Source organism: Aliivibrio fischeri (assembly GCA_038993745.2).
Taxonomy (GTDB): Bacteria; Pseudomonadota; Gammaproteobacteria; order Enterobacterales; family Vibrionaceae; genus Aliivibrio; species Aliivibrio fischeri_B.
The window spans coordinates 173,014-230,684 of record CP160630.1; the positions used below are offsets into that span (position 1 = coordinate 173,014).

The 57,671-nt window shown below is 37.5% G+C and carries 52 protein-coding genes (2 of these 52 only partly in view); 38 read left to right on the forward strand and 14 right to left on the reverse strand.

Going from position 1 to position 57,671, the window contains the following annotated elements; all coding sequences use genetic code 11:
- Positions 1 to 886, forward strand: the 3' portion of a protein-coding gene (gene gbpA / locus AAFX60_014800; protein ID XDF79687.1) for an N-acetylglucosamine-binding protein GbpA. 593 nt of this gene lie to the left of the window's left edge; only the last 886 of its 1,479 coding nucleotides appear in the window; its start codon lies beyond the left edge, outside the window; it ends in the stop codon at positions 884 to 886.
- 114 nt (positions 887 to 1,000) lie between these two features.
- Here gbpA and AAFX60_014805 read toward each other — a convergent pair whose 3' ends face one another.
- On the reverse strand, positions 1,001 to 1,939 hold the full coding sequence (locus AAFX60_014805; GenBank protein ID XDF79688.1) for a halovibrin HvnB: 939 nt from the start codon (positions 1,937 to 1,939) through the stop codon (positions 1,001 to 1,003).
- Positions 1,940 to 2,260: 321 nt separating this feature from the next.
- On the opposite strand from AAFX60_014805, the gene AAFX60_014810 reads away from it, so the two are divergent.
- Entirely contained in the window at positions 2,261 to 2,752 is a 492-nt protein-coding gene (locus AAFX60_014810; protein XDF79689.1) for a M48 family metallopeptidase, read from the forward strand.
- A gap of 30 nt (positions 2,753 to 2,782) precedes the next feature.
- Here AAFX60_014810 and AAFX60_014815 read toward each other — a convergent pair whose 3' ends face one another.
- Positions 2,783 to 3,100, reverse strand: a complete 318-nt coding sequence (locus AAFX60_014815; protein ID XDF79690.1) for a YkgJ family cysteine cluster protein — start codon at positions 3,098 to 3,100, stop codon at positions 2,783 to 2,785.
- 300 nt (positions 3,101 to 3,400) lie between these two features.
- On the opposite strand from AAFX60_014815, the gene AAFX60_014820 reads away from it, so the two are divergent.
- Positions 3,401 to 3,595, forward strand: a complete 195-nt coding sequence (locus AAFX60_014820) for a PA3496 family putative envelope integrity protein (protein ID XDF79691.1) — start codon at positions 3,401 to 3,403, stop codon at positions 3,593 to 3,595.
- A gap of 66 nt (positions 3,596 to 3,661) precedes the next feature.
- On the opposite strand, the gene AAFX60_014825 is transcribed toward AAFX60_014820, so the two are convergent.
- Positions 3,662 to 4,048, reverse strand: a complete 387-nt coding sequence (locus AAFX60_014825; protein ID XDF79692.1) for a pilus assembly protein PilA — start codon at positions 4,046 to 4,048, stop codon at positions 3,662 to 3,664.
- A gap of 374 nt (positions 4,049 to 4,422) precedes the next feature.
- On the opposite strand from AAFX60_014825, the gene AAFX60_014830 reads away from it, so the two are divergent.
- From AAFX60_014830 to emrD, 5 genes are all read left to right on the forward strand, one after another.
- A complete protein-coding gene (locus AAFX60_014830) occupies positions 4,423 to 4,629 on the forward strand; it encodes a DUF3283 family protein (protein ID XDF79693.1) in 207 nt (68 codons plus the stop codon).
- Positions 4,630 to 4,719: 90 nt separating this feature from the next.
- Entirely contained in the window at positions 4,720 to 5,442 is a 723-nt protein-coding gene (locus AAFX60_014835) for a YebC/PmpR family DNA-binding transcriptional regulator (protein XDF79694.1), read from the forward strand.
- 154 nt (positions 5,443 to 5,596) lie between these two features.
- Complete coding sequence (locus AAFX60_014840) at positions 5,597 to 7,108, forward strand: DEAD/DEAH box helicase (protein XDF79695.1); 1,512 nt, start codon at positions 5,597 to 5,599, stop codon at positions 7,106 to 7,108.
- Positions 7,109 to 7,344: 236 nt separating this feature from the next.
- A complete protein-coding gene (locus AAFX60_014845) occupies positions 7,345 to 8,796 on the forward strand; it encodes a sensor domain-containing diguanylate cyclase (GenBank protein XDF79696.1) in 1,452 nt (483 codons plus the stop codon).
- A gap of 250 nt (positions 8,797 to 9,046) precedes the next feature.
- Positions 9,047 to 10,249: a multidrug efflux MFS transporter EmrD gene (gene emrD / locus AAFX60_014850; protein XDF79697.1), complete on the forward strand. Its 1,203-nt coding sequence runs from the start codon at positions 9,047 to 9,049 to the stop codon at positions 10,247 to 10,249.
- A 90-nt stretch (positions 10,250 to 10,339) separates the two neighbouring features.
- Here the strand turns inward: emrD and dbpA are convergent, their stop codons facing one another.
- Positions 10,340 to 11,728 carry an ATP-dependent RNA helicase DbpA gene (gene dbpA, locus AAFX60_014855; GenBank protein XDF79698.1) on the reverse strand — a complete coding sequence of 463 codons (1,389 nt, stop codon included), beginning with the start codon at positions 11,726 to 11,728 and terminating at the stop codon, positions 10,340 to 10,342.
- Positions 11,729 to 12,030: 302 nt separating this feature from the next.
- Between dbpA and AAFX60_014860 the strand changes: the two genes are divergently transcribed.
- Positions 12,031 to 13,473, forward strand: a complete 1,443-nt coding sequence (locus tag AAFX60_014860; GenBank protein ID XDF79699.1) for a diguanylate cyclase — start codon at positions 12,031 to 12,033, stop codon at positions 13,471 to 13,473.
- Between the two features lie 84 nt (positions 13,474 to 13,557).
- Positions 13,558 to 14,295 (forward strand): siderophore ferric iron reductase, encoded by a 738-nt coding sequence (locus AAFX60_014865; GenBank protein XDF79700.1) that lies wholly within the window; start codon positions 13,558 to 13,560, stop codon positions 14,293 to 14,295.
- 9 nt (positions 14,296 to 14,304) lie between these two features.
- Here AAFX60_014865 and AAFX60_014870 read toward each other — a convergent pair whose 3' ends face one another.
- A complete protein-coding gene (locus AAFX60_014870; GenBank protein XDF79701.1) occupies positions 14,305 to 15,516 on the reverse strand; it encodes an MFS transporter in 1,212 nt (403 codons plus the stop codon).
- 134 nt (positions 15,517 to 15,650) lie between these two features.
- Here AAFX60_014870 and AAFX60_014875 point away from each other — a divergent pair, with 134 nt between their 5' ends.
- The 14 genes from AAFX60_014875 (at position 15,651) to AAFX60_014940 (ending at position 35,357) form a co-directional block, all read left to right on the forward strand.
- A complete protein-coding gene (locus tag AAFX60_014875) occupies positions 15,651 to 16,418 on the forward strand; it encodes an ATP-binding cassette domain-containing protein (GenBank protein XDF79702.1) in 768 nt (255 codons plus the stop codon).
- Positions 16,419 to 16,455: 37 nt separating this feature from the next.
- The gene (locus tag AAFX60_014880; GenBank protein ID XDF79703.1) at positions 16,456 to 17,349 is read left to right on the forward strand and encodes an ABC transporter substrate-binding protein; all 894 of its coding nucleotides are present in this window, start codon (positions 16,456 to 16,458) and stop codon (positions 17,347 to 17,349) included.
- A gap of 11 nt (positions 17,350 to 17,360) precedes the next feature.
- Complete coding sequence (fhuB, locus tag AAFX60_014885; protein XDF79704.1) at positions 17,361 to 19,364, forward strand: Fe(3+)-hydroxamate ABC transporter permease FhuB; 2,004 nt, start codon at positions 17,361 to 17,363, stop codon at positions 19,362 to 19,364.
- 148 nt (positions 19,365 to 19,512) lie between these two features.
- Positions 19,513 to 21,288, forward strand: a complete 1,776-nt coding sequence (locus AAFX60_014890) for an IucA/IucC family protein (GenBank protein ID XDF79705.1) — start codon at positions 19,513 to 19,515, stop codon at positions 21,286 to 21,288.
- Entirely contained in the window at positions 21,281 to 22,192 is a 912-nt protein-coding gene (locus AAFX60_014895) for a GNAT family N-acetyltransferase (GenBank protein XDF79706.1), read from the forward strand. The genes AAFX60_014890 and AAFX60_014895 overlap by 8 nt, the downstream gene beginning before the upstream one ends.
- A complete protein-coding gene (locus tag AAFX60_014900; GenBank protein XDF80181.1) occupies positions 22,192 to 23,952 on the forward strand; it encodes an IucA/IucC family protein in 1,761 nt (586 codons plus the stop codon). Before AAFX60_014895 ends, AAFX60_014900 begins: the two co-directional genes overlap by 1 nt.
- Positions 23,953 to 23,980: 28 nt before the next feature.
- Complete coding sequence (locus AAFX60_014905) at positions 23,981 to 25,279, forward strand: SidA/IucD/PvdA family monooxygenase (protein XDF79707.1); 1,299 nt, start codon at positions 23,981 to 23,983, stop codon at positions 25,277 to 25,279.
- 103 nt (positions 25,280 to 25,382) lie between these two features.
- Entirely contained in the window at positions 25,383 to 27,557 is a 2,175-nt protein-coding gene (locus tag AAFX60_014910; GenBank protein ID XDF79708.1) for a TonB-dependent receptor, read from the forward strand.
- A gap of 182 nt (positions 27,558 to 27,739) precedes the next feature.
- Positions 27,740 to 28,663 (forward strand): SPFH domain-containing protein, encoded by a 924-nt coding sequence (locus AAFX60_014915; GenBank protein ID XDF79709.1) that lies wholly within the window; start codon positions 27,740 to 27,742, stop codon positions 28,661 to 28,663.
- 9 nt (positions 28,664 to 28,672) lie between these two features.
- Positions 28,673 to 29,125: an NfeD family protein gene (locus AAFX60_014920; GenBank protein ID XDF79710.1), complete on the forward strand. Its 453-nt coding sequence runs from the start codon at positions 28,673 to 28,675 to the stop codon at positions 29,123 to 29,125.
- 236 nt (positions 29,126 to 29,361) lie between these two features.
- Positions 29,362 to 30,612, forward strand: coding sequence for a methyl-accepting chemotaxis protein (locus AAFX60_014925; protein XDF79711.1), 1,251 nt, complete (start codon positions 29,362 to 29,364; stop codon positions 30,610 to 30,612).
- 423 nt (positions 30,613 to 31,035) lie between these two features.
- The gene (locus tag AAFX60_014930) at positions 31,036 to 32,667 is read left to right on the forward strand and encodes a methyl-accepting chemotaxis protein (protein XDF79712.1); all 1,632 of its coding nucleotides are present in this window, start codon (positions 31,036 to 31,038) and stop codon (positions 32,665 to 32,667) included.
- A 461-nt stretch (positions 32,668 to 33,128) separates the two neighbouring features.
- Complete coding sequence (locus tag AAFX60_014935) at positions 33,129 to 34,754, forward strand: methyl-accepting chemotaxis protein (GenBank protein ID XDF79713.1); 1,626 nt, start codon at positions 33,129 to 33,131, stop codon at positions 34,752 to 34,754.
- A gap of 381 nt (positions 34,755 to 35,135) precedes the next feature.
- Complete coding sequence (locus AAFX60_014940; GenBank protein XDF79714.1) at positions 35,136 to 35,357, forward strand: hypothetical protein; 222 nt, start codon at positions 35,136 to 35,138, stop codon at positions 35,355 to 35,357.
- 64 nt (positions 35,358 to 35,421) lie between these two features.
- On the opposite strand, the gene AAFX60_014945 is transcribed toward AAFX60_014940, so the two are convergent.
- The 3 genes from AAFX60_014945 to AAFX60_014955 all read right to left on the reverse strand — a co-directional run bounded on the left by AAFX60_014945 (position 35,422) and on the right by AAFX60_014955 (position 38,115).
- A complete protein-coding gene (locus tag AAFX60_014945) occupies positions 35,422 to 36,303 on the reverse strand; it encodes an NAD(P)-dependent oxidoreductase (protein ID XDF79715.1) in 882 nt (293 codons plus the stop codon).
- Positions 36,304 to 36,453: 150 nt separating this feature from the next.
- Positions 36,454 to 36,978, reverse strand: a complete 525-nt coding sequence (locus AAFX60_014950; GenBank protein ID XDF79716.1) for a DUF3087 domain-containing protein — start codon at positions 36,976 to 36,978, stop codon at positions 36,454 to 36,456.
- Between the two features lie 216 nt (positions 36,979 to 37,194).
- Positions 37,195 to 38,115, reverse strand: a complete 921-nt coding sequence (locus AAFX60_014955) for a permease (GenBank protein ID XDF79717.1) — start codon at positions 38,113 to 38,115, stop codon at positions 37,195 to 37,197.
- A 107-nt stretch (positions 38,116 to 38,222) separates the two neighbouring features.
- Between AAFX60_014955 and AAFX60_014960 the strand changes: the two genes are divergently transcribed.
- Together AAFX60_014960 and AAFX60_014965 are read left to right on the forward strand one after the other, a co-directional pair.
- Positions 38,223 to 38,534: a metalloregulator ArsR/SmtB family transcription factor gene (locus tag AAFX60_014960; GenBank protein ID XDF79718.1), complete on the forward strand. Its 312-nt coding sequence runs from the start codon at positions 38,223 to 38,225 to the stop codon at positions 38,532 to 38,534.
- 23 nt (positions 38,535 to 38,557) lie between these two features.
- Positions 38,558 to 39,031, forward strand: coding sequence for a methylated-DNA--[protein]-cysteine S-methyltransferase (locus AAFX60_014965; protein XDF79719.1), 474 nt, complete (start codon positions 38,558 to 38,560; stop codon positions 39,029 to 39,031).
- A gap of 17 nt (positions 39,032 to 39,048) precedes the next feature.
- On the opposite strand, the gene AAFX60_014970 is transcribed toward AAFX60_014965, so the two are convergent.
- From AAFX60_014970 to AAFX60_014980, 3 genes are all read right to left on the reverse strand, one after another.
- Positions 39,049 to 40,389 carry a heavy metal sensor histidine kinase gene (locus AAFX60_014970; GenBank protein ID XDF79720.1) on the reverse strand — a complete coding sequence of 447 codons (1,341 nt, stop codon included), beginning with the start codon at positions 40,387 to 40,389 and terminating at the stop codon, positions 39,049 to 39,051.
- A gap of 4 nt (positions 40,390 to 40,393) precedes the next feature.
- Positions 40,394 to 41,074, reverse strand: a complete 681-nt coding sequence (locus AAFX60_014975; GenBank protein ID XDF79721.1) for a heavy metal response regulator transcription factor — start codon at positions 41,072 to 41,074, stop codon at positions 40,394 to 40,396.
- 103 nt (positions 41,075 to 41,177) lie between these two features.
- On the reverse strand, positions 41,178 to 41,558 hold the full coding sequence (locus tag AAFX60_014980; GenBank protein ID XDF79722.1) for a DUF3316 domain-containing protein: 381 nt from the start codon (positions 41,556 to 41,558) through the stop codon (positions 41,178 to 41,180).
- A gap of 194 nt (positions 41,559 to 41,752) precedes the next feature.
- On the opposite strand from AAFX60_014980, the gene AAFX60_014985 reads away from it, so the two are divergent.
- The 7 genes from AAFX60_014985 (at position 41,753) to AAFX60_015015 (ending at position 48,775) form a co-directional block, all read left to right on the forward strand.
- Positions 41,753 to 42,418 carry a response regulator transcription factor gene (locus AAFX60_014985; GenBank protein ID XDF79723.1) on the forward strand — a complete coding sequence of 222 codons (666 nt, stop codon included), beginning with the start codon at positions 41,753 to 41,755 and terminating at the stop codon, positions 42,416 to 42,418.
- 5 nt (positions 42,419 to 42,423) lie between these two features.
- Positions 42,424 to 43,812: a histidine kinase sensor domain-containing protein gene (locus AAFX60_014990; GenBank protein ID XDF79724.1), complete on the forward strand. Its 1,389-nt coding sequence runs from the start codon at positions 42,424 to 42,426 to the stop codon at positions 43,810 to 43,812.
- Between the two features lie 282 nt (positions 43,813 to 44,094).
- Positions 44,095 to 45,078, forward strand: coding sequence for a hypothetical protein (locus AAFX60_014995; protein XDF79725.1), 984 nt, complete (start codon positions 44,095 to 44,097; stop codon positions 45,076 to 45,078).
- Positions 45,079 to 45,087: 9 nt separating this feature from the next.
- Positions 45,088 to 45,630: a hypothetical protein gene (locus AAFX60_015000; protein XDF79726.1), complete on the forward strand. Its 543-nt coding sequence runs from the start codon at positions 45,088 to 45,090 to the stop codon at positions 45,628 to 45,630.
- 2 nt (positions 45,631 to 45,632) lie between these two features.
- Positions 45,633 to 47,354: a FliG C-terminal domain-containing protein gene (locus AAFX60_015005; GenBank protein XDF79727.1), complete on the forward strand. Its 1,722-nt coding sequence runs from the start codon at positions 45,633 to 45,635 to the stop codon at positions 47,352 to 47,354.
- Positions 47,351 to 48,133 carry a MotA/TolQ/ExbB proton channel family protein gene (locus AAFX60_015010; GenBank protein ID XDF79728.1) on the forward strand — a complete coding sequence of 261 codons (783 nt, stop codon included), beginning with the start codon at positions 47,351 to 47,353 and terminating at the stop codon, positions 48,131 to 48,133. Before AAFX60_015005 ends, AAFX60_015010 begins: the two co-directional genes overlap by 4 nt.
- Positions 48,134 to 48,775: an OmpA family protein gene (locus AAFX60_015015; protein XDF79729.1), complete on the forward strand. Its 642-nt coding sequence runs from the start codon at positions 48,134 to 48,136 to the stop codon at positions 48,773 to 48,775.
- Positions 48,776 to 48,879: 104 nt separating this feature from the next.
- Here the strand turns inward: AAFX60_015015 and AAFX60_015020 are convergent, their stop codons facing one another.
- The 3 genes from AAFX60_015020 to AAFX60_015030 all read right to left on the reverse strand — a co-directional run bounded on the left by AAFX60_015020 (position 48,880) and on the right by AAFX60_015030 (position 52,738).
- Positions 48,880 to 51,333 (reverse strand): molybdopterin guanine dinucleotide-containing S/N-oxide reductase, encoded by a 2,454-nt coding sequence (locus AAFX60_015020; GenBank protein ID XDF79730.1) that lies wholly within the window; start codon positions 51,331 to 51,333, stop codon positions 48,880 to 48,882.
- Between the two features lie 12 nt (positions 51,334 to 51,345).
- Positions 51,346 to 52,443 (reverse strand): NapC/NirT family cytochrome c, encoded by a 1,098-nt coding sequence (locus tag AAFX60_015025; GenBank protein ID XDF80182.1) that lies wholly within the window; start codon positions 52,441 to 52,443, stop codon positions 51,346 to 51,348.
- Between the two features lie 127 nt (positions 52,444 to 52,570).
- Positions 52,571 to 52,738, reverse strand: a complete 168-nt coding sequence (locus AAFX60_015030; protein ID XDF79731.1) for a hypothetical protein — start codon at positions 52,736 to 52,738, stop codon at positions 52,571 to 52,573.
- 64 nt (positions 52,739 to 52,802) lie between these two features.
- Between AAFX60_015030 and AAFX60_015035 the strand changes: the two genes are divergently transcribed.
- The 5 genes from AAFX60_015035 to AAFX60_015055 all read left to right on the forward strand — a co-directional run.
- On the forward strand, positions 52,803 to 54,905 hold the full coding sequence (locus AAFX60_015035; protein ID XDF79732.1) for a TonB-dependent receptor: 2,103 nt from the start codon (positions 52,803 to 52,805) through the stop codon (positions 54,903 to 54,905).
- A 110-nt stretch (positions 54,906 to 55,015) separates the two neighbouring features.
- Entirely contained in the window at positions 55,016 to 55,783 is a 768-nt protein-coding gene (locus AAFX60_015040; GenBank protein ID XDF79733.1) for a DUF3450 domain-containing protein, read from the forward strand.
- A 1-nt stretch (position 55,784) separates the two neighbouring features.
- Positions 55,785 to 57,140, forward strand: coding sequence for a MotA/TolQ/ExbB proton channel family protein (locus tag AAFX60_015045; GenBank protein ID XDF79734.1), 1,356 nt, complete (start codon positions 55,785 to 55,787; stop codon positions 57,138 to 57,140).
- The gene (locus AAFX60_015050; GenBank protein ID XDF79735.1) at positions 57,140 to 57,649 is read left to right on the forward strand and encodes a MotA/TolQ/ExbB proton channel family protein; all 510 of its coding nucleotides are present in this window, start codon (positions 57,140 to 57,142) and stop codon (positions 57,647 to 57,649) included. Before AAFX60_015045 ends, AAFX60_015050 begins: the two co-directional genes overlap by 1 nt.
- Positions 57,646 to 57,671, forward strand: partial view of a biopolymer transporter ExbD gene (locus tag AAFX60_015055; GenBank protein ID XDF79736.1) — the start only. The gene runs 379 nt beyond the window's last position; the window shows 26 of its 405 coding nt (coding positions 1-26); the start codon lies at positions 57,646 to 57,648; its stop codon lies off the right edge, out of view. The genes AAFX60_015050 and AAFX60_015055 overlap by 4 nt, the downstream gene beginning before the upstream one ends.

Genomic DNA, 57,671 nt, shown 5'->3' on the forward strand with positions numbered 1-57,671 from the left:
CGTAATCGACGTTAAGTTTGACGGTAATGGTGGCGTGGTTGACCCAACTTGGTCTCAAGGTGGTCAAATTAACCCAACTCGTGATTTAAACGTGGGTGATCGTGTATTTACTCGTGTGTTTGATACATCTGGCGAAAATGCATCTCTTTCTACTGAATTAGTGATTGAGAATGAAACGCAAGGTCAAGCAAATAACTGGACACATGCGTTAGCAACAAAGATCAATAAAGAGCAGCAAAATATTGGTGCTGGTCAACTAAATGATAAAGGTGAATTTTCACCTCAATACGGTTCTAACCCTGTTTACCTGAAAGCGGGAAGTGGTCTAAAGAGCGTTGAAATTGGTTATCAATTAGAAACGGTTGAACCTGTTTATCATTTAGATATTGAAGGTTTGGCGTCTGAATACACAATTGGTGATTCAGCGACAGAATTAGATTTAAGCCTATATGCAACAGGTGACATGAATGTTGAGCTAACGGTTTATAACCACGGTAAAGAAGCGCTAGCAAACACGAATGTAACGTTAAAAGATGGCGAAGCAAAACCAGTAGTAATGGCACTATCTAAGTCTGAGAAAGGTCATCACATGTTGGTTTCTCGCATCAAAAACATGGATGGTGAGTTAATCAAACAAGATATGTCTGATTTCCACTTAGTTGAAGAAGCGGTAACGCCTCCACCATCAGGTGATTTTGACTTTGTATTCCCAGAAGGTGTGAAGGGTTATAAAGCAGGTACGAAAGTATTAGCAGAAGATGGCAATGTTTACCAATGTAAAGAATTTCCATACTCTGGTTACTGTGTACAATGGACTGAAACAGCAACTAACTTTGCACCAGGTGTAGGCTCTGATTGGTCTATGGCTTGGGATAAAGTAAATTAATATTGCTTATTAGATTATAGCGATAAAAATAATAAGAGAGCCTTCAATATATAAAATGAAGGCTCTTTTTATTTATAGTTTATATATAATTAATAAGATTATCTTATTTATAAATTAAATACCTTGGTCATCCATTGAGAACGTAAATTTAGCTTCATCATCCCACGTAGCTGGTAGGTCTAATTTAACAACCGGCTTTATTAAACCATACATATTATAGAAATCTTGTTGGTAAGATCTCGCCTCATTTAATCCTTCTTGACCCGTTATATCAATATAGAAGAAAGCTTGAACTGGTGTTTGTCGACCTAAACTTTTATCCCATGTTTTAATGCGGATTTCATTTTGCTTGTTATGAGTCTGCCCACTCACATCACGCATTGCTTGTAGCCCTTGATAAAAGTTAGATGCAACAAACTCAGTAGCATTAGGGTAGTAATATTGAATGTTAAAACCACATTGATGATGATCGCGATTATCACCATTACTTGATGTTGAATTGTAGTGGTTTACCCATTGACCTTCAGTATAAATACCTTGTGCATTACACTCACCACTGCTTGATTGGTATGACGTGTGAGCGCCACATCCTGCATCACCACGTCGGTTTGTATCTGCATCTACAGGGAAAAAGCAAAGATATTCAAGGTCTAAGGCACTACCAACTAACTCAAACGTTGGATAAATGGTAAAACCACTTTTGTATCCATAAGCTAGGCGTGAGAACTTAGCATCAGTACGAAGATATGAGAAAGAAACCCCGCCACTTTTTTCTGATGATGGGCTCGGCTCCCATACATGATAATTACCCGGTTGAGTGCCTCGTAATGTGACTCCACTACATAGATAAGAAGAACGATGCGAAGCGCCGCAATTGGCTCTTGTATCGTAATAATTTTCCATTAGGTTCTTAACCACTTTATTACCTAATTCAGGCGTAACAACAGAATAACCAGGTGGCTTTGTTGGTGGTTGGGGCGGTGGTGGCTTAGCAAAAGCGAAAGCATTGGCACTGCTTATTATTATAAAAGATGTTAATACCAACTTAAACATAATTCATTCCTTTTAATTGTTTTATCATTAAAATAATATTGATTATTTTTAATAATCGAAATGAATTCTAAATTGTTATTTGAATATAAACTACGTCATAAAAATTACTATATTTGTTTTTTTTGACCTAGTCTGCGAAGAATATAAGTTAAAAAATAAAATAAATTATTTAGAATAAGTGAAATAAAGTTTATCTCATTAAAATATTATTTTACTGAATATAGAATTATTAAATTGAGTAATGAATCGAGGTTATTGATTGAGTAGAAGTAAAAGAGAGGTACAATAGTCTTATGATTATGGCGTTGAATATTGCATAAAATGAATAAATTAAAGTACCTTCAAGGGTATCCTGAACATATTTTGGCGCAAGTTGCTCCAATGGTTGAGAATGGCAAGTTAGCTGAGTGGGTGAAAAAGAAATACCCTACGATGCATGATATTACGTCTGAAAAGGCGTTGTTTGATTATACTCAAGCATTGAAAAACAAATACATAAAGAAGTCATCGCCGTTAAGTAAAGTGGTATATGACCCAAAAATCCATGTTGTAAACAATGCATTAGGTCTACATACATTTGTTTCTCGTATTCATGGCAATAAACTGAAAGCAAAAAATGAAATTCGTATTTCAAGTGTGTTTCGAAAAGCACCGGAGCCCTTGTTGCGTATGCTCGTGGTACATGAATTAGCTCATATTAAAGAGAAAGAGCACAATAAGGCATTTTATGCTCTTTGTTGTCATATGGAGCCTGAATATCATCAACTTGAGTTTGATGCGCGGTTGTATTTAACTTACTTAGAGACACTGTGAGAGCGAAATATCTACATTTGAAATAGTTACTTAGTGAGGATCTATTCCGTTATCTCTGCGTTCTGTTTCACACTCATAAGAGGCCATTTCAAATTCTCTGCAAATCCATGGACGGTTTTCATAGATGGTGCACATCAGTGTATCGCGATCAACTGCAGCACACCAACCATCATCTAATCTTTTCATTATTTCACCACCCCATTGATCTTTCTCAATGAGTTCTTTTGGTACACCAGTGTCGGTAATGAGCATTACTTCTAAACGGCAGCAGCATGCACGGCAATTAGAACAGGTAATGTTAGAGGAACTATGTGTGTCAGAAGGCAACTCTATGATATCAATACTCACTGGTGCTCCAGTTAATGTGTTTTTTATTAATATTCACAGGGTACGCTACTTTTTAGAAAGTCTCGATAATTTATTAAAAAAATAGAATATCTTGAGATGCCAAGTCGTGATCTGGGTCAATGAGGTTTTCATAGGGTAGAACCTTAAATGTAGTTCAATTGACAATATTAGTGATAGTCTTTTTTTGAAAAAAAATCACAAATATTACTCAGCTCACATTCTCGAATGAATAGGTTTAACATCATTAATCTCCTTTGCTAAACATACACCTGAAAGGTATGGATTTAGGAGGTTATTATTATGTCTATTAATTCAATTGATCACGGTGAAATCACCGATATGAAAGGCAAGTACGAAGTAAGTGATGAAGTGGTAACAGATATTACAGAGTGTCAAAGAAAAGCAGCTGCACGTCGTCGTATTGAGGCGATGCGTGAGATTAGAGAAAGCGGACTTACGCTTGAAGAAGCAAAAGAATTAGGTCTTATCCATTAGTTTTTGATTTCTACCTTCATACCTTTAAATATTTATAGATGCGCCAGAACCGGCGCATTTTTGTTTTTAGCAACCGCTAGTTTCAAGCTTATTGCTTGGTACAGAGCTAGATTGACTTTCTTGATTGTACATAAAGTAGCAATCCGCGCTTTTAATGTTCTCAGCTGAATCTGCAAATCCGATATACAGTTGCTGTTGACCATCCACTTCTTGAATTGAAACGAGCAGGTTATCTTCAGGTTTTATCAATCTAATTATTGAATTGTTATCAAGTGGGTCATCACTTGCAATTTGGTTAGCATGCTCAACAGAAGTTTTAATGTTACCTAATACTCTTTGTTTCGCCTTGCTTTCAATGTTTGAGAAGAAAGGCTTAGCTGCAAAACCGAGTGCACCTAAAATCATGACTGCAACGATCAACTCTTTTTGGCGGAATTTTTTATTACTTTTCATTTTGAGTTACTCACTGAACCATACACTTCATGGTGTGCCGTTTTGACTATTCAACGGACTATTTTCACGAAGGAGCTTTAATATGAGCTCTCGTTTCTAAATTGTATTTCATAGAAACAGAGCGAATCGATCTATTCTATAGTAATAATTGATAATTAACATATTAGCAATGTAACACTTTTGAGAAAAAATGGGTGCAATGTCAAATTAATCTAGAGTCTGTCTTCAATAGGAGATGTTCGCTAAATGATAAGAGAGGGATATATCCAGTAAACCTATGATTTTTAATTTAGAATGCGGTGTTATTTTTTATTGCTAGAAAATTTGGTGGCGAAGCATTAGAATTTGGGCGTGATTAATTAAATGAGCTTGTTATGAATAACCTTTCGCTATTACCTCCTGAAGAAAAAAATAAAATCGAACTCGATAAACAAGCTGCGTTCTTTGTTTGGAAGGTAAAAAATGCAAAAGCAGGTCCTGAACTCTGGACTATAGAAGCAGAAAAGCTAGAAGATGAGACAGAACGTCTGTTTTTTCAGCAATCTATCGAAAAATATAAAACAAAAATGGGCGTAGCGTAAGGTTCCTTGATCTTTACTAGCGTACCCCCTGAGTATTTTGGTAGAATCCTGCCCATAATTTTAAGTCAACAAACATAAGAGAGAATCCCGATGGGAAGAAGTTTTGAAGTGCGCAAGGCCTCAATGGCTAAAACACAGGGCGCAAAAATCAAAGTTTATTCTAAATACGGTAAAGAAATTTACATGTGTGCTAAGAATGGTGGTGCAGATCCAGACATGAACTTGTCTCTAAAACACCTTATTTCAAAAGCGAAAAAGGACCAAGTTCCTGCACACGTAATTGACAAAGCCCTTGATAAAGCAAATGGCGGCGGTGGTGAAGATTACCAACACGCACGTTACGAAGGTTTTGCTCCAGGTGGCGCAAGCGTAATCGTTGACTGTCTAACTGACAATGGTAACCGTACTTTCCAAGACGTTCGCCAGTGTTTCGTTAAAACTGGTGCTAAGATTGGTAGCCCAGGCACAAGTGCTCACATGTTTGATCACCAAGCTGTATTCCAGTTTAAAGGCGACGACGAAGAAGCAGTACTTGAAGCTCTAATGATGCAAGACGCAGATGTTACTGATATCGAACTTGAAGATGGCGTAATCACAGTATTTGCACCAAACACTGAGTTCTTTAAAGTAAAAACAGCGTTAGCTGCAGAATACCCAGACTTAGTTCTAGATGTTGAAGAGATCACTTTTGTTCCTCAGAACAGTACACCAGTAACTGGTGAAGATGCTGAGAAATTCCAAAAATTCTTAGACATGCTAGACGATTGTGATGATGTTCAACAGGTTTATCACAACGCAGAATTAGAAGACTAATCAGTCCTTTAATTTTCAAAATGATAAAAGCCGAGCCTATGTTGCTCGGCTTTTTCTTTTTAATAATGGCTTTAGGATTGAGTAATCTCGAACTTACTGTATCCTACAGCGCTCGCAGTTTTGCGCATAATATTTATATAGAGATAATGATTGTATGGGTTTTACCTCTCTGGGCTTATCTGCCCCTATTTTAAAAGCTGTAGAAGAACAAGGTTATAGCACGCCTTCACCAATTCAATTACAAGCAATTCCAGCTGTAATTGAAGGCAAGGATGTTATGGCGGCTGCACAGACAGGGACGGGTAAAACAGCAGGCTTTACATTACCTCTTTTGGAGCGTTTATCGAATGGTCCAAAGCGTAAGTTTAACCAAGTACGTGCGTTAGTGTTAACGCCAACACGTGAGTTAGCTGCGCAAGTACACGAAAGTGTAGAGAAATACAGCAAGAACTTGCCACTGACTTCTGATGTTGTTTTTGGTGGTGTAAAAGTGAATCCACAAATGCAACGCTTACGTCGTGGTGTGGATGTTTTGGTCGCAACGCCGGGTCGTTTACTGGACCTTGCGAATCAAAATGCTATTAAGTTTGATCAATTAGAAATTCTTGTATTGGATGAAGCTGATCGTATGTTAGATATGGGCTTTATTCATGACATCAAAAAAATCTTAGCTAAGCTTCCTAAAAATCGTCAAAACTTGCTTTTCTCTGCAACGTTTTCAGATGAGATCCGTCAGTTAGCAAAAGGTTTAGTGAAAGATCCTATTGAGATCTCAGTAGCTAAACGTAACACAACGGCTGAAACGGTAGAGCAATCAGTTTATGTTATGGACAAAGGACGTAAGCCTAAGGTGCTTACTAAATTGATTAAAGATAATGAGTGGAAGCAAGTATTAGTCTTTAGTAAAACCAAACACGGTGCAAACCGCCTTGCGAGAACGCTAGAAGAGAAAGGCGTAAGTGCGGCAGCCATTCACGGTAATAAGAGTCAAGGTGCACGTACAAAAGCATTAGCTAACTTTAAGAGTGGCCAAGTGCGAGTTCTTGTGGCTACGGATATTGCAGCGCGTGGTTTGGATATCGAGCAATTACCACAAGTTATTAACGTTGATTTACCAAAAGTACCTGAAGATTATGTTCACCGTATTGGTCGTACAGGCCGTGCTGGCGCAACGGGTAAAGCGATTTCTTTTGTTAGTGAAGATGAAGCGAAAGAACTATTTGCTATTGAGCGTTTAATTCAGAAAGTACTACCTCGTCATGTACTAGAAGGTTTTGAACCTGTTAATAAGGTACCTGAATCAAAATTGGATACTCGTCCAATTAAACCGAAAAAGCCTAAGAAGCCAAAAGCACCAAAGGTACAAGACGTTGAGCGCAAAGAAGGCCAACGCTCTGGTGAACGCCGTAATGACAATAAACCGGGAGCAAAACAAGGCCAAAAACCGGCTGCGAAACGCGTACCTGCAAATCATCCGTCAGGTAAAAAGGAAGGCTCGGCTTCAGATAAGAATAAACGCCCATTCTCAGGTAAACCAAAAACAAAAGGGAATGGTGAAAATCGTGGTAATGGCAGTAACTTTGGTAAATCTAAATCAACGCCAAAATCTGATGTAAAACCACGTCGCCAAGGTCCACGACCAGCACGTAAACCAAAAGTAAATTAATCTTTTTTTGCTTATGTAAAAAAGTAATAAAACCGGCTATTTTCGCCGGTTTTTTTATAAGCTATATATCTTCTTACTTGGGACGGTATTAGTTGTTAGATGTGGGTTATCTTGGGTGTGAGACAGTGCCTTTTTATTGATACAGTTATCAAAAGCATTATGAAACCATGTGTATGTTAAGAAACTTGGTGTACCTTTGTGGGTATAAATTAGTCAAGTGAATGCTTTGAGGAATAATGAGGATAAAAAATATCGTTGCTGTTGGGTCTTTGCTACTGTTAAGTATCGCAATGACCTGTGCTATTTTTTATGTGACAAAGAGCTATAACAAGCAAAGTCGATTGATTGAGAATGAGTTAAAGTTTAATGCGAATTATGTGTCTTCTTGGATTCAGACGGCCTTTTATCATTCCAATAATGTATTGCATGAACTCTCTGATTCATTGACAGAAGAGGGGTTTGCTTCTTTATCGTTTAATGAAGTGCATGATGAAGGCTATGGTGAGTTATTTGAAATTCATTATCAGACGTTGATGAATGCAGTCCATGTATTCGCAGTTAATAAAGATTGCGTTTTATTAAATACCAAGACAATCGGTGGGGTTGATCTATCCTCTAGAGAATACTGTCAAAAGCTAAAGAAAAGTGATCAAGAAATAAACTCGGTTATTACTACTCCTTTTAAAGACATTTTAAACCGAAATGTGATCTCTCAAAGTGTAACGGTTAATGATAAGTACGGAAATTTTGCAGGCATTGTAGGTATCATTACGGATTTTTCTTTTTTTTCAAAAGCGCTAAGAAGTGTAAATTTAACGAATATCAGTTCTATTTCAGTATTAAGTAGTGATTTCACGGTATTGGCTTCTACGGTCCCTAAGTTTTTGCCAATTGGTAAAAAGTTAAATTTTCAGTATATTCCTAAGAAAGAAATTAATGGTTTAAAATACAATCAAGAGTTAATGTTTGAATCGCATGAGAAATATGATGGCTCTTATCAGGGGGTTTTTGTAAAAAAAGTATCTGATCTCCCTTTTATTATATTAGTCACCAAAGCTAAATCTCATTGGGTTACACCTCTCTATATTGCAATTTCTACCGTTTTTGCCTTATTACTTATATTTGCTATTTTCCTTGTTAAAAACGCTTATTATTTTGGCAAACTGAGCAGTGAAGCTGAGCACTATTCTAAACTTGCTTTGTTTGATGATTTAACTGGGTCATGTAATCGACGTTGTTTCGAAGCAAAAGTATTAGGTTTTATACAAAATTATCATGCTAAAAATCAGACATTTTCTGTTGCACTGTTTGATATTGATTACTTTAAACAAATAAATGATACCTATGGACATGAAGTCGGTGATGAGGTGTTACGTTTATTTAGTCGAGCCTGTGAAAATATCTGTGAGTCTGATGACCATTTTGCTCGCTTAGGTGGTGATGAGTTTGTCATGCTGTTAAGTAATAAAAACAGAGATGAGGCGGAAGCGATACTTAATGAACTGCTTCGTTCAATACGCAATATAGAAATAAGAATTAATGGTCAATTGGTACAACTAACGAGCAGCATCGGCGTAAGTGAAATGCATGATGATGTTTTTGATGCTTGTAAACTATTAAGTCGTGCAGATGAAGCGCTTTATGAAGCAAAGCGTTTAGGACGAAACCAAGTTTTTATATCTGAGTAATATTCCCCCGCATTAATCCAAATCCAGTGAGATGTTTCACTGGATTTTTCATTAGAAAAACTAATCCAAAATCCACAAAAAATCTCTTGTGAAATTTAAGGTAATTTGATTGCCAGTTTCCTCTATACGCCTTATCATCTCGCGCCATAAGGTTAGAGGATAATTCGACTATTATTTCTGGCCTTTATTTCATTAATTATCATACCCTATTATTTTTTATTAATAATTACTGTTTTTGTGGAGAGCAGTCATGCAAAAGTCGTATTCACTTGCGACGTTCAGTTTTTTGATCGTTATTTTAGTTGCTGTTGGTCAAATGAGCCAAACTATGTATGTGCCATCAATTGGTTACATGGCAAGTGAATTCAAGGTAAGCCCTGCATCTTTACAGGCGGTAATGGCTGTATATCTGATCCCTTATGGTTTATCACAATTTTTCTATGGCCCAATTTCTGATCGTGTTGGTCGACGTGTTGTGATCTTATCTGGCTTGGCATTATATATTGCAGGTACCTTGGTTGCGTTATTTGCTCATGAGTATGCGCTGTTTTTAGCGGGCTGTTTTGTTCAGGGTTTAGGCATTGGTGCCGCTGGTGTAATGTGTCGTACAGTTCCACGTGATTGCTATTCTGGTGATGAGCTACATAAAACTAATAGCATTATTAGTATGTGTATGATGTTTTCACCACTTTTGGCTCCAGTGTTAGGTGGTTATTTAACAGAAGCATTTGGTTGGCGTTCAAGCTACTTATTTTTAGCTCTGTTCAGTATCGCTGTTATGATCATTATGGTGACTTCAATGAAGGAAACGCTTCCTTTAGAAGTTCGTCGTAAAGATGCGGTTTGGAAAAGCTATCGTCATGTATTATCTGAACACCGCTTTCAAGGTTATCTAATTTGCCTTGTTGCAACCTTTGCAGGCGTTGCTGTTTTTGAAGCTGCTGCTGGTGTATTACTTGGTGGTAAATTAAAACTGCCAGCAACAACGGTAAGTATTTTGTTTATTCTGCCTATTCCTGGCTACTTAGCGGGAGCGGCGTTATCAAGTGTGATAGCTAAACATTGGTCTGAGAAGAAATCACTTGATGTTGGTTTAGTTTCAATTGTGTTAGGCGCTGCAATTGTATTGATCCCTGGTTTAATGGGGTTAACGACAGCATTAACATTGATCGGCGGTGCAGTATTGTACTTCTTAGGCGCTGGTATTTTGTTTCCTGCTGCAACAACGGGTGCTTTATCACCATTCCCATATCATGCGGGCACAGCGGGCGCATTATTAGGTGGTATGCAGAACTTAGGAGCCGGTTTAGCGACAATGGTTGCCTCGTTTATTCCAGCGGATAGCCAAATGCCAGTAGGTTTGATCATGTTCTTAATGGCGTTACTTGCGGTATATGGTTTGCGTAAAGTGCATTCAATTCCGCCATCAAGCGAAATGCCATTAGCAGTGTAAATAGTCTGATAAAAAGAAAGGCCGAGTAGATAATTTCTACTCGGCCTTTTTATTTATAATGATGTTTTCACTACTTGATATTTGTTTGGTTTAGCCACGCATACGACTTACGCGGAAGCTACGACCTTTCATTTTGCCGCTTTCTAATTTCTTCAATGCAGCTTTTGCAACGGTATTATGAACAGCAACATAAGCATGGAAATCAAACACGTTGATTTTACCAACCATTTTACCTTCGATACCGTCTTTACCAGTAAGCGCACCTAAGATGTCACCCGGACGTAGTTTGTTTTTCTTACCGCCATCAATCCATAAAGTAACCATTTCAGCGTAGTAAGCTGGTTCTTTTAGGTAGTCAGAACTTGGTAACGCTTCATCACGAACATCAATGTCCATGTACTCTTCGATTTGAGCAATGTTGTGCATCTCTTTTTCATTGAAAAGACTTAAAGCGATGCCTTTATTACCGGCACGACCTGTACGACCAATACGGTGAACGTGTACTTCAGGATCTCGAGATAATTCAAAGTTAACCACAGCATCAAGTGATTCAATATCTAAACCACGAGCAGCAACGTCAGTAGCAACAAGAATGGATGTACTCTTATTTGCAAAACGCACTAGTGCTTTATCACGATCACGCTGTTCTAAATCACCATGAAGTGCTGTTACGCTGAAATCGTAATGGCGAAGTTCATCTGCAACTTCTTGGGTTACACGTTTTGTATTACAGAAGATAACCGTTGATTCAGGTTGGTGCTTAAGTAATAGAATTTGCAGTGCTTCTAGGCGATCTTCAAAATCCCCCACTTTAAAGAAGTGTTGATTAATTGATGTGTTTTCTACTGTTTCTTCCGCTTTAGTCATGATTGGATCTTTCATGATGCGGTCAGCAATAGATTTGATTTGTGGTGGGAAAGTTGCACTAAACAGAAGATTTTGACGTTTAACTGGTGCGTGATCTAATACCGCATCAATTGCATCTTGGAAGCCCATTTCTAACATACGGTCAGCTTCATCAAGAACAAACGTATTTAGATTATCTAAGTTTAGGTAACCTTTACGAAGATGCTCTTCAACACGACCTGGAGTACCAACAATAATGTGAGCACCGTGCTCTAATGAACCGATTTGCGGACCAAAAGGAACACCGCCACATAGAGTTAGAACTTTAATATTATGAATTGCACGAGCAAGTTTACGAATTTCTTTTGCTACTTGATCTGCAAGTTCACGCGTTGGGCATAAAACCAAAGATTGAACACGAAAGCGTTTTACATTTAAGTTAGCTAATAAACCTAAACCAAATGCTGCTGTTTTACCTGAGCCCGTTTTCCCTTGGGCAATAACATCTTTCCCTTTTAGCATGAAAGGTAAGCTTTGTGCTTGGATTGGTGTCATTTCGTTATAACCTAACGTTTCTAGGTTTTGTAAAAGTGACGGATGCAGATCTAATGATGAGAAAGATGTTTGACTCAAGGTGATTTCCTTTAAACAAGTAGTGACAAAGTAATAATTGTCCAATGGATGGCAGAGTAAAGATAAGAGGCTAAAAAAGCAAGGGAGATCACAGTTTTTCTGTATATAAAATCATCAATGCATTAAGTGATTATCATGATTCAAATTTATGCTGTATTTATATTGGGTAATTTGAGGGTTCCGGTGCAATAAAAAGGTAAAATAATGATAGAAAACATAGTTTACTTATTAATTTTACAAATTTTCATCTTATGCTATATTCGCGCGTCAAATAACTATAATAAGCGTCAAATAAGGGTCAGATGAAAAACAGAAGTGCTTTTTTTTATAGCTCAATGGCGATTGGGATCTTACTTTTCTTTTTATCTTTATTTTATCTTTTTAATTCTTATCAAACAGATAGCTCTCGTGTTGTTGAACGTTTAAAATTTAATGCTAGCTTTGTTGAGCTATGGTTAATTAAGTCTTTTTCAGATTCAGATGCTGTGCTAAACGATATGGCTCGTGATTTAGCTGAATCAGGGCCAACCCGTATCGAAGATGATCTTGTTAAACATCAAAATGAACAATTCTATCTAAAAGAAAAAGAAGATGCTTTACCTAATGCGACGCTTGCATTTGTGGTTGATGATTCTTGCATACTAACTCATAGTGAAACGCTTCGTAATATTGATCTTTCTGAACGTGAATACTGCAAGTCTCTAATTAATAACGAGACTAAAGACAGTGTCGTTACTTTGCCTTTTATTGATCTGGCTGGACGCAATGTTGTCGTTCATGGAAAAAAGATCATCGATGATGAAGGAAAACTAAAAGGTATCGTGTGTCTTTCGACTAATTTAAGCTTTTTTAATATAACGTTAAGTCAACTTCAGCTTCCATCTTCAATGGGCATCGCGATTTTAAGTACAAATATGAAGCTTCTTTCTGCGATTCCAAAAGGCAACTTGCCATTAGGAAAGGGGATTGATTTATCTTCGATTAATTCCGGTATTTTAGAGCAATTTTATCGTGATAACGAAGTGATAATCTCTTCTGATATTTATGATAATGGTAAACTTGATACGATTTATGCTCGTAAAATTGAAGGGTTGCCGTTCATTGTGGTGGTAACTAAAGAGCAAGATTATTGGCAAACAAAGTTGTCTCTTTCGTTAATGGCTGTGGTTGGTTGCTTTGCAATTATTATCGGTTTACTGCTATTTAATCTCAATTACTTAAAGAAAACGCGAGCACAAAAAGATAAGTATTCTGAGTTAGCTTATAACGATTATCTTACTGGAGTGAATAACCGTCGAGCATTTGAAAAGCAAGCGAATAGAGTGTTTGAAACGTATCAGATGCATAAGCAAGTTTTCTCATTGATCATGTGTGATATCGATAATTTCAAAGAATATAATGATAAGTATGGTCATGATGTTGGTGATCAAATCATTACTGCTTTTTCTGAGGCTTGTTCATCGCAAATTAACCACAATGATATTGTTGCACGATTTGGTGGTGATGAGTTTGTAGTTCTTCTTCATAATAAGAATAAAGAGCAAGCAATTATCGTTGCTGAAAATTTACAAAGTGTGATCCGAAAGTTGTCTATTTTTGTTGATGGCCAAGAGCTATCCATGACATCGAGCATGGGAGTTGCAACAGTGAATGAGTTAACTACTAGCCTTCATGAATTATTGAATATTGCGGATACTCAACTGTATAAAGCAAAAGAAGCTGGCCGTAACTGTGTTAGATCTTAATTGTAATTGATAATTATTTGCATTATTACTGTTTGATGATTATTCTTACACCTCTGCTTTATTCGTTGGTGTTGTACTTTTCATATGCAAAATAGTGAATATTTTGAATTACTTTTTCACTCCTCAAGAGAGGTTACTCCTTATCTGAGTGGGCATTTAGCTAATCAAACTGATTGCTATAGCTATAAAGCGGGTTCGCACCTACATATATCGAAAGACAATAGCGAACAAATAAAAGCGCTTTATGAGCGCTTATCTCAGGCTACTCCTGAGGCTGGTAGTGCGTATTGGTTAACAAGAACATGGGATTTACTGTGTTGGCAACCAGTGTACATTGCATTTATATCCATCTATCAGCTTAAAGCGCTTCCTAATATTAAAGAAATGAGCCAAGAGGTTAAGAGTGATTTTGTAGCGGGTTATACGTTCCATCATTCAGACTTAACGTTTGGTTCCAATGAAGATTTGATTTTATCTGTTGCTCAGCAGTTGAGTGAGCTTTTTTCTTCATATCGAGAAGATATATCTCAATGGACTCGGATTAGACCGGGTTTTACTAATCATTTATTAGCTGATGGTTTACTCAATTGCATTGTAAAGTTGCAAGCTAACTGGCCTACATTATCTAACGAATACTTCCTTGAGCAAGCTCAGCTTTGGTTAGAGGCATTTTCATTACCTAATAAGCATTTATCCAGTTTGCAAATTGATGTGAACACGAAGCAACTTCGATTAGTTCGTACCAGTTGTTGTTTGGTGTATAAATGTGATGGTCGTAAATTATGTTCAGATTGTCCTCGTCATCCGGATAATAAACGCTAACGATAGCGTTTATGGTGATGTCTTGTTTATTTGAGGCTTCATGAAAGCAATGACTAAAATACCTACAGAAAATAGAATACAAAGGTAGATAGGGTAAATAGGTGAAATGGTTGCAGTATAAGCAAATAATGAAGCAATGCCGTAACCAAGGGTGTGTGACATAGAGAGGTAGCCTGCTACCGAACCAGGATTATTGTGATCTACAGATGTGGCTTTTGTTGTGTATGCCGGTACCAATAAAGCTGCACCGCAGGCAGTTATCGCCATTCCAATTCCTAATAGCCATACTGAATGTAGAGTGAATATTAGATAGCCCAGTAGCAAGCAGATAGCTCCTAAATAATACATGGTTGTGATTTGTACTTTTTTCTTTTTGATGACGAAGATTTGAGTAATTAAGGTCACTGCTGCACTAATGGTTAATAGTATTCCAATCACATCACTGATTTTATTGGTAGACCAATGGGTAATGTTTTCAATTAACGGCGAGAAACTGTATTGCAATAGCGCAATGGTTAAACACAAGAATAGCCCTGTGAGTAGGTAGGGCATTAATCTTACATTTGGAATAAAGGAACTTGCTTGGTGAGTCGATTTATTGTGTTTATTTATTTGCGATGGGCTTGGCAACATAAAAGCGGCGAATAGAGCGAGAAGGGGAAAGCAAACCATCATAATCAGTGGTGAATATGGCCCTAATTTTAATAGTAAAATTGATAGTATTGGCCCAAGAAGGCGGCCTAAACTTAATCCAATGCTAACGGATGTAATGGCTTGTAATCGATTATCCTCACCACATAGAAGAATGGCCCAATGCTGGCTAGCGGGAACCATTCCAGAAACGGTACAACCGTAGATCACTCGTGCAACAATCAACCCAATTAAACAAAAACCAGCATAGTTGGAATGCTCATTACTGAAAAATGTAAAAGTAAGTAGAAGTAAGAAGCTGAAGCTCATTCCAAACAAAGCTTGTAATACCACAAATTTAGGGCCTTTTTTATCGCTGTATTTTCCCCAAAATGGCGCTGAGGGTAGAAAGAGAAAACTACCAACCGCAATAACAATTGACCACGTCGGTAGTGCAAACGCTGAATGAGTGACTAAAAATGGAAGTGAAACAAGCAAGCCGTTCTGCCCAATTCCCATCAACGCTGCTATTAATCCAATGATGGTGAGTTGAACCGATGCATGGGTATTTTTATCGAAAAAAGAGGGCATTAGAACTTCCTATTTTAAATGACTCGCTCTTTATATCTTACTTTTTAAAATATGTGAATAAAAATAATTATCATTAACATTTCTTTGTGTTAAGGTCTGCTCATCATTCATGGACAGATTATTTTATTACCCTCATGTATCAGCTTGTCGATGCGTCGTTTGAAATCGACGGAAAAACAATTTTATCTCCTACATGTTTATCTTTTCCTACCAATAAAGTTACCACGCTCTTAGGGCACAATGGGTGCGGTAAATCTACACTAATGAAATTACTGAGCCGTCAAAATGCCCCGTCATCAGGTCATGTGCTATTTGATAACAAATCAATTAACCAACTTTCACAACAAGATTTTGCATTGCAGGTTGCTTATTTGCCTCAACACCCTCCGATTACTGATGGTGTGACGGTTCGGGAACTGGTTTTTTTTGGGCGTTATCCATGGAAGGGAGCATTTGGACGCTATAGTAAAAAAGACTATCAATTGGTGGATGAGGCGATTGAAAAGGTGGGGTTGACGTCATTTCGGGATCGTTTTGTAGCAACATTATCTGGTGGTGAGAGACAGAGAGCTTGGGTGGCAATGTTATTGGCTCAACAAAGCCAGTGCATTTTATTGGATGAGCCCACATCAGCATTAGATATTGCACACCAATATGAATTATTGACCTTGATAAGAGAGTTGAATCAGACCCTAAATCTAACCGTCATTATGGTGTTGCATGATATCAATATGGCTGCGAAATTCAGCGATCATTTGGTTGCTCTGCACTCTGGATGTGTCATTGCGCAAGGATCACCAGAGAGTGTGATGAATACTCAAACGTTAAAGCAAATTTACGGTATGGATTTAGCGCTATTTTCTCATCCTGATACAGGGCAAGTTATCAGTTACATCCCCTAATTGATGGAAATAAAGAATCAGAAAAGGAAAACAAAACATGTATAAAGTGATTAGCCTGATTATGTTGGTGTTGTACGCCATGCCTGCACAAACAGCAGAGATTAAACATGAATTAGGTATTACTGAGATAACAAGGATGCCACAAAAAATTGTAGTGTTAGATTGGGTGTTAGCTGAAACTGTTTTAAGTTTGGGCGTGGAGCCACTGGGCGTTGCAGACGCGAAAGGATATAGAGCATGGGTGATGACTCCTAAGTTACCTTCGAACGTATTGGATGTTGGATCGCGACGAGAGCCAAATTTAGAATTGCTTACCGAGCTGAACCCCGATGTTATTTTGATTAGTCAGCACATGAGTGCGATGTATGAAAAATTAAACACGATTGCTCCCACTTTGGTTTATACCGTTTATAGCAATGAAAAAACGCCTTTAATTGCCGCGAAAGACATCATCATTCAGCTAGGCCGTTTGTTGGATAAAGAACATCAAGCGTTACAATTGATCGACCAAACGGAAAAAAAACTGATTGAGAATGGCGATAAAATACGACACTTGCAACAACAAGAAAAGCCGCTGCTTTTTGTTCGTTTTATTAATGACAAAACCGTTCGTATTCATAGTGAGGGGTCATTAGCACAATCGACAATCAATGCCATGGGGTTAACAAACGCTTGGCATGAGCCGACAAATTTGTGGGGATTCACGACCGCAGGTATTGAAAAGCTTGCTCAATATCAACAAGCGAATGTGCTTATCTTTGGTCCATTAAAGGAAGAAGATAAAGTAAAATTGACTCAATCAGCCTTATGGCAAGCGATGGCATTTACACGTACGGATTCAGTTTATGAACTTCCCGCTATTTGGACTTTTGGAGGGCTTATTTCTGCACAACGGTTTAGTGATCATATTACTCAACAATTAACTCAGTAACGGATGAACGAATGCGTATATTGAGTTCAGTACCTAGCCTTAAGATAGGTAATAATAAAAGTAAGCAGAATATTGGTTATGTTGTATTTGTTTGTATTGTTTTATTGAGTTTATTGCAATGGACGGCGCCTTACTCTCAAGGTATCGATTTATTATGGAAAACCGTATTTCATTATGATTCATCTGATTATCAACAATTAATTACCTATTTAACTTATCTTCCTCGTTTATCCATTGCTGTGCTATCAGGTTTTGGTTTGGCGATTGCTGGTTGTGTCATGCAGTTTGTATTACGTAACCCTATCGCTTCACCAACGACGTTAGGGGTTGCTGCTGGAGCTGAATTGGGGATGGTTCTTGGTATTTTGTTTTTACCCGTTAATAGTTCTATTAGTGGTTTTATTCCTGCATTTTTAGGAGGAGCATTTGCCACCGTGTTGGTATTTTTATTATCGGCAAAACGTGGTTTTTCGCCTGTGCATATGGTGCTAGCAGGAATGGTTGTTAGTCTGTTTTTTGGTTCTTTAAATACCATGCTGTTGTTACTCAACGAGCAACAATTAACTAGCGTATTTGTGTGGGGGGCGGGTACATTAAATCAAAATGATTGGAGTGGTGTATCAAGGCTTATTCCATTAGTTATCTTTCCTGTTATAGCAATCTTATTACTTGCTCGTCCTTTGTCGGCACTTCAGTTAGGCGATCATGTTGCTTCCTCTATTGGCATTAATATAAAACAGATTAAAGTGATATCACTGACCTTAGCTATATGTATTACTGCTGCTGTAGTGAGTGAAGTTGGTTTGATTGGCTTTGTTGGGATAGTTGCTCCAGCCATAGCTCGAATGTGTGGTGCAAGAGGATTACTTACTCAAATTTTAATGAGCGGTAGTATTGGCAGTGTAATGCTCTTGTTTGCTGATTTAATTATACAGCCATTTTCAGGTGTGGGTGGTGAGTTATTACCAACGGGAGCCATGACCGCATTACTTGGTGCTCCTTTTTTGTTGTGGTTATTAAATCGACAACAATTACAGTCAGAGATGAAGGTGAGAGAAACCTCGCAAATTGTATATCGAGTAAGAAGCCTTAGATTTGTTGCTGTTCCATTATCTTTTTTGATTGTTGTTTTATTTATTGGCGCAGTATTACTTGGTAAAGGGCAACTTGGCTGGGCAGTAACCTTTGATATATCCATTATCGAGTTAAGAATACCGCGAGTATTTGTTGCGTTCTTAGCCGGGATTGGATTAGCTATTGCTGGAACCGTGATCCAAAGGGTATCAATGAATCCAATGGCAAGTCCTGAGATTTTAGGAATTAGCTCTGGTGCGGCACTGGCGTTAGTTTTAGGTGCCGTTTCTGGTGTTGCAATCAACAGGCATGAACAGATGTTACTGGGTACTTTAGGGGCATTAATCGTCACGCTTGTTATTTGGATTATGGGAAGAAAACATCATTTTGCTCCAATTCAAATGTTACTAACGGGAATAGCCTTAAGTGCAGGGTTAGATGCGTTTTTACGAATTGCTTTATCATCAGGACAAGATAACGTTAAAGCGCTATTAACCTGGTTGTCTGGTTCAACTTACTTAGTATCAATGAATGATGTGTATTTGCTTGCCGTAGGGGTATTGTTGTTTTTTATTTTCGCGATGAAATCACATCGATGGCTAGATTTAATGGGATTAGGAGACACGGTAGCGAGCAGTGTTGGTCTATCTTGTCGCCGAGTTCGATTGTTTTTATTATTGTTTGTTGCCGCACTAACCACCTTATGTACGATTATTATCGGACCTCTTAGCTTTATTGGTTTATTAGCTCCTCATATGGCTCGCTCTCTCCATCAATATCAAGCTTCACATCAACTCATTGCAGCGAGTTTGTTAGGCGGTTGTTTAATGATTTTAGCGGATTGGATAGGGCGAGTGATGTGGTTTCCATGGCAATTCCCGGCTGGATTATTGGCATCATTAATTGGCGGTATCTACTTCTTATATTTAATGCGAAAGTAATATCCTTATTTTACCTATTGATATTAAACATATTTTTATGATGCTGCAAAAAATTTAAATTATTTTATAAATTCACCAAAAAACAGTTGATCATTTTAATGAGAATCATTAGCATTCGCATTCGTTAATTAAAAACAACGGAAATGTTATGAAAACTAATGATGAGTTTGACTACGCAATAGGGGGAGGTAATGATGTTCCTGCTGCCTGTTTCCTTAATTCTTTGGCTAGAGAATGCGCTGCAATTCAAATAATAAACAATCAATATGAAGTTTATTATCGAATTCCCTTAGGGAGTACTGATGAGATTCAAATTCCATTAAATTACGTTTCATCAGTTGGACTACATGAATATTGTTTCCCTGCAGTATTGTATGCCGAAGAGTCCAGAGCCATCGGTTTTGAAGAGGTCGTAGAGAAAATATTAGAACAACCAGCGTTGGTGGGGCTAATAACGAAAGAGCAGAAAGAAACTTTTCTAGAGCGAGTAAATGAAAGTTACAGTAATACGTATTTTGGAGCCAGAAATAACCCATATTCAACGATTCTATTCTCTGAAGCACTAAATTTTCAACAAGCAGAACAAGGTTTACTGATTGGACACTCTTTCCATCCTGCCCCTAAAAGTCGTGAGCAATTTAGTGAAGAAGATGCGAGAAGGTATTCTCCCGAGCTAGGTGGTGAGTTTGCTTTATGTTGGTTAGTTGTTGATTCATCAATTCTTATTTCTGGTTCTTCTGGACAGTACAATGCGAAAGAGCGGTTAGAGCAACTGGTTTCTCAAGATCATCTTTTATCTTTAGCCTTGAGTGGTGTTATTCATGAAGGGGAACACCTTTTTCCCGTTCATCCTTGGCAGTGGACGGTCTTACAAGAGAATGAAGATATTCAAACTTATATTCAGTCTGGCTTAATTAGAGAGCTTGGTGAGATCGGTTCAGCATGGTATCCAACCTCATCAACTCGTTCGCTGTATTCACCAACTTTACCGTATATGTTGAAGTTTTCATTAAGTGTGAAGTTAACCAATTCCATTCGTAATTTATCTTTAAAAGAAGTGATACGCGGAACTCGATTAAGCCAATTATTTCATGATACTGAGTTAAGTAATGAATTGGGACAAAAGCAAGGTTTTCAAGTTATGCAAGAACCCAGTTATTTGGGGTTAACCAACAAATCGGGTGAGGTGATAGACGAGAGTCTTGTGGCATTTCGTGATAACCCATTAAGTTCAAAACCGGAAGAAGAAGCCGTAGTTCTTGCCACGTTAACACAACAAAACCCTTATGGTGGTGAAAGTTTATTAGCGAAAAGAATTAAACATTATGCAAATTCGTCCCAGCAGTCGTTATCTCAAGTGGCAGAGCAATGGTTTAGCGCTTATTGTCAGTATGCGGTTATCCCTTTATTTAACCTTCAAGCTAATTATGGTTTGGTTTTTTTAGCTCATCAGCAGAATATTGTTATGCAGATGAAGTCTGGGTTTCCTATCGGTATGTACTATCGTGATTGTCAAGGAACAGGATATACGGATTTAGCGTTTGAGCGTTTTCCTGAAGCTTTAAAACAAACAAAGCAAGATATTGAAAACTATTGGAATTATGACAAGGTAAGACGTTATTTTGCTTATTACTTAATTATCAATTCTACGTTTAATGTCATTGCATCTATCTCAGCTTATTGCGGCGTGAATGAACAAACTTTATTAAAAGAGCTGCGTAAACAACTTGAGGTATTAAAAGCAAAAGGCGTACGGGATCCTCGCTGTTTAGACTATGTATTAGAAAGTGAAGCGTTGTGCTGTAAAGGTAACTTTTATTGTTATTTGCAAAACATGAATGAGAATTCAATTCCTGATCCATCAGTTATTTATTTTGATTTACCTAACCCACTAGTTCATATGAAGGATGCGATGAATGTGTAAATATACAACGCTCATTTTTAATATAGAGCCAAGTCCTACAATCACTTTTACGGTTTCAAATCAGGATCTTAAAGACTCTCAGCTTATTGAGAAGTCTTTGCAAGAAATCGATCATATTTTTAGTACCAACTCAATTATCTCAGAGATTTATTTTGAATCCGAGATACCAAGCCAATTGGTTCAATCACTTCCTAGCCTTTATCAAAATAGGTTATCAAGAGAAGGGTTTTATCAACAAGTTGAACCATGGCATTTGCATTCACCATCGACTCTGTTTCCTTGGAGAGAAGTTCAGACACTATTACAGTACCGCCATCATCCGTTGCGTCCTGAAATGCCAAAAGGAAGAGTGTATCAACGTCATGACCATAATATTGATGCAGAAATTAGTTTTAGAGTGTTTGATCTTGAAAAGGATTTAGAGCGATTTACTGCATGGATGAATGATCCTCGAGTCGCTAATTTCTGGGAGCAAGCATGGAGTTATGAAAAGTTGGCTGAATTCATTAAAGAGCGCTTGGATGACCCACATATTATTCCTCTTATTGGTGAGTTTAATGGTGAACCATTTGGTTATGTTGAAGCATATTGGGTAAGTGAAGACCGATTAAGTCCGTATTACGATGTTCAACCTTATGATCGTGGGATTCACCTTTTGGTGGGGGAGCAAGCATTTAGAGGACCAGAATATTTTAATTGTTGGATGCGAGCGATCAGCCATTACCTCTTTATTGATGATGTTAGAACTCAGCGAATAGTATTGGAGCCAAGGGCGGATAATCATCGTTTATTCAATCGTATACAGGAAGTTGGGTACAAAAAATGTTTTGAATTTAATTTCCCTCATAAACGTTCAGCATTAATGATGATTAAACGACAGGCATTCTTTTCGGAGCAGTGGTGATGGAGCAAATTGCATTACATACTCACTGGTCCGCGGCAAATCGTAAAATGGTGGCTAAATTAATCAGTGAGTTAGCTTATGAACAAGCGTTTAAAATAGAGCAAAATAATCAAGGTTATGTATTGTTTCTTGATGATGGTGTTTGTTACCAATTCTTAGGTAAAACTAATATTTGGGGCCAAATAGTTATCGAACCTACTTCGTTAATTCGTAAACAGAAAAGTCTGAATTCTGATGTCTTAGCAACTCAATTTATGATGGATATTCAGCATGTTATTAACATTGGTGATGAATCGTTAGCTGAACATTTTGAAGATTTGAATGCCACCTTGTTAGGTGATTGCAAGCTTGCGCAGCGTAAAATGAATATGTCTGCAAATGAGTTGGCTTTTTTGTCATGTGAACAACAACAGCTTCTGTTTAATGGTCACCCTAAGTTTGCCTTTAATAAGGGGCGCAGAGGGTGGGGAACACATGATCTTTCATTATACGCTCCAGAAGCTGAGCGAGCATTTCAGTTAGCTTGGGTTGCGGTACATGAATCCATTTTAGATAAAGCAACAAATAACAAAGTGGACTGGAAATGCTTGGTACTTTCTGCTGTGAGTAATGCTGAATTGCATGTTATGAATTCACAGCTTTCATCATTTAATGTTGATAGTAGCGAATATACGTTTGTACCTGTACACCCTTGGCAGTGGGAACAAAAACTATCAATTCTATTTTCTAGAGAAATGGCCGAGAAAACGTTGGTTTATTTGGGTAAATTTGGAGATGACTTTTTACCGCAATTATCAATTAGAACTTTGAGTAATGTAACTCGTCCAGAGAGTTATGATATTAAATTGCCTTTAACGATCATGAATACTTCTTGCTATCGTGGTATTCCTGGCCGTTATATTCTTGCCGGTCCAATAGCGTCCGATTGGTTGGATTCTGTTTTTAAATCGGATCCTTTATTCGTTGATAAAAAAGCCGAAGTGTTACAAGAGCCAGCTGCAGGATTTGTTGCTCAGGCTGACTATAAGCGACTGACAGATGCTCCTTATCGTTACCATGAATTACTTGGTGTGATCTGGAGAGAATCAGCACAATCTAAACTGGGTGAAAATGAGAGTGCAATATTAATGGCTGCACTGATGGAGTCTGATGAATCTGGTGTGCCTCTGATTTCCGAGTATATTCAAGCCTCTGGATTATCAATAGAAGCGTGGTTAGATAAGCTGTTTGATGCCGTTGTGATCCCTTTTTATCACTTACTTTGTAAATATGGTGTATCCCTCATTGCTCACGGACAAAACGTAACGTTAGTTATGGAAGATGGGGCACCAAAACGCATTTTATTGAAAGATTTTCAGGGAGACATGCGTCTTGTTGAACGAGACATTCCAGAGCAAGAAAACCTTGATCCTTTAGTTAAAGAAGTGACAGTTAAATTACCTGAAGAATTAATCATTCATGATTTGCAAACTGGTCATTTCGTTACGGTTCTTCGTTTTATCTCGCCACTTGTCGAAACTCTAGGATTGTCTGAAATCGAGTTTTATAGGGTACTTGCTCAACGAGTTCGCATTTATATGGCTATGACCCCTGAATATAAAGACAGATTTGAACGTTTGGATCTGTTTAAACCCAGAATATTACGTATAGGGCTTAATTTAGCTAAGTTTCGACATAGTACGGATTCGAGTGCTTCTCGTATGCTTCCAGATATGGACGATAAGGTAGATAACCCACTGTATATCGCTTTAAATCAATAACAATAATATTAAATGGAGAAATAATAACATGACAGTCAGATTGGATTTGGCAGGGATCGGTGTTGGTCCCTTTAACTTAAGCATCGCGTCGCTTTTGGAGCCTCAAAAACACATTAATGCGACCTTTTTTGAAAGTCGAGAGTCTTTTGCTTGGCACCCCGGCTTGTTACTTGATAACACCAATATGCAAACGATGTTTTTAAAAGACTTAGTTAGTGCGGTGTATCCAGAAAGTCCTTATTCTTTTTTATCTTATTTAGTGAAGAATAAGAAATTCTATCGATTTTTATCTGCAGAATTAAGTTGTATTAGTCGTCATGAGTTTTCAGATTATTTGGCATGGGTTTCTCAGCAGTTAAGTAATGTGAAATTCTCAACTCATGTTGAGAATGTTGAATTTAACGGTGACTCGTTTGAAATCCAAACGACTAATGGAGTGTATGAGGCGAAAAACTTATGCATTGGTACTGGTAAGGTTCCTTTTATTCCAGAGTGTGCCGTTCCACATATAGGTCCAAGTGTTTTTCATGCCGCGGAGATGGGTTTACGTTCTCGTGACTTTACGAATAAACGAGTTGTGATTGTGGGTGGTGGCCAAAGTGGTGCTGACATATTTTTAAATGTGCTGCGAGAAAAATGGGGTAAACCTGCCTCATTAGATTGGGTTTCACGACGTTCTAATTTTCAGCCATTAGATGAAGCATCATTTACTAATGAATTTTTTACTCCTGATTATGTGAATGCGTTTGTTAACTTGGCTCCGAATGTTAAACAATCAGAAATTGAGGCTCAAAAACTCACTTCAGACGGTATAACTCAACTTGCACTATTAGATATATATCGAGAGTTATATCATCGCTTTGATGTATTAAAAGAAGATAAATGGGTTCGTTTGTTACCACATAGAACGATGAATTCATTGAATATTAATGAGTCTGAATTTTCGCTAGGTATCCATAACGCATTAAGCCAGCAGTTAGAAATACATCAAGCGGACATCGTCATTTTAGCGACTGGTTTTAAGTCTCCTTATCCAGCTTGTTTAAACTCCATCCTTCCTTTGTTGGATCTTGATGAACAAGGTCGATATCAATTAACGCCTGAATTTGAATTGAAATGGAAAGGCAGTAAGAACAATAAGATATTTGCTGTTAATGCCGGTATGCATAGTCATGGTATTGCAGAGCCTCAGCTGAGTTTAATGGCATGGCGTAGTGCTCGTATTATTAATCAGTTAACAGGAACCGCAGTGTATGACATTGCGTCTAATCCCGGAATGATTGATTGGATCTCCGAACCTAAGGTATGCGAACCCACAACCGTGTAAATCTTTATAGTTTGGTTTTTAAAAATTTTAAAAAAATAGTTGAATACGGATTTTTATCATTCGTATTCATTGTTGTGATAACAATATAAAAAAGAGAAAGTAGATGAACGTTAAAAAAGGGAATTATCCGTTAACTTTAGTCGCAATGGCTGTCGCTGTTGCAACGACGAGTGTCGCTATGTCAGTTCAGGCTGAGGAATATACATCGACAACTGAAGAAACGATGGTGGTTGTTTCAAGCCGTACACCTAAAGCGATCAGTGAAATTCCAGGAACAGTATGGTTTGTTGATTCGGAGCAAATTGAACAAGAATACCGTGGTGGTAAAACACTGGGTGAGATTCTGTCAGCGACGATTCCATCTTTAGATGTAAGTAGTGGTGCAAGAACCAATTATGGTCAGAATTTACGTGGTCGTGCAATGCTTGTGATGATTGATGGTGTTTCGCTGCAATCTTCTCGCCCAATCAGTCGTCAGCTTGATGCGATTGACCCATTTAATATTGAACGAATTGAAGTACTCTCTGGTGCAACCTCTATTTATGGTGCGGGTGCTACTGGTGGTGTAATTAACATCATTACAAAAAAAGCCGACAGTGATGAATTGCAATTTGAAAGTTATGTGAGTGGCAGCTCAGGTTTTAATAGTGGAGATGATTTTGATTATAAACTTGCACAATCCATCTCTGGTGGTACAGAGAAAGTAAAAGCGAGAGTGTCTGCTGTATATACTGAAACTCAGGGATATTATGATGCCAATGGCGATATTGTTACGCCTGATATTTCTCAAGGTTCATTACAATATAATGAGACAATTGACTTACAAAGTACGGTAGATGTAGCTATCTCTGATACAAAGAATATCAATTTTTTAGCTCAATATTATGATAGCCAACAAGATTCTCCTTATGGTCTTTACATTAAAAATAATCAGTTTATTGATGTAAGAGAAGGGTTTGAGTCAGATCGTCAACATGGTACCGAACGTATTATGTTAAGTGCAGCTTATAGTGATTCAGAAGTGTTAGGTCATCAGCTCGTTGTAGAGGCGTCTTATCGTAAAGAAGATCAGACTTACACGCCATATTATCAAAGTGCCTCTCAACAAACGACGGATGTTATCTCTTTAAAAACAGCACTTGCGAAATCATTTGGAAAAGTGAATTTGGTTTATGGTGTTGATGCTTACATGGATAAGTTTGACAGTAATCAGGCTTTATTTGATCCAGCCATTGCCAATAACTCTGGAAATTTGGTTAATAAAACGTATGCAAAAGTTGGGCGCTATCCAGGCGTAGAAGTTGCTTCTGTTGCTGGTTTTATTCAAGCTGATATTAATATCACTGATGATTGGTCTATTGAGGGCGGTTATCGTTATCAATATATGAATAATAAGATCGATGATTTTGTCGATTATAAGATTCAAAAGAAAATTGCAGCGGGAAATGGTGTTTCAGCTGATGCCGTCCCTGGAGGTGAGACCGATTATACCGTTGGTTTATTTAACCTTGGCACGATATATAAATTGACTCCAGAGTCACAAATATGGGCGAATTTCTCTCAAGGTTTTGATTTGGCTGACCCTGCTAAATATTACGGACAAGGCTCGTATTCTGCAGCTGATGCAAATGGTCATTATACGCTTCAAAATAGCATTAATGTTGCTGGTTCTAAAATGTCAGGAATAAAAACAAACAGCTATGAGGTTGGTTTTAGAACTGATCAAAGTGCTTTGAGTTTTCAAACTGCGGCGTATTTTTCTCAATCGGATAATTCAGTTAAATACAATAAGAAAACCTTGTTAATTGAAGATGTAGATAATGAAAAACGAGTTTACGGTGCTGAAGCATTGGTATCGTATTGGGTGATGGATAACCTTCAAGTTGGGGCTTCTGGTCATTATGTAATTTCAGAATTACAAACGGATGGAAAATGGGACGATTTAAGTGCTGGTGAGGCAAGTACATCTAAAGCAAACTCGTGGGTAGGTTGGTATGAATCTGATTTGGCATTAAAAGTTCAAAGCCAAACTATGTTCGATTATAAAGATTCAAGTGATAATGAATTGTCTGGCTATACCGTGTTTGACTTAGTGGGTAGTTATGAATTACCTGTCGGAAGTCTAGGTTTTGGTATTCAAAACTTGTTCAATAAAGATTATACAACGGCTTGGGGACAACGAGCTCAGATCTTATATTCTAGCCATTATGATGCAGCAGCATACGATTACAAAGGTCGTGGACGCACCTACACTCTTAACTACCAAGTGACCTACTAACTGATTATTTTGTAAATAAAATTAATAAGGCTATCTTTATGAGATAGCCTTGTTTTTTCTTAATAACTGCCGAGTGTGTCCATGTATTGATGACGATAATTCGGTATGATTAAAATATAAGCATTTTATTTATAAGGTGTAGAAAGTTTAGCTATTTATAAATTAAAAAAGGATGACAACTAATGACATACGACACATTAATTACTATCGGCGTTTTGGTTTTCTTGGTCTTAGTTCTTATTGCTCTTGGGGTTAAAATGGTACCGCAAGGCTATAATTGGACTGTAGAACGTTTTGGACGATATACGCAAACATTGCAACCTGGTTTGAATATTATTATTCCATTTATTGATGGTATCGGACAGAAAATCAATATGATGGAACAGGTTCTTGATATTCCAGCACAAGAAGTGATTTCCAAAGATAATGCTAATGTAACGATTGATGCGGTTTGTTTCGTTCAAGTTGTTGATGCAGCAAAAGCCGCTTATGAAGTAAGTGACCTTCAACATGCTATTCGTAATCTTACATTAACGAACATGCGTACAGTGTTAGGTTCTATGGAGCTGGATGAAATGCTAAGCCAGCGAGATATGATTAATGTAAAACTGTTAGCGATTGTCGATGCAGCAACAAACCCATGGGGGGTAAAGGTGACACGTATTGAAATTAAAGATGTGCAACCACCTGCGGACTTAACTGCTGCGATGAATGCTCAAATGAAAGCTGAACGTAATAAACGAGCAGATGTACTTGAAGCGGAAGGGGTGCGTCAAGCTGAGATATTAAAAGCAGAAGGTCATAAGCAAGCTGAAATTCTTAAAGCTGAGGGTGATAAGCAAGCTGCAATCTTGCAGGCAGAAGCCCGCGAACGTGCGGCTGAAGCAGAAGCTAACGCAACCAGAATGGTATCAGAAGCGATTGCTCAAGGTGATGTTCAAGCTGTTAATTACTTTATCGCTCAAGGTTATACTGAGGCAATTAAATCGATTGGCCAAGCAGAGAATGGCAAAATTATTATGCTACCATTAGAGGCAACAGGTTTAATGGGCTCTGTTGCTGGCATTGCTGAGATGTTCAAAGCAGATAAAGAGGTCCAAAAATAGGAGTTCACCATGGAGTTTTTTGAACAGATGAATCATTGGCACTGGTTGACTTTAGGGTTGTTACTACTTGCTGGTGAATTATTAGGAACTGCGGGCTATTTTTTGTGGATAGGGTTATCAGCGGTGGCTGTTGGAGCGCTATATGCCGTGATACCACTTAGTTGGCAAATGCAGTGGATCAGTTTTGCTGTTTTTTCACTCTTTACAACTTGGTTGTGGTGGCGATATCAACATAAAAAAGACATAAGTTCAGATGCAAAAAGGGCGCTTAATCAAAAAGATAAGCAACTGATTGGTCAAACATCTCGTTTGGAAGAAGATATTCATGCAGGTTCCTGTCGAATTGTATTAGGTGATACGACATGGTCAGCCAAAAGTGCCGTTGATATAGAAAAGGGAACGCTAGTTCGTGTGGTTTCTGTTGACGGTATTATTTTGACGATTGAACCAGTAAAAAAATAATTTAACATGTTCATTTAAAGTGGATGATTTGTTGTATTTAACTGCAATGAATCATTCACTTTTTTTACATGTTCTTTGTGAAAGATATTTCTTTGTTTCAAATATAGTTAGCTTGTATTCATATATTCATAAATTAATGTACTTTTGTGCCTTTTTATTTTATTTTTTGCACCCTAGCCAAAGAATATAGCTATGGCGATAAAAATAATTATAAGTTAATTCAATGGACAAAAATTATGGATTATAAAAACCTAACGGTACAAAAGAAAATTGCTACTGTTTTTTCTGTTATTGGTTTGGTAATGGTGGCATTTGCTCTGTTCCTTTTACAAGAATTAAATAAAGTAGAAGCAGAAGTAATTAACTTTACTGACTCTACAGTACCGAGTGTGTTGTCTGCAGAAGAATTATATTTTGAAATGAACGCATATCGTCGAAATCAATATGCAGCATTAAATTATGAAACAAAAGATGCATTAGGCTTTTTAACTATTCTGTCGAAGCAAGAAAATGATATCAAAGCGGAGCTTGCAGCGTATGAAGCGACGGTTATTACTGAACATGAACGCCGTATCTTTGATCGTGTTAAAAATAGTTGGAAAACCTATACGACTCAACTTAAGGATTTTAATAGTTTAGTTAGTAATCAAGAAATCAAACAAGCACAGAAAGAGTTAGTGAATTCATTTATTTTATTTGAAAATGTAGGGGCTGCATTAGATGGGTTAGTGCAAATCAATATAGGATTTGTTGCGAATAACCGAACAGCGATTATGCATAGTGTTGATAATGTAACCACTGCAACAAAAGTGTCATTTAGTGCATTAATTGTATTTATGATTTTCGTAACTTTCTTCTTAGCTCGTCAAATTTGCCGCCCACTACATTTGGTTGTTGAGCAATCTAAAGCGATCGCAGCTGGGGATTTAACCTTTGAACTTCGTCGTGAAGAGATTGGTAATGATGAATTAGGCGCATTAGCTGATGCGAATATCGAAATGCAGTATCAATTGCGAACTTTAATTGAGAATACAATTTCAGCGGTAACTCAACTTTCAGTAGAAGTGAAAGAAATGAATGACAGTTCAGAAAAACCGTTTAGTGATATGACAACGTCTTCTGATATTACGGTTGTTGCGGCTGCAATTGACGATATAAAAACAGCTATTGATGAACCTAAAAGAGAGTCAATTAAGCTAAATAGTATAGTTGAAATTATGGGCAGTATTGCTGAAGAAACCCATGCATTTGCTGCGAATGTAGCGAATGAGACTTCTAATTTGGATAAACAAAATGATCGTTTTGAGATGATGGTAACTGAAGCTCATGCTCTTGCTAGTCATACTCAATTATCGACGAAAAAAGCAGTGACGTTCATAGAATCATTGCAAGAAAATATGACCTATAAAAACATTGAGCAATCGAGAATAAAATTATCTCAATTAGCAAATACACTACAAACATTTTTATCTTATTTTAAAGTGTAATTTTTAAACGCTATTTATATTTTCCATAATAAATTATTGCTCTAAGCTCAAGTTAAAAAATAAATTAATTTATATAAACTTTAATGTCATTTTTCAGGCGATATAAATTTGACGGTTGAGCTTATTAAAAATGAATTTAACATGGTGTTATCAAAAAATAAGTAATTTACAGCAATAAATTTTGTCGAATTACTTATTTTTTTACATTCGTAAAATTAGCAAAGGTTTCCGTTTCTTATGTAGTTACAAACGTTTAATTTAATTAACTTTTTTAAATTATAAAACTGTGTGACTTTTAGATAATTTTATTTTACTTTCTCGCTTATCTACAATTTACGTTTGTAGGTGAGTTAATTCGTTAGCTCAAAATAACAATGCTCATGGAACGAGTAAAAAGAATAAATTATAAGGTTGTAAAATTACATGAGTTACAAAAATTTAGCAGTACAAAAGAAAATTGCAGTTGTCTTTTCTGCCATTGGCGTGGTAATGGTTACGTTTGCTTTTTTCCTATTACAAGAATTAAATAAAGTAGAGTCTGAAGTTATTAACTTTACAGATTCTACTGTCCCAAGTGTATTGTCAGTTGAGGCAATGTATTTTGAAATGTCCGTACTACGTCGTAGTCAATATGCATCATTAACATATAAAGAATATGACTCTGGTTTAGAGGCTTTGTTTAAGCGCCAGAATACAACTTTAGCGAATATCAAAAACATGTTAGCTAGCTACGATGCAACAGTTGCAGGAGCAGAAGAACGAAGAGTTTTTGATGCAGTACTGGCATCATGGAAGGCTTATTCAAATCTTTTTCGTGATTTTCCTCAATTAATTAAAGATCGTGAACTTGATAAAGCTCATGCGATTTTAGTTAATTCGTTAGATGATTTTAATGGTGTTGGCGATGCAATGGATGGATTAGTTGATATTAACCTTGGTTTTGTTAGTAATAACCGTACTTCCATTATGAGTAGCGTTGATAGCGTAACATTAGCAACAAAAGTATCGTTTAGTGCATTAATCGCATTTATGATCTTTATTACTTTCTTTTTAGCTCGTCAGATTTGTCGCCCATTAAACTTAGTGGTTGAACAGTCTAAAGCGATTGCTGCAGGTGATTTAACGTTTGAACTTCGTCGTAGCGAGATTGGTAATGATGAGTTAGGTGCGCTAGCGGATACTAACATTGAAATGCAGCATCAATTACGAATTCTAATTGAAGATACGATTTCTGCTGTTACTCAACTTTCAGCAGCGGTTGAAGAGATGAGTGCAATCTCTGAGCAATCTTCACGTGGTATGCAACAACAACAATCAGACATCACAATGGTTGCAGCTGCAATGGAAGAGATGAAGGCAACGGTTGCAGAAGTGGCAAACAACACTGAAACAGCATCAACGTCTGCTCTAGAAGCGTCAGAAGAAGCGAAGCAAGGTAACCAAGACGTTCAATCTAATATTGAGCAAATTCAGATTGTTTCTCGTGATATCGAACAAGCAGGAGAATTGGTTGAAGAGTTAGAACGCGAATCAAATAACATCAGCGTGGTTGTTGAAGTTATTCGTGGTATTGCTGATCAAACGAACTTATTAGCATTGAACGCAGCGATTGAAGCGGCACGTGCTGGCGAACAAGGTCGTGGTTTCGCGGTTGTTGCCGATGAAGTTCGTTCTCTTGCTGGTCGTACTCAATCATCAACAAGTGAAATCGTTGAAATCATTGAGAAGTTACAAGCAAGTGCTGCACACGCTAAATCAGCGACAGATCAAAGTTGTTCTAAGATCCGTGTTTGTGTAGAGCAAAGTGTTCAAACGGGTAACTCAATTCAAATGATTGAAGAAACCATGATGAAAGTAACTGACACGAGCATTCAAATTGCAAGCGCATGTAGCCAACAAGATTCTGTAACAGAAGAACTTGGTCGCAATATTCAAAGCATGAGTCTATCGGCAAGTGAAGTTGCACTGGGTGCAGAGCAAACGGCTCAATCAAGTGTTGAGTTAGCGCAGTTAGCAAATAAATTACAAACTTCTTTATCGTACTTTAAAGTTTAATTTTTGATTGAATTTAAAGAATAAAGTGATGGCAAATGCCATCACTTTTTTTATAAGTCCATAGGAAATCAACAATAATAGAAAGATTGTATAAAAAAAATCTTTTAAAAAAAGCATTGGCGCTTTGTTTGTTGGCGGTATATTTTTGACCTTTGAGCCATAGTGAAAGTATTTTCACATTTTTTTATTGAATTTAGGTAAATTGTTACTTTTATCAATAACACCTTATTTACCTTTTTTACCATTTCAAAAATGCAATGGTTTGCTTGTTGTGGGATTTAATAACTTATTAATTTATTTAACCTTTATTGCAATTATAAAACCGTGTGACTTTTTACGTATTTTATTTTATTTTCTCGCCTCTCTGCCGATAACGTTCGCAGATGAGCTAATTTATTAGTTCAAAACAGTAATGCTCATGGAACGAGTGAGAAGAATAATTTATAAGGTTGTAAAACATCATGAGTTACAAAAATTTAGCAGTACAAAAGAAAATTGCAGTTGTCTTTTCTGCCATTGGTTTGGTGATGATTGCGTTTGCTTTTTTCCTATTACAAGAATTAAATAAAGTAGAGTCAGAAGTTATTAACTTTACTGATTCTACTGTTCCAAGTGTGTTATCGGTGGAAGACGTATATTTTGAAATGAACGCGTATCGTCGTAACCAATATGCAGCATTAACATATCAAGAAAAAGATTTACCAAACTTATTAGCTCTTTTGTCAAAACAAGAGGCACAAATTCAATCTGATCTTGATGCATATGAAGCAACGGTTGCGAGTGCTGATGAACGTCGTGTTTTTGAGCGTGTTGCAAATAGCTGGCAGAAATACTTAACTCAACTAAAAGAATTTAATGGTTTAGTTGCGAATAAAAAGGCTAAGTTAGCTCAGCAAGAGCTTGTGGATTCTTTTTCTCAGTTTGAAGAAGTAGGCACTGCTATGGATGGTCTACTTCAGGCTAACCTTGTTTTTGTTAGTAACAATAGAAAATCAATCATGGGCAGCGTTAATAACGTAACGTTGGCGACTAAAGTATCTTTTAGTGCATTAATCGCATTTATGATCTTTATTACTTTCTTCTTAGCTCGTCAGATTTGTCGTCCATTAAACTTAGTGGTTGAACAGTCTAAAGCGATTGCTGCAGGTGATTTAACGTTTGAACTTCGTCGTAGCGAGATTGGCAATGATGAGTTAGGTGCGCTAGCGGACACTAACATTGAAATGCAGCATCAATTACGAATTCTAATTGAAGATACGATTTCTGCTGTTACTCAACTTTCAGCTGCGGTTGAAGAGATGAGTGCGATTTCTGAGCAATCTTCACGTGGTATGCAACAACAACAATCAGACATCACAATGGTTGCAGCTGCAATGGAAGAGATGAAGGCAACGGTTGCAGAAGTGGCAAACAACACTGAAACAGCCTCAACGTCTGCTCTAGAAGCGTCAGAAGAAGCGAAGCAGGGTAACCAAGACGTTCAATCTAATATTGAGCAAATTCAGATTGTTTCTCGTGATATCGAGCAAGCAGGAGAGTTGGTTGAAGAGTTAGAGCGCGAATCAAATAATATCAGCGTGGTTGTTGAAGTTATTCGTGGTATTGCTGATCAAACGAACTTATTAGCATTGAATGCAGCGATTGAAGCGGCACGTGCTGGTGAACAAGGTCGTGGTTTCGCGGTTGTAGCCGATGAAGTTCGTTCTCTTGCTGGTCGTACTCAATCATCAACAAGTGAAATCGTTGAAATCATTGAGAAGTTACAAGCAAGTGCTGCACACGCTAAATCAGCGACAGATCAAAGTTGTTCTAAGATCCGTGTTTGTGTAGAGCAAAGTGTTCAAACGGGTAATTCAATTCAAATGATTGAAGAAACCATGATGAAAGTGACGGACACGAGCATTCAAATTGCAAGTGCATGTAGCCAGCAAGATTCAGTAACAGAAGAACTTGGTCGCAATATTCAAAGCATGAGTCTATCGGCAAGCGAAGTTGCACTGGGTGCAGAGCAAACGGCTCAATCAAGTGTTGAGTTAGCACAATTGGCTTCAACTCTTCAGCAGTCTCTATCGCGCTTTAAAGTGTAATTTGACGAGTCATTGAATTGAACTAGTGTGTACTAGAAATTAAAAAGGAGATCATATGATCTCCTTTTTTGTACAACAAAGAATGATAGAAAAGCATATTACCTTTCTAGCAAGCACAACGATAAACCAACAAATTAATTCTTCATTTTCATTGATTAAGGAAGAATAACATCAAATATTTCAGCTGATTAGCCAATATAACCTTCTTTTAGTCCATTTTGCTTACATTCAATAAGCGGAGCATCAATATGAAGTAAATTGAATTGATGTAGCACATACAGACGAAGCGCTGATAGAGATAGTGATTAATTAAAGCTTTACATAAGAATTATTCTCAACTATATTAAGTTGCATCTGAAATGCATGTTTAAAGGTGTTGTTATGATTAATTTTAAGAAAGTAACTCAAATTGGTGGTGCTATTTTATGTATCAGCTTAATAATTATGACTATTTCATTATTAATTAGCTTTCCTTTTGCATCACATTTTTCAATTATGCAACAAGTTGCAGCGCATATAGTGACGATTGTAATCGCGGCTTTTGTTAAAATTGGATACGTTGCTTTTATTGTTGGCAAATATGAAAGAGGATTAGCATTTTAATCCTAAGAAAATGAGTAGCTTATAGACGCTACTCATTTATGCATGATTAAGAATGGGAAGGTAATTAATTGGTTTTTTGTTTAATCGCTTTGATTAACACGGATGTATCCATTCGCCCTAAACCTTGCTCTTGAAGGTTTTGGTATTCTTGATCAACTTCTTCTGTTAGTGGCAGTTTAATACCATGAACTTTTGCTTCATCTAGACAGATACCAAGATCTTTTCTCATCCAGTCGATTGCAAAACCAAAATCGAATTTATCCTGAGCCATGGTGCTTGCGCGGTTTTCCATTTGCCATGAACCAGCAGCACCGTGTTTTAAAGTTTCAACAACAAGGTCAATATCTAGGTTAGCTTTTTCAGCAAGGATTAATGCTTCACTTAACCCTTTTAATACACCAGCAATACAGATCTGGTTTGCCATTTTACAGCGTTGGCCTTGGCCGTTTTCACCAAGAAGTGTAATGGCTTTTGCAAAACTTTGAATAACAGGTTTTGCTGTATTAAAAGCGTCTTCGTTACCACCGCACATTACAGTTAATACACCATTTTCAGCACCAGCTTGTCCGCCTGAGACAGGAGCATCAATAAAGTGATTCCCTTGTGCTTCACAGGCTTTTGCTAATTCGATTGCTAGCGTCGCTGATGTTGTGGTGTTATCCACTAAGATAGCACCTGGCTTTAATCCAGCAAGAATGCCATCGCCGCCATAAATTACGCTACGGACATCGTCATCATTCCCAACACAAACGAATACGATATCTGAGCCTTCAGAGGCTTCACGTGGCGTCGAAGCGGATTGTCCTTTGTATTCTGTGGCCCACTGCTTTGCTTTCGCTTCGGTACGATTATAAACCGTTGTAGAATAACCTGCATTTTGAAGGTGACGAGCCATTGGGTAGCCCATAACGCCTAAACCAATAAAGCTAACATTAGTGATTTCCATGTCGTTCCTTATTTATGTTGTAATGTGATAGCCATTTAATCTACTTTCTAAGTATTTATATGATTAATAGCTTGTTGATAGGACTCATGAGAATTAAAACATATCTTGTAACAGTTTGATATCTGAATATTAACCATGTTTTGACTGGGGTTAATACTTATTCAACAAGTCGATATTGAAATCGTTCAGATCAATACCAAAATTAATTTCAGCAGCTTTTTCATATAGCTCATTTATGTTTTTCTGAACTGAAGTAATCGTAAGTGTATTGTTATCCAAAATGAATACTTGCTTTTGAGTTGTATAATAGAAGGCAAGTATTAATAGTGAATCATGGTCATTTTGCTCTGCTTTTGTCTTTATCGCTGCAAGTTTTCGGTAAATATGGTGATGGAGCTGTTTTAGTTTCCAAACATACATAATGTCATCAAAGTATGGGTTAGTTTTAACTTTATTCATAATGAAAGAAGTAGCTATGAGACTTAAGATGACGCCTAAAACATTGAGGTGAAAGTTACCTGTAGACCCTGATTCTGTCACACCTTCAAAACCAAAAAATGCAATCAGAATGGATCCAAATAAAATAGCAAGAGCTGCAAGTAATGCAACAAAAGATACCATTACAAGATTGGTTTTCTTTCGGTAAGTATCTTTATCTATATTTTGAATTTTCATACCTGCTCTCTCTTAATGAATTTATGCTTATTAATAAGTGTAGCGTGGAAATAAGTGGAATTGGAATTAAGAAAGAGTAACCGTTTGTGTTATCAAAAATTTAGTTATGAAAGGCCAATACGTTCTATTGAATTGTAATCAAAGATAAAGAGCCATATCAAGAGGACCTGATATGGCTGATTTTTATTATGTAATATCTTTTAATGCCAGAGTATCTTAAAAGATAAATTGGTATAAGAAACCGGCTCCCATTGCCATACCTAAAATCACAGTAAGGAAGGCAATAATCATTTGGTTTTTGAAGATAGATTTCAATAAAATCACTTCAGTTAAACTTGCACCAGCACTGCCAATAATTAATGCCATAACTGCTCCTAGGCTCATCCCTTTTGCAGCTAATGCCGCACTGAGAGGAATAACCGCTTCAGCTCGAATGTATAGTGGAATACCAATAACTGCAGCAACAGGAATAGCAAATGGGTTATTTTCACTTGCCACTTTAGCGACAAATTCTGTTGGCATAAAACCGTAGATCATCGAACCAAGAGCAATACCGCCGATTAAGTAAGGTAATACTTTTTTGAAATCACTCCATGTGCTGTTCCAAATTTTCACCCATTTGCTTTGAGGTGCTTTTTTCTCTCCACCACAAGTTGAACCACAACATTTTGGCTCAGGTGCAATGTAAGCACTTTCTTTTACGTATTTTTCAAAACCAAGTTTTTCTAGTAAGTAACCGGCAATAACCGATACACCCATTGCAATAGCAAAGTAGAAAACGGTCACTTTAATACCGAAAGTAACTGCGAATAGCCCAATAATAATAGGGTTAAGTAGTGGGCTTGCAAATAAGAATACCATCATGGTACCAAATCCAGCTTTTGCTCGAAGTAAACCTTTTAAGAAAGGGATAGTTGAGCATGAGCAGAATGGAGTAATAGCACCTAGTAGGCCAGCAACAAAATACCCTCTGCCATTTTTTCCACTCAAGATACTTTGGATTTTTGAAGGTGGGATATATTCCTGCAAAACACCAACTAGATAACTAATTAAAAGGAAAAGCACGGTTAGCTCTGCAGCTAAAAATGCAAACATATTAAGGGTGTCCATCACCATGTCTTGTGTAATTGTAAACATAATCTAAATCTCTATATTTCTGGAATAATCGAAATATACGCTTTTCAATTAGCATGATCAACATATTTCTAGTAATATCGAAATATAAATTTAATGAGGAATAAATAATGGATATCGAAATTATTGCTAAAGCATTGAAAGAATTAGGACATCCGACCCGTTTGGCTATTTATAAAGGGGTTGTACGTGCGGGTTATCAAGGTATTGCTGTGGGTGGATTGCAAGAAAAATTGAATATTCCAGGTTCTACATTGTCACATCATGTATCAGGATTAGTTTCTGCTGGATTAATTACACAGCGTCGAGAAGGCCGTACTTTATTTTGTGTTGCTGAGTATGAAAAGCTCACTTCGGTAATTGATTTTTTGCAAGATGAATGCTGTTTTGATGAATCCAGTGAGACTAATGCGGATAAGTAAGTTAATAAAAAAGGAATAATTAAATGAATGTTTATACTCAGTTTGAAAGTCCAATTGGCCAAATAACGGTTAACGCTAATGATGAGGGCTTACTTGGTGTTTGGTATGAAAGTCATAAAATGGAATTAAGTGAATTCGGTACTCGAGCCGATGACCACCCAATTTTAAAATTAACGGTAACCCAATTAAAAGAGTATTTTCGAGGTGATCGTCGTGATTTTTCTATTCCGTTAGCGGCTAAAGGAACTGAGTTTCAAAATAAAGTATGGAAGGCATTAACGACCATTCCGTATGGTAAAACATGGTGCTACAAAGATCTTGCTATTGCAGTAGGTAACCCAAAAGCATCACAAGCTGTGGGTGGAGCGAATGGCAAAAACCCTATCTCTATTATTGTTCCTTGCCACCGAGTGATTGGCAAAAATGGTAGCCTCACTGGATATGCTGGTGGCGTTGATATTAAAGAAAAATTATTGGCACTAGAATCAAACAAATAGGTACATTGACTTATGATCTATAAAGGAAAGGTAAGCAAAAAAGTGGTTTTCTTTCCTTCCGATTGAACGGAAATATCACCGTTATGTAGGTTCACAATTGAACGCACAATAGTTAAGCCTAAGCCTGCACCTGTGCTACTTGAATGTTGTCTGGATTTGTCTGCTCGATAAAAGCGTTCAAAAATAAAAGGTAAATCTTTATCAGGAATCTCATCTCCTATATTCGAGATAGATAACACGATGTTACTGTGGTTCTCTTCAATCTTAATTTGAATATCGCTATCAGGTGCAGAGTGACGTATAGCGTTAGAGAGTAGATTATTTGCTACGCGTTGCATCATGGATTTATCACCCCAAAGAGATCCATTTCCTGATAGATGAATTGTTACTCCTGTTTCTTCAGACACAATGCTGTAGTACTCAATAATAGGGGCGAAGAGTTGCTCTAAATCTAATTGCATATTGTCTTTTAGTAATAAGTCATTTTCAGATTTAGCAAGATACAAGGTATCGTTAATTGTTTTGTTAATGCGTTCTAATTCTTCTAAGTTTGAAGATAAGATCTCTTGATATTCATGAGGTGTTCTTGGCTGCGATAAGGTGACATGAGTCTGAGTCATAATATTTGAGAGTGGCGTTTTTAATTCATGAGCGATATCAGATGAAAAATCACTGAGTCGTTCAAACCCAAGCTCTAATCGATCAAGCATTTGGTTTTGTATTTTTGCAAGTTCAACCAACTCGTTGGGTAAGTGTTCATCAGACAATCGAATACTTAGCTTATTTGGCTGAACTTGTTTGATGCGATCTTGTAAATATTGCAGAGGTTTAAACCCCATATTTACGATGATAAAGCTGCAAATGAAAGAGAGTAGGCTCGCGATACTAATTGACCATATTAAAATGCCTTTTAGCCTCTTATTGAACTCGATGTGATGATCAATATTAATACCTATAAGCAGTCCAGTATAATTATTCTCGTTTTCTAGTGGGTAGTAGAGTGTTCTAAATGTACTTCCTGCATAAGTCCATTCGTTGATTCTTTTTGATTGTTTAAAGGCGCTGTCATTTGGAATTACATTGGTATTTTGTGTCAATGTGCCATTATCATTGGCAATCCAAATGTTAATACCGCGACTTTTTAAGGAAGCAAAAATTTCACTGCTAGTTATGCCTTCATTTTCTAATAAGACGAAAATGGAAGTCCGATTGGCGTTAATTAAACGGAGATCTTCTTCATAAAAATGGGATTGGACTAGGTATTGAATGGCAAAACCTAAGCCAATAAAGACAAATACAGAGGTAGAGAAAAACATTAATGTCAGTTTTAGTTTCATTGATAAGTAATGTTTTTTCATATAACTAGCACTCGTCCATTTTATAACCCATACCGCGAACAGTATGAATTAGTGGGGTGTCGTAGGGTTTATCTATTTTAGAACGAAGTCGTTTTACCGCGACATCAATGACATTGGTATCACTATCAAAGTTCATGTCCCAAATCAGGGAGGCGATTGTTGTTCTTGATAATACTTCCCCTTGTTTACGCATAAATAACTCAAGTAATGAAAACTCTTTTGCAGTAAGGGTAATATTATCTTGGTTTCTTGTGGCGGTTCGTTTTAACAGATCCAATTTTAAATCATGCAAAACTAACTCATTTGATGATGGTTGCAAAATCACTGATTTTGCTCTGAGGGCATTTTCAACACGAGCTTTTAGTTCAGCAAAAGCAAAGGGTTTAATTAGGTAATCATTTGCACCTAATTCAAACCCTTTCACTCTATCATCAATTTGATCTTTGGCGGTGAGCATAATGATTGGCGTATCATTTTCACAATTCCGTAGTGTTTGTAGAATTTGCCAACCATTTAGCTTAGGTAACATGACATCTAAGATGATTAAGTCGTACTGATTGGTGGTTGCGTTATATAAACCATCAGCACCATCTTGTGATAGATCAACAGTATAACCTGACTCTGTTAATCCCTTTTTTAGGTACTCTCCTGTTTTTGTTTCATCTTCGATAATAAGTAGTTTCATATCATTACTTCTTTCTGCATGGAGAATAATCAATGGTTATCAATACAATATAGACGTATCGTTCTTAGATGACACGTTGATTTAAAGAAAATAACATAAAAAATTAGTCATTTGAGTTGCGTTCTAGATAATGATAATTTGCATGAATTAATCCAGTGTATTGTATTTGTCCTTGCATGTTCATTGTTTCTTGAACGGTAATATAACTATCGTCATCTAAGCCAATACTTTGCGTTGTTGTTGATTCAAATGATGCGACTTTTAGTGCTTTTTTCAGTTCTTTCGGTGTACTTTCATCTAATTGATTTAATTTAGTTAACGCTTGATTATAAGCCGCTTGTTTTGTTGATACGCTATCAGTGTGAATTACAGTACTGTTACTTTTACTAATGTAGTTACCGCTTGTGATTACTGGGTTTGCCATTGCGCTTGAGCTTGCAACAATAATTAGAGTAGTTAAAGCAAGTGATTTGAATGATTTCATAATAGACTCCTTAATGAGCTTTTCTTGTTTAAGTAGGTTCATCATAATCAAGTGATGGTGACAACAAAGGGTCTATTGAATGACATTTTTGTCATCTTTATTTTTGTGTTGTGTCGCTTAATTCAATTCACTATTGCACTCTTAATTACTGACGAATAGAATGCGAACGATTTTCATTTTAATGGTAAGTAAACGTGTCCCGTATTTTAGTTGTTGATGACGACATTGAGCTATGCAATTTGTTGCAAGAAGTATTACAAGATGAAGGCTATGATGTCGATTGCGTACATTGTGGCGAAAGTGCTCTGGAATTTATTCAAACGCACTCTATAGATCTCGTTTTGCTTGATGTAATGTTACCAAAGCTAGATGGTTACCAAGTGGCTCGACGTATATGTCAGCGTTTTGCTACTCCTATCCTTATGCTTACGGCCTTAGGCGATGAAGCGTCTATGCTTGATGGATTGCAAGCGGGGGCGGATCATTTCATTGCAAAACCTTTTAATGTGCCAGAACTACTTGCAAGGATCACTGCGATTTTACGTCGTGTAGGGCTTGAACGTCAGCGTCAAAGCTATGTAGGTGCAACGGAAGATTTAGCTGAACAATTTTTACGTCTACCTTTAACTGAAACGGAATCAGAATTACTGCAATACTTAATTAAAAATACGGACGTTGTTGTATCTAAAGCCGATTTACAAACCAATATTTTGAAAAAAGAGTTATGTCCATTTGACCGTAATTTGGATATGCATATTAGTAATATCCGCCGTAAATTATTGCAATCAGGCTTATCAAAGCAGCATATTAAAACGGTTCGTGGGCGTGGTTATAGTTTTATTAAAGTGGTTAATGGATAGGGGGAATGACGTTGCTTCGATGGTTTGAGTCGTGTCCCTCTTTTATTTGCAAATATAAAAATGGCCTAGCATTTCGTTTATTTAGTGCTTTTGCTGTGAGTTTATTTTTAATTATCTCTTTGCAGAGCTTGGCCGAAATTGCGTTGATGAAATCTATGCTCCGTATTCCTAGCTCTATTCAGACTAAGATGTTGGATTTGGCCGAGCAGGCAAATATCTTGATCGAAGAAGGGGATATGGATGAGTTAGCGGATTGGGCGAGTGCACAAGAGTACTATTTATTTGTTTTGGACCAAAATAACCGCCCAATTACACACCGCGATATGCATCCTCATTTTGAGTTTAAACTGAAATTTTTACGCCCTTTAAATACGCAATTGGATAATGAAGTTAATCAACCCATTATTGGTATTCCATTAGAAAACGGGTTAACTATTGTGATTCAAATGCCGTATCAATATCACCCAGCTAATAATTTTCCTCTTTATTTTGGGATTATTAAGTTAGTTATTTCTGTATTGATATTAGGGTTATTCTCTTGGGTTATTGCACGATATTTACAGCGACCTTTAGATAAGTTGAGAGAGGTTAGTCATAAGCTTGCTCAAGGTGATTTTGATGTAAAGGTGAGTGACGAAATTGGAAATTCGGTTCGAGAGTTCAGTGAATTAGCTCATGATTTTGATAACATGACGCATGAAATTCACTCGCTAGCAGAAAAGCAACAGCGACTTATTCGTGATGTTTCGCATGAGTTAAGAACCCCATTAGCTCGGCATAATCTTGCGCTTCATTTATTAAAAAAGAAGGTCGATCCTGATTATATTCACTTAGTTAAGCGTTTGGAAAATGAATCTAATGAGATGAATGATTTAGTTGGAGAAATCTTAGAATTTAGTCGATTAGAGAATTCTCGCTATAACACTAAGTTAGAGCCTGTATTACTTGAAAGCTGTATCTCCGCACAAGTGATTCAAAGCCGCATGGATTTAAGACCGACACAATGTTTGGATTTTATCTGCTCTAAAGAAGCTCCAGTTGTTCATGCTGAACCTCGCTTAGTAACTCGAGTGGTTAAAAACTTAATCACCAATGCGATTAAGTACGCTGGCGATAATGCATATATTCAAGTGGTTATCACAGAGTATCGAAGCCGTGAGAAAAACCATGTGGCAATTATTGTTGAAGATAATGGTCCGGGCATACCAGAAGATCAGCTCTTAAATATATTCTCACCCTTTACACGTTTAGAGTCGGCAAGAGATAAGCAATCAGGCGGTTATGGACTCGGTTTGGCTATTGTAAAAGAATCGATGTTTGTTATGAAAGGAAGTGTTGTTGCTGATAATCGTAAAGAAGGTGGATTAAGAGTGATGTTGTTGTTTCCAGTTTAAAATACAATAACTTTAGTGTTAATAATAAAGGCTAATTCTATAAAATTTAGGATTAGCCTTTTTTGTTATATATATTCATAAAACATATTAAATAAATATATTTCACTGATATCGAATATTATTTTGTTATTGATTTCATAAGAGGGTTTTCATGATGGTTATGCTAGTTGTTGCATTTAAAACTTAATGTATACTGCGCCGGATTATTTGGCTAGTGTATATTTTAGGTAAAATTTTGTTTAATAAATTATTAATTATCTTATGCGGTGTTATTTTTGTAATATGGCAGTGGCGTCTTCTAATATAAAGACATCATCAGAGCTTTCATTATCAACTTCTTCTATTTATGACTTTTTGGAACGTGATGAATCTTGGTTTGCGATTAAAGATATTGCAGAGAAGAAAAACATTAACTCTGTAACTATCTACTTTCAAGGAAAGATTGATAATAACGTAACTCAAAGTCAAGTTGATGATATCAATGTGTTATTAACAACAAAGATGCAAGAATCAGGCTTATTGGTTCGTGATTGTCTTGAGTGTAATAAGACTCGACTTCATTTAACTAAAACCTCTATTAAATATCAACGTGGACTTGAAAGTAATAAAGAGTTGCGTTTACTGGGTCAAGAAATTCAATCTGACGCATTTTTAATGTGGCGAATGGGTTTAAGTGATTCCTCTCAAAATATTACTCTTTCTTTAGTTCAGGCCGAAAATAATGAAACGATTTGGGCTGATGGTTATTTAATGACTAAAAAAGAAGAAGAAATTAAGAAGGAATTAAATCCACATCAGTTTGGTTTCGCTATGAGCTATATTGATTTAAGTGGTGATGCCAAAGTTAATGGAGAAAGTCATGGTGCTTTTAGTAACGTAACTGATTTTAGTCTTCGTTATTACACTCGTCATTTACCTAATGAACGTTTGCATTTTGCTGTTATTGCAAATTACTTTCAAAATACGGATAGAAATAACTTATTCAATGTTGAAGGTGGTGGTATTGAAGGGCGTGTTTTATACACTTTAACTCCTTCTTGGCCGTCTCCGAGTTTATATATTGGTGCTGGTTCTCAATTCGTTGAAGGAAAGAACAGTTTCGCGATGCGTTCAGGTGTTGAATTTGCCTATATGAAGCATGGTTTTTTTGATATCGGTGTCGCTTATATTGAGAAGAATACTTATAAGAGTATGCACCAAGGCGATGTTGTGACTGGCAAGTTTGGTGGTGCGGCTGTTGATTTTACTATTGGTTTTCGTTTCTAAGGGGCTGTTATGAAAAAGCGTATTTTATTTGTTTCAGCCATTGCGGTTCAATGCATGATGACGTCAATGGCATCGGCTAGTGATGTTACATCTCAGCAAACCGCAGAGAATATTCCTTTTGAAAAGAATCAATTATCTATTCGATTGAATGGAGAACAGTATCGTTCGGCATTTCAAATTGACTTGTCTGATCCTAACTTGATTTTGACCATTGATACTGACCTTATCCCTGAGGAAGATATTAATGCATTGCTACCTGAATTAAATGATTCAGAAGAAGCTCAAGTTTCAGCATTTAATGAGCCTAAATCATTAGCTTTACGTATAGAAGCAAAAGAAAAAGCGGCTAATGGTGATTTTGTAGGGGCCCTTGCCTTATTAAATGAAGCTGAAGCGCTAACAGAAAACCCTGCAAAAGTACTGTCAATGAAAGGTAGTGTTCACTATAAGCTGAACCAAGTTGAATTGGCGATAGTGTCATGGAAAAAAGCATTAGAACTTGATCCGTCACTTACAGAAGTCTCTGACATTATTCAATGGTTGGAAAAATAAGAATGAAATCGTGTATTCGTTTTGTATGCATTAGCTTTTTATTTATTACCTCAATTGTATTCGCGCAAACGTCGTTGCAGTTGGACCAAATGTCTTTTACTGCGGAATTAGAGCAACGACTTAATAGCGATATTGAACGAATTGCAGGTAAGAATATACATGTGCTTTCTATTCAGGCTGAGTTTATTCGTGAGAAGGTTGATGCTTCAACATCTAAGCCGTCAGTTGTTAAGCAACAGCCAGAAGTAAAAAACGTTATTATTGATGATGCTCCTGAGCTTCCAGGCTTAGCAGGTATGTCTGCTTTCAATAATAATACTGTTGCAAAAGTGTCGACACCAAGTGAGGAAGTCGAGCCGCAAGAAGATGCGTTAGATAATGAACAAGCACCTAAAACGGAGAAAATGATCCGTTCTTTATCAACTACATTGTTATTAGATAATAGTGTGGATAAAGATACAGAGTTGCTTATTCGCAATCTGTTACTTGAGAAGTTGGAATACAACCCAATGAGAGGGGATCGTCTTGAGATTATTCGGATGGATATGGCTCCTGTATCAGAAATTACGGGATCATCTATCGCACACTATTGGTGGGTGTTGGTTTTATTATTACTATTATTAGTTATTGGTTACTTACTTGCACGTAATCGTAAAGTATCTACAAAAGAAGTGGGTGTTAATGAAGTAAGTTCATTGCCTCCAATGCCTGAGCAATTGTTAGATACGAAAAAAGGCGAACTGAAAGCGTGTCGACAACAATTGGTTAAGTACAGTTTGAGTGAACCTCAAAAAGTAGATGCGGTACTTCGTCGTTTAAGTTTGAATGAACAAAATATCCCTATGTTCGCTTCTTGTTATCAGGAACTAGGGCGTTCGTTATTTACTTCAATGTTTCCTGCGTTAAATGAACATATTCCAGCGTATTTGAAGTATTTAGAAACGAACCCTGCTGATTATGATCGCTTGGTAAGAGATCTAACGGATTTACAATATTTATTAGTTGATTCGGTTTCTTCTGAGCAATTTGAACATCGCAGTCGACCATTTTCGTTTTTAGATAAATTGAGTATTAATCAAATTCGTTGGGTATTAGATGATGAGCCATTGCGCATTAAAGCATTAGTCTTAAGCCAATTACCATCAGAAAGCTCAGCTAAGTTCTTATCAACGTTTACGGCTGAAGAACAAGCATTAATAGCAATAGAGATAGTTCAGTTTGATTCCATGCCAATGGCGACATTTGGTGAGATTGCCTCATCACTTGCTGCTAAAGCTCAGTCGGTGCCTGATTTTGAAACCGTAAGAACCGACGGTAATCAAATGTTGATGTCATTACTTGATGGAATGAATTTACGTCAGCAAAACGATTTGTTAGATCAGCTAAGAGTGTCTTCACCAGAAGCGTACTTAAATCTGCGTAAGGTGTACTACATTTTTGATGATGTGCTTAGAACGCCAACGGTCATTTTAAGCAACATATTACGCAGTATGAATCCTGAAATTGTAGCATTAGCGTTGATTAATTTAGATGATGAACAAGTCGCAGTCATTCTTTCAGGGTTTCCTGAACGTATGATTGAAATGATCAAAGCTGAAATGGTACGTTGTAAAGATGCGTCGCATGATGAGCAAAACTCAGCAAAACAGCAAGTTGTGATGTTAATGCGCCAAGCTATTGGAAATAAACAATTTACAATGAATGATTTGGAGTCTGTAGCATGATCTCATTCAGTACTATTACCGGCTTATTGATGGCATTTGGTGTATTAATTGGTGCAGTAACAATGAGTACCGATAAATACATGTTATTTGTGAGTTTATCGAGTTTTCTTATTGTGCTTGGTGGAACATTAACTGCGGCGTTAATCAGTTATTCATACCCACTTATTTTGTCTTCGTTTAAAGGGGTACTTGTTAACTTGCTTGACGAGAAAAACGTGACGAAATTTAAGCACGCATCAATCAAAAGAACAGTTGAATGGAATCAGATCTTTCGATCAAGCGGCATGTCGGGTTTAGAAAATTCGTTAAATGATAATGAAAAAAATGACCCATTTATCCGTTTAGGAGTAGAACTTATCGGAACTGGTTATAAAGGTGAAGAGCTTAAAAAATTACTAGATGAAAGTAATCATAGTCAATATAAGCAAGAAATGACGCAAGCTGAGGTTTTAAACTCAATGGGTACTTATGCACCTGGTTTTGGCATGATTGGTACATTGATTGGTTTGATCATTATGCTTGATAATTTAAATGGTGATATGGCTGCTTTAGGTAATGGTTTAGCTGTTGCTTTATTGACGACTCTCTATGGTATTTTATTAGCTCAAGTGTTTTTCAAACCCGCAGCAATTCGTATTAGTCGCCGAGTAAATACCAATTTTGATAATCGTGAAATGCAAATTAATGCGTTTGTATTAATGACAGAAAAACGTCCTGATTTGTACTTACAAGATTCAATGAATGTACATTTGCCGTTTAAGAAAAGGTTAGCGTCTTAAATGAATAGAACAAGACCCAAGGTTGAGTTGAAAGACGATAATGATTGGATGATGACATACAGTGATGCCATCACATTATTATTGGCCTTTTTTGTTCTGATTGTTGCTGTTTCTCAAGTGAATGAAGGTAAGTTAGAAGAACTAAAAGATGGGTGGGGGAAAGTAGTTGATACTGCTAGCCATTTGCCTATGCAAGAGCTAACTGCCGATATTCAGGAGATAGTAGAGCAAAAGAATTTAGATTCTGTAGTGGTCACGGCTGTCACCGATGGTATACGAATTGATCTTAATAGTGAAAATTTGTACGACTCAGGTTCAGCATCTTTAAAGCCTGAAGGTAAAGCTCTTATTGCTGAATTTGCAGAAGCAATGAAAGAGGTAGATTTGAACGGTCGCTCTATTATCGTTGAAGGGCACAGTGATGATTTACCTATTCATACCAAACAGTTTGATAGTAACTGGGAGCTTTCTGGAGCAAGAGCTATAGAAGTGACTAAGCAATTGATCAAATTTAATGTAGATAAATCACAATTAAGAGCGGTGGCGTATGCGGATGCACAACCTCGAGCGGATAAAGCGTTACCGATAGAACAACAGCGTCAATTAAATCGACGTGTTGTGATTTATATTAAAAGAAATTAAAACAACAATAGCTGGCTAGCTGTAAATAAAGCAAAGCGCTCTAAATATAGAGCGCTTTTTTATAAGAAATGAATGCTTATCCCATTCCATGAATGATATTGGGATTACCCATTCATTGGTGGAGTAAACGCCGTTAATGTTGGTGCAACACCTGTGAATTTTTCAATTTTCACTACACCTGAGTTACCGCAGTTACCATTACCCAAACGTGATGTTGGTATATCCATAGTTAATACGTTTGGACCACCGTTTTTACACATACCTGTTTTAGGATCTAAGTCAGGCCATGCACCTTCATGGATACATACACTGCCTTTTTTGATGCCATCAGAAACATGTGCACCAACCAAAACTTGACCACGTTGGTTGTAAGCACGAACTAAGTCGCCATCTTTAATACCACGAGCTTTAGCATCTTCTGGGTGAATCGTAATTGGTTCACGATCTTGGATTGCATACTCTTTACGAAGATCAGCATAGTTAAATTGGCTGTGTAAACGATGAGCAGAGTGCGACGTCATTAATTGAAGTTCGCCATCTGTGTAGTTGAACATCCACTCTGTCGGTTCCATCCATACAGGGTGTGGAGGGCAATCATCTAACTTAAAGCCTTCGATGGTTTTTGAGAAGATCTCAATTTTACCACTTGGTGTACCTAGTGGGTTCATGATTGGATCTTTACGGAAGTCACCAAAACGAACAAACTCGGCGTTCTTTGCGTTCCATTTCATTTCGATAAGTTGGTTTGCTTCCCAGAACTTAGTGAAATTCATCATTGGAACACGTGCGTTTCGTCCACCTTTTTGAGCTGCTTTATAGAAATCACGAAGCCATTCCATCTCCGTTTTATTTTCCATGTACACATTACGGCCACCTGGTTTTAAATGTTCAGCCATATCTGCGAAAACATCTAAATCGTTACGTGCTTCATGCTGTGGTTCAACAACTTGCTTCATTGGAACAAGGTGTTGGTTAGAGTAGTCACCTGTCATCGTCATGTCATTACGCTCAAATGAGGTAGTGATTGGAAGAACGATATCCGCATGCTTTGCAGCGGCAGTCCAATATGGTTCTGAAATAACGATCAGTTCAGGTTTTTGCCACGCTTTAATCAAACGGTTGGTATCTTGGTGATGTGTAAAGTTTGCACCGCCTGCCCACCAAATCATTTTTAACTCAGGGAAAGTTAATGTATGTCCATTGTGTTGATATTGAGTTCCCGGTTTTTCTAAACATTCAACAATACGTGCAACAGGGAAAGCCGTTACTGAACCTTGAACTGCCCAATCGTTACCTGCTGATGAGCCACCGCCTAATGACGCTGACATTGCTGGTAATACACCTGCATCGCGTGTTGGGTTACCACCATTAGAGTAGTGGTATGAGTAACCAAAACCACCGCCCGGTAGTCCAACTTGACCAAGCATAGAAGCAAGAACGGTTAGCATCCAATGACGTTGTTCACCATGTTGTTGACGTTGCATACCCCAACCAGCCATAAGCATCGTGCGGTTTTCTTTGAAGATCTTAGCCAGCAGTTCCATCTGTTTTGCTGGTACGCCACAAATCGCTTCTGCCCATTGCGGTGATTTCTCAATGCCGTCTTCTTTACCCATTAAGTAAGCTTCAAATTGCTCGAAGCCCACAGTGTACTTAGAAAGGAATTCAGTATCGTGCTGCTGTGTTTTAACTAATTGATGAGCGATACCCATCATCATTGCCACATCTGATTGTGGGTTCGGTGCAATCCATTGCGCATTATCACCAAAGAATTCAGCAGTTTCTGAACGCATTGGGTCAATAATGATGATGGTTTTGCCTGATTTTTTCAGTTGATGGAAAAACTCAAGGCCTTGCCCGTCTGTTGAAGACCATGCAATTTTTAGTGTGTTTAATGGGTTTAGACCCCATAACACAACCACTTCACTGTTTTCTAAAATAACAGGATAAGTCGTTTGTTGTTCATATACTTCGATAGAACCAACAACGTGTGGCATGATAACTTGAGCTGCGCCTGTTGAGTAATCGCCTAAGTGACCAGCATAACCACCAGACATACTCATGTAACGTTGCAGTAGTGTTTGTGCTTTATGTAATACACCACTTGAACGCCAACCGTAAGAGCCGGCAAAAATAGACTCAGGCCCGTTTTCTTTACGAATACGCATGTGCTGTTCGTGAATAAGTTTGTATGCTTCATCCCATGAAACACGTACAAATTCATCACTACCGCGAACTCCTTGAGGATTGCTTGGGTTTTCTAAGTAACCTTTGCGAACCATTGGATATTTTACACGAGCTTTTGTATAAACTTGCGATGGCCCCGTTTGTTGTAAGCTATTAGGTACGGTCTGAGCTAAACCACTTTTGGTTGATAGCAGCTCGCCATCTTTTACTTCACAAAGTAATGGACCCATGCGACCAGCAGTTAAAACCAATGAATCTGTGCGACCAGCGGTAGCGGCATTAACAGATAAAGGAGCGATAGACGTAATCGCTAGTGCACCTGCTGATGCACCTGCGCCTTTTAAAAAGCCGCGACGAGAAATGTTAGTCATAGTCACTCTCTCTTATTTGTGATTAGCCACGTCTTTAGCGTGGTTTTGGAAGAATTTAGTTAGGATTTCTAGGTTCAGTGCTGAAATATCAGTACGTGCACCCATGCTTTTAGCTACAGGACCCCAAGAGTTCACTGTGAAGTGATTTGCTGGAATTTTGGCATGACATGTTGAACAGTACACATTATCAAGCTCTTCAGCGTAGTCCCATAAAGGCTGGTTTGACGCAAGAACAGGTGCATCGATTGTGCCTGTTAGCTCGGCGCTGCGCCATTCATTGCCGTAAGCATCGGTAGTTGCTTCACCCAGAGTTAATGCTTTAATGCCTTTTTCTGTTAGCGTCGCGATGATTGAACGTTGTCCTTCACCCATGTAAATAACTGATTCAGCCCCTTTCATTTGGAAGCCTGAAACCGTTACAGTGCGAGTTTCATCTTTTGCGTTTACCGTTGTAAGTTCAACCGTTGGATTGATGATGGCAAGATCAGACATCTTAATATTTTCAATAGGGTAAACTTTTTCAGCATCAAGCTTGGTGTTTTTCGCCATATCAAATAAATGATCGAATGCAGACGTATCTAACTTAGCTTGAGGTGCAAAGTGAGCAACACCTTTGTGGCAGTCAATACAAGTTTGGTTGTTTTCTTGTCCATAAGCGTGCATTTTTTGTGCGCTTACTGATTGGTCATAGGTTTCCATTGCATCAAAACTATGACAAGAACGACATGTCGCTGAATCATTTTCACGCATTTGTTCCCACACCGTTTCAGCCATAGCTAAACGATGTTCTTCGTATTTTTCATCCGTATCAATTTTACCAGTAACGAATTCATGATAGATGTCTTTAGAAGCACGAATTTTCGTAATTAAGTAATCAATTGGTTCTTGAGGAATGTGACAGTCTGCACATTCAGCTCGAATGCCTTTTTGGTTACTAAAATGAACGGAACCTTGATATTCATGCAGTGGTTTTTCCATTGTATGGCATGAAACACAAAACTCAGTACTAGAAGTGGCGTGGAGAACTGCTTGCGTACCGCCAAAGGTTAACCAACCAATGGCAATACCGACAGCAGCGATTAAAGCGATATAGCGTTTGTTCATAATAATGATCCTTAATTTAGCCACATTCTATGTGTGGTCAATCGCAATATTACCACTTTGGGGTTAATGGTATATAAGTAAAAAATAAAATATTTCAAAAAATGTAATCTAATGCTCAAAAATGAGAGTTCTATTAATAAGCTGTTTTATATTTTATTGCCATATTGGTGAAAGCTTGTTCATTAATTGTTGAACCTTCAGTTTGATTTTGTTGAAAAATATTTTCATGCGTAACGCCGTCTTTACCTTTCTTTACGAATGCAAAGAATGTAAATTTAATGCAAATGGTAACAATTATCATTTATATTCCTTCTCAGATTTTTATCACCCGTTTAATAAATAAAAAGATTTGGAGATAATGGAATATGTTTTCTAAAAGTCAGTTAGCTCTTGTTATTAGCGCAGTTTTATCAACGCCTTTTGCTTACGCTGAAACAGATGCATCAACAACTGATGAGCACATGGTTGTTACTGGTCGTGACTATGGTTACAAGGCAGATACAAATTCAAGCTCAATGCGAATGGAGGCAACTCAATTAGAAACTCCAGGACAAGTGAGTGTTATTGATGAGCAACTGATTGATGAACAACGTGCAAGTACGCTTGGTGAAGTTCTAAAAAATGATGCAAGTATCGGTGCTGGCGCAACTACACGTAACCGTGAGCAGTTTACATTACGTGGCTTTTCACTAAGCAGTAGCTCTGGTTTCTTACGTGATGGAAAACAACATTGGTCTCATTATCGTCAACCAATTGAATTATTAGAGCGTGTTGAGATATTAAAAGGTCCTTCGGGTCTGTTATATGGCCAGTCAGCTCCGGGTGGCTTGGTTAATATGGTTGCTAAAAAGCCAACCTATGAAACTCAAGTAAGCGTGAGTCAAGATCTAGGCTCAAATAATGACTCTCGAACAACTGCGGATGTAAGTGGTGCATTGAATGATGACCAAACATTACGTGGTCGTGCCATTGTCTCAAAGCAAACTTACAACTCATGGCGTCAATACAGTGATGGAACAGTTCCATCTACAGAGCGCTTTGTTGGTGGTTTATTCTTAGATTATGACATTAATGATGACATCACAGTGTCGTTCCATTATGACCGTACAATTGATGAAGGTAGTGTCGATTCAGGTGCTTACATCAAAGATGGCAAAACAGTAGTAAATGATAAATACATTTGGGATGCACAGTGGTCAAAAATCGAAAATGATGTGGAAAACATCGGTGTTGATGTTACTGCAAACTTAACTGATGTATGGCGTGTTAATGCTAGCTTTAATCATCAAGATTTTAACCGTCATGACGTAGAGAGCTTCCCTAAAGAAGAGACGTATGACCCTTCTAATGGTACGTATGATCAAGGCGGTAGTGACCGTAAAGATAACTGGGTATTTAAAACAGCAAGTATTGATTTAATCGGTGAATTTGATGCGTTAGGCGTAAGCCACCAAATGCTATTTGGTAGTAACTGGTTAGGTTATCGTTATGACCGTTTAGAGTACTCATTTAATAGCTCTGTAGGTCAAGTTGGTGAGCCTGCTCCTGCTCCAGAACGTAATCCAAATAAAGATCCTAGAGATACAACATCTAAGTACGATACATGGGGTTTCTATGCTCAGGATATGATTACGTTTAATGAGCAATGGCAAGCATTAGTTGGTGTTCGTTTAGACCGTCAAGTTGAAGAAGGCCTAGCAGAAGAAGCAGTATCACCTAAGTTTGCGGTTATTTACCACCCGATGGATATTGGTTCTATCTATGCAACGTATTCTGAAAGCTTTGAAATGCAAGGTGAAGTATCAGGCAGTGAGTACGTAAATGACGGCCAAAAACTGGATCCTTTACGTGGTAAGTTGTATGAGCTAGGTACTAAATGGGAATTAATGGATAACCAGCTGTTTGTATCTGGTGCTGTATTTGATATTACCCAAGAAAACTCAACGATTGATGTTGATTTAGGTGGTGGTAAGAAAGAAAAAACACAATCAGGTGAACGTGTTCACCGTGGTGTCGAGTTAGCGATGCAAGGCTTTATTACTGAGCAGTTATCGATGAGCGGTTCAGCAACATATCTAGATGCTGAATATGCGAAAGATGAGAAGTATGAAGGTAACCGTCCTGCGGATGTGCCTGAATATACTGCAAGTGTATGGACTCGCTATGCATTTACTAATAGTACCGATGCAAACTTAGGCGCTATCTATGTTGGTGAGCGTTACGGTGATGCAGCGAATACCTTTAAAAAAGATGGCTATGCACGTTTCGATCTAGGGTTATCTCATACTATTAAGTATGACCAAGATTTAACCTTTGTTGCTCGCTTTAATGTTGAAAACTTGTTTGATACTGATTACTTAGCAGGTGGTGGTTCAACTGGTAAGAATGGTTACGCAACCGATGGGGCATCGAATGTTGTTATTGGTGAAGGCCGAAACTACATGGCGACACTGCAAGTTAAATACTAATTTATTGTAATAAAAATAAGGGAGGCCTCGGTCTCCCTTTAGTGCGTTTATTTGAATACAAATTTTTAAGAGATTGTTCTTAAAAACAAACAGTTAAGAAATTGATAAATATGAATATTCTAAAAACCAGTATCGGTATTGCATTAGCAACCGTGATCACAACCGCTCAGGCTACTGCGCTTGATCAAGCACGAGTAATTGAAAATAAATCAAATACTTCTTCAGCGATAAGCCAGCAGAAAATCGATAAAAGTGCAGAAGCGACATTAGCCTACAAAGCTGAAATTGAGCAGCTTCAAGAAGAAGTGAAAAACTTGGCTGTGTATCGTGATCACTTAACGGGTTTAGTGAATAGTCAGCAGCAAGAGATGGTAAGTTTAAATGACCAAATTGACACCATTAAAGAGACTAGACAAGGCGTTGTACCTTTAATGTATAAGATGTTATCTGGTTTAACGACATTAGTTGAACAAGATAAGCCAATTAAAACAGAAGAACGTTTACATCGTATTGCAAAGCTTGAACATATGATGACAAGAGCGGATGTGAGTGATGCAGAAAAATATCGCCGACTTCTTGAAGCCTACCAGATCGAAATGGATTACGGTACAAAACTAGGTACATACCAAACGCAGATCATTGTTGAAGATAATGAACAAATTGATGCAGATATGCTGCATTTAGGACGCGTATCTTTACTTGCTCGTCGTCTTGATGCTTCTCAATATTGGAGTTGGAATACGTACACCAACCGATGGGAGGCGCTGGACTCTGAATTTAATGATGATTTAGCAAAAGCCTATTCAGCTGCTTATAAACAAGTTGCCCCAAGTTTATTGACTCTGCCTGTATCTTTATCACTAAAAGAGGTGAAATAACATGACAATTAAGCCACTGATTTTAGCTGTTTCACTGCTTGGTCTTTCGATTAATACGGTGACAGCAAACACTGAATTGTTGAAAGAGACAAAACAAGCAAGTCATGTACAAAAGCAACATGATGCACAACGAGAGTCTGGTTTTAAACAAACAGAACAAAGCTTAAAAGCTCAAAGAAACGCCTTGATTGCGGAGCGTAAAAAACTTCAAAAAGAAAGCGATCAATTAAGTGCTATCTTCAGCAAAAATGAAAAAACACTCGCAACATTAGAGCAGCAACTGCACTTAGAAACAGGCAGCTTAGGTGAACTGTTTGGGGTGGTAAGACAGACAGCAAAAGACGTGAATGCAGAGTTGAAAAACTCGATGTCAGGATCAGAAAATAATAAATATAATCAGTTAATTGCTGATATCGTTGCAGCGAAATCTTTGCCATCTATGACGCAACTAACGGGGTTATGGCAAACCATGGCTCAGCAAGTTAATGCTAGTTCAGAGTTAGAGTTAACGACAGTAACCATGATTAGTGGTTCTGGTCATCGTCAATCAATCAATGCTTATCGCTTAGGTAATATGGCACTGGTTGGTGAAGGTGGTTTTTTGCAGTGGGACAATAAAAAGCAAGTTGCGACTTATTACGCTCAACAGCCAAAACTGACTCCGACAACGACGATCTTATCTGAGATGCCAAGCAAACAAGTCATCATGATGGCAAGCGATCCTTCACGCGGTATCATGTTAGAGCAATTAGCGAATACGCCAACAATGAAAGAGCGTCTTCAAGCGGGTGGTGTGGTTGGTAAAATCATTATTGGTTTATTACTGATTGGATTGATTATTTCATTATTTAATGGCGTGAGATTGTTTGTTATTCGCCAACAAATTAGAAAGCAATTAAAACAACCACAAGAGCTTGGTCAAAATCCATTAGGTCGCGTGCTTGCCGTTTACGATGCAGAAAAACAACGTTCAGTTGAAGCATTAGAATTACGCCTATTAGAAACCATCGTTGATGAGCAGCAAGGGCTAGAAAAAGGGTTGTCTATGCTTAAACTATTAGCAGCTTTGGCTCCAATGTTAGGACTTTTAGGTACGGTTACGGGCATGATCGAAACATTCCAAGTGATCACACAGTTTGGTAATGGTGATCCAAAAGTGATGGCGGGTGGTATTTCGATGGCGCTAGTTACTACGGTTTTAGGTTTAGTTGCGGCAATGCCACTATTACTTACGCATAATATTTTAAGCTCACAAGCTGAAAGCATTCGCACTATTCTTGAAAAACAAGGCTTAGGGCTAGTTGCTGAACAAGCTGAAAAAGTAGTGCAACCAAACGCAATGGATATGGCAGCGTAATGACGGCTTTTCTTTCACATTTTATGGCTCAAGGCGGCCCCATTTTATGGTGGTTGGCCGCAGTGGTTGCATTGTGTTGGTTATTGGTTATCGAGCGAATTTTTTTCATATCGTTTAGTTTTCCAATACAACGAAAACGATGGATTGAGCAATGGCAGCAGCGCAATGATCATGAATCTTGGTATGCCAAAACCATTAGAGATGGGTGGATCAGTGAAGCTCATCTGCAACTAAATCAATATTTGAATTTCATTAAGGTGTTAGTGGCAATATGCCCTATGTTAGGTTTGTTAGGTACGGTTACAGGGATGATCTCTGTATTTGATGTCATGGCAAATCAAGGCAGTAGCCAAACCAAACTAATGGCATCAGGTATTTCATTAGCGACATTACCAACGATGGCGGGAATGGTTGCAGCCTTGGCGGGGATGTTTGTTCATGCTCGTCTAGCTAAAGTTTGTCGTCGTAAAGAGCATCAGTTAGAAAAAGCATTAAGGAGTCAGTCATGAGACTTGGCCGTCGTTCTTCACA

Coding starts and splice junctions, on each gene's coding strand:
- AAFX60_014805 (XDF79688.1), bottom strand. CDS start 1,939: ATGTTTAAGTTGGTATTAACATCTTTTATAATAATAAGCAGTGCCAAT.
- AAFX60_014810 (XDF79689.1), top strand. CDS start 2,261: ATGAATAAATTAAAGTACCTTCAAGGGTATCCTGAACATATTTTGGCG.
- AAFX60_014820 (XDF79691.1), top strand. CDS start 3,401: ATGTCTATTAATTCAATTGATCACGGTGAAATCACCGATATGAAAGGC.
- AAFX60_014825 (XDF79692.1), bottom strand. CDS start 4,048: ATGAAAAGTAATAAAAAATTCCGCCAAAAAGAGTTGATCGTTGCAGTC.
- AAFX60_014830 (XDF79693.1), top strand. CDS start 4,423: ATGAATAACCTTTCGCTATTACCTCCTGAAGAAAAAAATAAAATCGAA.
- AAFX60_014835 (XDF79694.1), top strand. CDS start 4,720: ATGGGAAGAAGTTTTGAAGTGCGCAAGGCCTCAATGGCTAAAACACAG.
- AAFX60_014840 (XDF79695.1), top strand. CDS start 5,597: ATGGGTTTTACCTCTCTGGGCTTATCTGCCCCTATTTTAAAAGCTGTA.
- AAFX60_014845 (XDF79696.1), top strand. CDS start 7,345: ATGAGGATAAAAAATATCGTTGCTGTTGGGTCTTTGCTACTGTTAAGT.
- emrD (XDF79697.1), top strand. CDS start 9,047: ATGCAAAAGTCGTATTCACTTGCGACGTTCAGTTTTTTGATCGTTATT.
- AAFX60_014860 (XDF79699.1), top strand. CDS start 12,031: ATGAAAAACAGAAGTGCTTTTTTTTATAGCTCAATGGCGATTGGGATC.
- AAFX60_014865 (XDF79700.1), top strand. CDS start 13,558: ATGCAAAATAGTGAATATTTTGAATTACTTTTTCACTCCTCAAGAGAG.
- AAFX60_014870 (XDF79701.1), bottom strand. CDS start 15,516: ATGCCCTCTTTTTTCGATAAAAATACCCATGCATCGGTTCAACTCACC.
- AAFX60_014875 (XDF79702.1), top strand. CDS start 15,651: ATGTATCAGCTTGTCGATGCGTCGTTTGAAATCGACGGAAAAACAATT.
- AAFX60_014880 (XDF79703.1), top strand. CDS start 16,456: ATGTATAAAGTGATTAGCCTGATTATGTTGGTGTTGTACGCCATGCCT.
- fhuB (XDF79704.1), top strand. CDS start 17,361: ATGCGTATATTGAGTTCAGTACCTAGCCTTAAGATAGGTAATAATAAA.
- AAFX60_014890 (XDF79705.1), top strand. CDS start 19,513: ATGAAAACTAATGATGAGTTTGACTACGCAATAGGGGGAGGTAATGAT.
- AAFX60_014895 (XDF79706.1), top strand. CDS start 21,281: ATGTGTAAATATACAACGCTCATTTTTAATATAGAGCCAAGTCCTACA.
- AAFX60_014900 (XDF80181.1), top strand. CDS start 22,192: ATGGAGCAAATTGCATTACATACTCACTGGTCCGCGGCAAATCGTAAA.
- AAFX60_014905 (XDF79707.1), top strand. CDS start 23,981: ATGACAGTCAGATTGGATTTGGCAGGGATCGGTGTTGGTCCCTTTAAC.
- AAFX60_014910 (XDF79708.1), top strand. CDS start 25,383: ATGAACGTTAAAAAAGGGAATTATCCGTTAACTTTAGTCGCAATGGCT.
- AAFX60_014915 (XDF79709.1), top strand. CDS start 27,740: ATGACATACGACACATTAATTACTATCGGCGTTTTGGTTTTCTTGGTC.
- AAFX60_014920 (XDF79710.1), top strand. CDS start 28,673: ATGGAGTTTTTTGAACAGATGAATCATTGGCACTGGTTGACTTTAGGG.
- AAFX60_014925 (XDF79711.1), top strand. CDS start 29,362: ATGGATTATAAAAACCTAACGGTACAAAAGAAAATTGCTACTGTTTTT.
- AAFX60_014930 (XDF79712.1), top strand. CDS start 31,036: ATGAGTTACAAAAATTTAGCAGTACAAAAGAAAATTGCAGTTGTCTTT.
- AAFX60_014935 (XDF79713.1), top strand. CDS start 33,129: ATGAGTTACAAAAATTTAGCAGTACAAAAGAAAATTGCAGTTGTCTTT.
- AAFX60_014940 (XDF79714.1), top strand. CDS start 35,136: ATGATTAATTTTAAGAAAGTAACTCAAATTGGTGGTGCTATTTTATGT.
- AAFX60_014945 (XDF79715.1), bottom strand. CDS start 36,303: ATGGAAATCACTAATGTTAGCTTTATTGGTTTAGGCGTTATGGGCTAC.
- AAFX60_014950 (XDF79716.1), bottom strand. CDS start 36,978: ATGAAAATTCAAAATATAGATAAAGATACTTACCGAAAGAAAACCAAT.
- AAFX60_014955 (XDF79717.1), bottom strand. CDS start 38,115: ATGTTTACAATTACACAAGACATGGTGATGGACACCCTTAATATGTTT.
- AAFX60_014960 (XDF79718.1), top strand. CDS start 38,223: ATGGATATCGAAATTATTGCTAAAGCATTGAAAGAATTAGGACATCCG.
- AAFX60_014965 (XDF79719.1), top strand. CDS start 38,558: ATGAATGTTTATACTCAGTTTGAAAGTCCAATTGGCCAAATAACGGTT.
- AAFX60_014970 (XDF79720.1), bottom strand. CDS start 40,389: ATGAAAAAACATTACTTATCAATGAAACTAAAACTGACATTAATGTTT.
- AAFX60_014975 (XDF79721.1), bottom strand. CDS start 41,074: ATGAAACTACTTATTATCGAAGATGAAACAAAAACAGGAGAGTACCTA.
- AAFX60_014980 (XDF79722.1), bottom strand. CDS start 41,558: ATGAAATCATTCAAATCACTTGCTTTAACTACTCTAATTATTGTTGCA.
- AAFX60_014990 (XDF79724.1), top strand. CDS start 42,424: ATGACGTTGCTTCGATGGTTTGAGTCGTGTCCCTCTTTTATTTGCAAA.
- AAFX60_014995 (XDF79725.1), top strand. CDS start 44,095: ATGGCAGTGGCGTCTTCTAATATAAAGACATCATCAGAGCTTTCATTA.
- AAFX60_015000 (XDF79726.1), top strand. CDS start 45,088: ATGAAAAAGCGTATTTTATTTGTTTCAGCCATTGCGGTTCAATGCATG.
- AAFX60_015005 (XDF79727.1), top strand. CDS start 45,633: ATGAAATCGTGTATTCGTTTTGTATGCATTAGCTTTTTATTTATTACC.
- AAFX60_015010 (XDF79728.1), top strand. CDS start 47,351: ATGATCTCATTCAGTACTATTACCGGCTTATTGATGGCATTTGGTGTA.
- AAFX60_015015 (XDF79729.1), top strand. CDS start 48,134: ATGAATAGAACAAGACCCAAGGTTGAGTTGAAAGACGATAATGATTGG.
- AAFX60_015020 (XDF79730.1), bottom strand. CDS start 51,333: ATGACTAACATTTCTCGTCGCGGCTTTTTAAAAGGCGCAGGTGCATCA.
- AAFX60_015030 (XDF79731.1), bottom strand. CDS start 52,738: ATGATAATTGTTACCATTTGCATTAAATTTACATTCTTTGCATTCGTA.
- AAFX60_015035 (XDF79732.1), top strand. CDS start 52,803: ATGTTTTCTAAAAGTCAGTTAGCTCTTGTTATTAGCGCAGTTTTATCA.
- AAFX60_015040 (XDF79733.1), top strand. CDS start 55,016: ATGAATATTCTAAAAACCAGTATCGGTATTGCATTAGCAACCGTGATC.
- AAFX60_015045 (XDF79734.1), top strand. CDS start 55,785: ATGACAATTAAGCCACTGATTTTAGCTGTTTCACTGCTTGGTCTTTCG.
- AAFX60_015050 (XDF79735.1), top strand. CDS start 57,140: ATGACGGCTTTTCTTTCACATTTTATGGCTCAAGGCGGCCCCATTTTA.